Here is a 57,671-nt window from a genome sequence, read left to right on the forward strand (position 1 = left end):
GGTCGCGGCGGGTCGCGGCGGGTCGCGGCGGGTCGCGGCGGGTCGCGGCGGGTCGCGGCGGCCGGCGACCCACGGGTCGCCGGCCGGCTCCGGCGACGCGCGGATGCGCCCCGCCCCCGCCGCCACATCCACCGCCCGCCGCGGGCGACGCCGCCCCTCAGGAGCCGCCGAACCAGTTGTAGCCCTGATCGACCCAATACCCGCCCGGAAAGACATCGGTCACGAAGATCTCCATGATGTGCTTCGGATTCTTGTAGCCGAGCTTGGTCGGCATCCGCAGCTTCATCGGGAAGCCGTACTCGGCCGGCAGGCGCGCGCCGTCGTACTCGAACGCCAGCAGGGTCTGCGGATGCAGCGCCGTCGGCATGTCGATGCTCTCGTAGTAGTCGTCCGCACACTTGAACCCGACGTACTTCGCGTTCAGGTCCGCGCCCGCGCGCCGCAGGAACGCCCCGAACGGCGTGCCGCCCCAGCGGCCGATGGCGCTCCACCCTTCCACGCAGATATGGCGCGTGATCTGCTCCGCGTGCGGCAGGGCATACAGCTCGGGCAGCGTCCACACCCGCTGCCCGGTCACGCGCCCGGACAGCATGAGGCGGTAGCCGGCCGGATCGACGCGCGGCACCTCGTCGATGCCGTAGAACGCGTTGAACGGAAACGGCCGCGTGAGATCGGCCTCGGTGTAGGTCGGCGCGAGCCGCGTGGGCCCGAACAGCCAGGCCTGCACGCGATCGTTCGCGCGCGACACCTTGTCGAGAAAATCGTTGACCGACGCGTCGTCCTGCAGCGAGCAGCCGGTCAGCATCGCGAGCCCGCCCAGCGTCAGCACGCGCCGGCCGAACAGCCGACGGGCCGGTTGTTCGAGCGTCTTGCGCACGTCGATCTCGAGCGCGGCGCGATCGATCCGCGGCGCGGCCTTGCGCGCGGGTGGGTCGTCCTGGATGGACATGATCGGAACTCCTTTCAACGGCCGCGCAGCATCGCGAGGAGCGAGCGCGGCACCAGCAGCGCCATCGCGACGTGCACGACGAAAAACGCGACGAGAAACGCCATCGCCCAGAAATGCACGACGCGCGCGCGGTCATAACCGCCGAATGCCTCGCGCAGCAGCGGAAACTGCACCGACTTCCAGATCACGAGCCCGGACAACACGAGCAGCGTGAGATCCGCGAGCGCGGCGACATAGGCGGCGCGCTGCACCGCGTTGTAAACCGACAGATCGTCGTGCGACAGCCGTCCGCGCAGCGCGGCCCACGCGTCGCGCAGCACGGCGCGCGGCGACAGCGGCCAGAACTTGCGGCGCAGGCGTCCCGTCGCGACGCCCAGCGCGAGATCGCCGAGCCCGTTGAGGAACAGCAGCCACATCGCGGCGAAATGCCATTGCAGCGCGCCGCCGAGCCAGCCGCCGAGCGTGAGCCCGTGCGGAAACGTGAAGCCGGCGTAGATCGGCGAGGCGTCGTAGATGCGCCAGCCGGACAGCACCATCGTGACGGCCGCCAGCGCGTTCAGCCAGTGGCAGACCCGCACCCAGACCGGGTGGACGACGCGTTCGCGGCGCGCCGCGGGCGGCCGCATGGGGGAATGGGAAACATGCATCGCGTGACCTCCTGGCTGTCACGGCGGCCCCGCGCGCCCCGGCCCGAAAAAGCGCCGCCCGCGCGGGGGCGCGGACGGCCAAGGCCAAGCGGGGAGCGCGCGGGCGCTCAGTTCGACATCGGGCTCATCTTGTCGTCCTTCATCGGCTTCTTCATGCCGTCCTTCGACATCGCATCCTTCTTCATACCGTCCTTCGACATCGCGTCTTTCTTCATACCGTCCTTGGACATCGCGTCTTTCTTCATGCCGTCCTTGGACATCGCGTCTTTCGCCATGGCGTCCTTCGCCATCGCGCCGTTCGACATCGCATCGTTCTGCGCATGGGCGACGCCTGCGGCAGAGAACGCGAACGCGGCGAGGCAGGCGGCCAACAGGGAATGTTTCATGGGATGACTCCGTCATCTTGTTAGAGGAGTCGATTGGTCGGCGCACACCGCGCGATCTGACAGCCGCCCATGAAATTATTTTCGCGGCCGCACCCCGCCGCCGCACTTAAGATCTGTCCCCGGTTGAAACCGCCGCCGACCCGGTGTATCTTGTGCGCTTGCTAACGCGGGGGTCCTGCCTTGCGCCAGATCAGACATTTGGTGCGCGGCGGGTGAGAAATACCCTTTGAACCTGATCTGGATAATGCCAGCGCAGGGAAGCGTCCGGGTTTCACCGTCGTTCTTCAGATGAATCCCGTCGCGTCGCGAGTCTCGTCTCCTGCTTAGCGCCCCACATTCGCTTTGCATGGGATCCGGGCAAGTACTGAAGCGCCGGCCCGGGTCCTGCACCCGAGCCAGCGCCCAGCGCTCGATCGGATCGACACAGGAGATCGCATGAACGCCAACCCCAAGTTCCTTTCCGCCGATGCGCGCGTCGACGCCGCCGCCATTGCCCCGCTGCCGAACTCGCGCAAGATCTACGTGGCGGGCTCGCAGCCGGACATCCGCGTGCCGATGCGCGAGATCACCCAGGCCGACACCCCGACCGGCTTCGGCGGCGAGAAGAACCCGCCGATCTATGTGTACGACACCTCCGGCCCCTACACCGATCCGGACGCCAAGATCGACATCCGCTCGGGCCTGCCCGCGCTGCGCCAGGGCTGGATCGAGTCGCGCGGCGACACCGAGGCGCTCGACGGCCTCACGAGCGAATACGGCCTCGAACGCGCGCAGGACCCGAAGACGGCCGAGCTGCGCTTCCCGGGCCTGCACCGCAACCCGCGCCGCGCCAAGGCGGGCAAGAACGTCACCCAGATGCACTACGCGCGCCAGGGCATCATCACGCCGGAAATGGAATACATCGCGATCCGCGAGAACCAGCGCCGCGCCGAGTACCTGGAAAACCTGAAGGCAAGCGGCCCGAACGGCGCGAAGCTCGCCGCGATGATGGGCCGCCAGCATCCGGGCCAGGCGTTCGGCGCCGCCGCCTACGGCACGGGCGCGCCCGCCGAGATCACGCCGGAGTTCGTGCGCGACGAAATCGCGCGCGGCCGCGCGATCATCCCGGCGAACATCAACCACCCGGAATCGGAGCCGATGATCATCGGCCGCAACTTCCTCGTGAAGATCAACGCGAACATCGGCAACTCGGCCGTGACGTCGTCGATCGGCGAGGAAGTCGACAAGATGACCTGGGCGATCCGCTGGGGCGGCGACACGGTGATGGACCTGTCGACCGGCAAGCATATCCACGAAACCCGTGAATGGATCATCCGCAACAGCCCGGTGCCGATCGGCACGGTGCCGATCTACCAGGCGCTGGAAAAGGTCAACGGCAAGGCCGAGGACCTGACCTGGGAAATCTTCCGCGACACGCTGATCGAGCAGGCCGAGCAAGGCGTCGACTACTTCACGATCCACGCGGGCGTGCGCCTGCAATACGTGCCGCTGACCGCGAACCGCATGACGGGCATCGTGTCGCGCGGCGGCTCGATCATGGCCAAGTGGTGCCTCGCGCACCACAAGGAAAGCTTCCTGTACGAGCACTTCGAAGAGATCTGCGAAATCATGAAGGCCTACGACGTGAGCTTCTCGCTCGGCGACGGCCTGCGCCCCGGCTCGATCTACGACGCGAACGACGAAGCGCAGCTCGGCGAGCTGAAGACGCTCGGCGAGCTGACCCAGATCGCGTGGAAGCACGACGTGCAGGTGATGATCGAAGGCCCGGGCCACGTGCCGATGCAGCTGATCAAGGAAAACATGGATCTGCAGCTCGAGTGGTGCAAGGAAGCGCCGTTCTACACGCTCGGGCCGCTCACGACCGACATCGCGCCGGGCTACGACCACATCACGTCGGGCATCGGCGCGGCGATGATCGGCTGGTTCGGCACCGCGATGCTGTGCTATGTGACGCCGAAGGAGCACCTGGGGCTGCCGAACAAGGACGACGTGAAGGAAGGGATCATCACGTACAAGCTCGCCGCGCACGCGGCCGACCTGGCCAAGGGCCATCCGGGCGCGCAGGTGCGCGACAACGCGCTGTCGAAGGCGCGCTTCGAGTTCCGCTGGGAAGACCAGTTCAACATCGGCCTCGATCCGGACAAGGCGCGCGAATTCCACGACGAGACGCTGCCGAAGGATTCGGCGAAGGTCGCGCACTTCTGCTCGATGTGCGGCCCGCACTTCTGCTCGATGAAGATCACGCAGGACGTGCGCGAATTCGCCGCGCAGCAAGGCATGTCCGAAACCGATGCGCTGAAGAAGGGGATGGAAGTGAAGGCGGTCGAGTTCGTGAAGAGCGGCGCCGAGATCTACCACCGCCAGTAAGCCGCGCGTCCGGCTTTCCGGCCTGGTCAAGAGCCCGCCTCGCGCGGGCTTTTTTACGTCGTCGCGTCAGTGCGGCGCGCGCGCAGGCCCGCCAGCAGGTGATCGAGCGCGACGCGCGCGGCCGCGAGCCGCTCGGCGCCCGCCTCGCCCTCGCCTTCCGCGATCCAGTGCGCCGCTTCGGTCAGGCTGCCGTGGACGAGCCGCGCCAGGGCCGGCGCGGGCGCGCCCGCCAGGCAGCCCGCGTCGATCAGCGCCGCCACCCGGCGCTCCAGCGACGCCACGCATTGCCGCTGCGCATCCCGCGTCGGGCCGCCGAGCGCCGCGCGCGCGTCGCGCAGCACGATGCGCTGGATCTCGGGCTCCAGCGCCATCTCCAGATACGCATGGCAGCGCGCCCGGAAACCGCGCCAGCCGTCCTGCGCGGCCGCCTCGACGGCCGCGAGCCGCGCATCCGATTCCGCGTCGATCTGCTCGACCACCGCCGCGAGCAACCCGGCCTTGTCGCCGAAATGATGGTAGAGCGCGCCGCGCGTCAGGCCCGCGCGCGCCGTCAGGTCGTCCATGGACGCCTCGGCGTAGCCCGCTTCGCCGAACACGCGACGCGCCGTCGCGAGCAGCGTCGCGCGGGTCGCCTCCATCTCGACGCGGGTTCGTCGCACCATGCCTGCTCTCCTTCCTGTCCGTCGGCGCCTGCGATTGTTTACATTCAGCGCGTAGGTATATACGATCATTATTCATACGAACTGTACGTATTATTCCACGCGCCCCGCAGCGGGCACAATCCGCCCGACCACGAGGAACCCGCGACGATGCCCAATCCCTACCGTGAACTGTTCGCGACGCCCGGCGCGCGGGGCTTCTGCGCGGCCGGCCTGATCGCCCGCCTCGCGCTGCCGATGATCGGCATCGGGATCATCACGATGCTCGTGCAACTGGGGCGCGGCTACGGTCTCGCGGGCGCGGTGGCGGCCGCCTTCATGCTGGCCTATGCGGCGCTGTCGCCGTTCACGTCGCGGCAGGTCGACCGCTTCGGTCAGCGCCGGGTCCTGCCGTTCGCGGCCGGCATCGGCGCGAGCGGCCTCGTCGCGCTGGTCGCCTGCGCCGCCTGGCGCGCGCCGGCGTGGACCCTGTTCCCATGCGCGGCGCTCGCGGGCGCGATGCCGAGCATGGGCGCGATGGTGCGCGCGCGCTGGAGCGCCGCGCTGCGCGAGCGCCCCGCGTTGCTGGCCAGCGCGTATTCGTTCGAGACCGTCGTCGATGAAATCACCTACATCGCCGCGCCGCCGCTGTCGGTGGGCCTGTGCGTCGCGCTCGCCGCGCCCGCCGGCCCGCTCGCGGCGGCCGCGCTGCTCGTCGGCGGCGTCGCGGCCCTGGCCGCGCAGCGCGGCAGCGAGCCCGTGCCCGGCGCGCGCGATGCGGCCGCGCACGCGGCCGGCTCCCTGCTGCGGCTCGGCGACGTGCGCCTGCTGCTCATGCTGATGACCGCGATGGGCGTCATTGCCGGCACGGTGGACATCGCCAGCGTCGCGTTCGCGCGGCAGGCCGGCAGCCCGGCCTCGGCGAGCCTCGTGCTGTCGGTCTACGCGACCGGCTCGTGCCTGGCGGGCCTCGCCTTCGGCACGCTCGGGCTCGCCACGCCGCTGCCCCGCCTGCTCGGCCTCGGCGCGCTCGCCACCGCTGCCGCGACGCTGCCGCTGCCGTTCGCGACCGGCGTCGCGAGCCTCGCGGCGATGGTGTTCGCCGCCGGCCTGTTCTTCGCGCCGACCGTGATCGTCGCGATGTCGCTGATCGAACGCGCGGTCCCGGCCGCGCGCCTGACCGAAGGCATCACCTGGCTGCTGGCCGGACTCAACACCGGCGTCGCGCTCGGCGCGGCGCTCGCCGGCCAGGTAGTCGACCGCTTCGGCACGCGCGCGGGCTTCGGCGTCGCGCTCGGCGCGGGCGGCGTCGCGCTGCTCGCCGCGCTGTGGAATCAGCGCCGCACGCGCGACCCGCTCGCGTGCAACGCCTGACGCCGCGCCGCACGGGGTCGGATGCGCGACGCCCGATCGAAACGAAACATTTGATTACGAAACCCACAGACGCTCACAAGTCCTTACAGCAGCCTCTCGATGCGCCGCGTAGATTGGTCTGCATGGGCGCGGCGTCGCCGCGCCTGCTTCCCATCCTATGAGGACGGCATCATGAACTCGATTCGACGCATCGGAGCCTGTGCGCTCATCGTCGCCGCGATGGCGAGCCTGTCGGCCTGCGACAACATGACCACCCGTCAGCGCGACACCGCGATCGGCGCAGGCGTCGGCGGCGTCGCCGGCGCGGCGCTCGGCGGCAGCGCCCTGTCGACCCTCGGCGGCGCAGCCGCCGGCGGCCTGATCGGCAACCAGGTCGGCAAGTAAACGCGGCGGGCGCGCCCCCCCGCGCCCGGTTCGCGCTTCGCCCGGCGCACGCCGGCGAAATGATCCGTTACCGTTTCACACAGCCTTTCATATGCCCCCCGGCTAAGCTCCAACGCATCGACGCCTCACCGCGCCCCTCGCATCGGGGAATCATCATGATCAGGACTTTCGCCACGGTCGCACTCGCGAGCCTCGCGCTCGCCGGCTGCTACTACCCGTACGGCTACTACCCGACGGGCTACTACGCGGCCGCGCCCGTGCAGACCGAGCAGACCCCGTACGCGTACCCCGCCTATCCGGCCTATCCCGCCTATCCGACCTACTACCCGGCCCCGGCCTACGCGCCCGCGTGGGGCTGGTGGGGACCGTCGGTGTCGCTGAACTTCGGCTATCGCGGCGGCTACCGGCGCGGCTACTGGCATCACTGACCGTCAATCGGAGCACGCCCGGCGCGTACTCCGATTGTTGCGGTCTCATCGTCTTTTCTTGCCATTTCATCGCAGCGTGAAACGTTGCGCGCAGGCGCGGAGGTAAGATGCACTCGCCTCTTCTCTCCACCGCTCGCCATACCTCCGATGAATGCCAAGAACATCTCGCTGTTGATCGTGCTCGCCGCGCTGTGGGGCGCGTCCTTCCTGTTCATCCGCATCGGCGTGACCGATTTCGGCGTCGCGCCGCTGATGCTGCTGCGCGTCGCGATCGGCGCGCTGTTCCTCGTCGGCCTCGCGCTCACGCGCTATCCGCCGCGCGCGCTCTACGCGCAGCTGCGCGAGCGCGCCGGCCCCTTGTTCGTGGTCGGCGCGCTGAATTCCGCCCTGCCGTTCTGCCTGTTCGCGTTCGCCGAACTGACGCTGTCGGCGGGCGTGACCTCGGTGATCAACGCGACCACCCCGCTGTGGGGCGCGCTCGTCGCCTACCTGTGGCTCAAGGACAAGCTCTCCGCCGCCCGCGCGCTCGGCCTCGCGATCGGTTTCGCGGGCGTGCTCGCGCTGGTGTGGGACCAGGTGTTCGCGCCCCACGGCGCGCACGCCGCCGCGCCGGGCCCGACCCTGCTCGCGTCGGGCGCCGCGCTCGGCGCCACGCTGCTGTACGGGATCGCCGCGAACTACACGAAGCGCAAGCTGACGGGCGTCGACCCGCTGATCAACGCCACCGGCAGCATGATCGGCGCCACGCTGCTGCTCGCGCCGTTCGCGCTCGCCACCTGGCCCGCCGGCCCCGTGTCGGCCGGCGCGTGGGGCGCGGTCGCCTGCCTCGGCGTCGCCTGCACGGGCGTCGCGTATTTCATCTTCTTCTACCTGATCACGCATATCGGGCCGGCGCGCGCGATCACCGTCACCTTCGTGATCCCGATCTTCGGGATCCTGTGGGGCGCGCTGTTCCTCGACGAACGCGTGTCGCCCGGCATGCTCGAAGGCTGCGCGATCGTGCTGCTCGGCACCGCGCTCGCCATCGGCGTGATCAAGCGCGTGCCGGGCCTCGGCGCGCGCCGTTCGACCTGAGCGCCCCCCTGCCTTCATTCATTTGACCCGGTCCCCGGCGAACGATGCGCGCGATCCGCGCATCGTTCGCGCCCGCGCAAATCCGCCCGCCCCCGTATCGACCCCGATTCATCGGACTTGAGTCTGGAGTTACCCTGATACGCGCAGCGTGTCGACTTTCGCTACACTCGACTGCAATCCACCCGCCGGAGGCAAGCGTGACCCGCTTCGTTTCTCCCGACGTCGCGCGTCCGCCACGCCGCCGCCTTGCGCCGCACTGACATCGTGCCGGCCCGCCCTCTCCCGCTCGACAGCCTGCTGCCGCTCCTGGTGCGCGGCCCGGACGGCTGGTGCGCGGACTATCACGGCGCGACGCTGTCGAGCGTGTTCCAGCCGGTGCTGTCGATCACCCATCGGCGCGTGGTCGGCTACGAGGCGCTCGTGCGCGCGACCGACGCCACCGACCGGCCGGTCTCGCCCGGCGCGCTCTTCGCGCGCGCCCACGCGCGCGGCGAGGCGGTCGTGCTCGACCGGCTCACGCGCTGCATGCACACCGCCAATTTCGCCGCGCAGGGGATCCCGGTCGGCTGGCTGTTCCTCAACATCCTGCCGCTCGTGCTCGATTCCGGCAGCGCGCAGCGCGAATTCATCGAGGCGCTGTGCGCGCATTTCCAGCTGCCGCCCACGCGCATCGTGCTCGAAGTGGTCGAACAGCCGTCGCGCGACGAGGAGGCGCTGGGCCGCACGATCGACCTGATCCAGCATCGCGACTTCCTCGTCGCGATCGACGACTTCGGCACGGGATTCTCGAACTTCGACCGCATCTGGCAGATGAAGCCCGACATCGTGAAGCTCGACCGCTCGCTGGTCGAGCGCACGCTGAGGGCCGACGACGCGCACCGGATCATTCACCACCTGGTCACGATGCTGCACCAGTCGGGCACGATGGTGCTCGCGGAGGGCGTCGAAAGCGACGAGGCGCTGCAGATCCTGATGGAGGCCGACGTCGACTTCGTGCAGGGCTTCCACTTCGGGCAGCCCGACGCATCGATCGCGCGCGGCTGCGCGGGCGCGCCCGCCCTGCTCGACGACGCGTGGCGGCAGTTCGCCGCGCGACGCCAGGCGCGCGCGCACTGCGCGCAGCCGTGCTTCGACGTGCTCGAACGGCTGGTGCGGGCGGCGGCCGCCCACTACGCGCGCGACCGCGACCTGCACGCCGCCGCGCAGCAGGTGCTGGCCGAGCCGAGCGCGCGCCGCGTGTTCATCGCGGATGCGAGCGGCGAGCAGCACGCGCCGTCCGTGACGTCGCCCGCGATCGCCGCCGCCGCCGCCCACGGCCGGCTCGCGCCGCTGTTTCCGGAAACCCACAGCAATTGGTCGCGCCGGCCGTACTTCCAGCGCGCGCTCGCCGCGCCGGGCCGGGTCGCGCTGATGGGGCCGCACTTCTCGCTGACCGACGGGCGCGACTGCTACACGGCGGCCATCGCGATCGAGGTCGAGGGCGAAACCATCGTGTTCTGCGCGGATTTCGCGCTCGACGGCGCGAGCACGATCATGCGTTGAGGCGGCGCGCGCCGCCGATCCCGGGTTCGGGCCCGCACGCGAAGCGGCCGCCCGGCTCGACGCGCCGCCTTACTCGACGATCCTGCCGCGCCCGGCCTTCACGTTCCCGCGCCGGCTCTTCGCGTCGAGACGACGCTCCTTGGCGGCGCGCGTCGGCCGCGTCGCGACCCGCGCGCGCGGCGTCACGCAGACGCTGCCGATCAGCGCGTCGAGGCGCGCGAGCGCCGCCTCGCGGTTGCGCTCCTGGGTGCGGTGCTCCTGCGACTTCAGCACCACCACGCCCTCGCGCGTGATGCGCTGGTCGGACAGCGCGAGCAGGCGCGCCTTCACGATCTCCGGCAACGACGATGCGCGGATGTCGAAGCGCAGATGGATCGCGCTCGACACCTTGTTGACGTTCTGTCCGCCCGCGCCCTGCGCGCGCACCGCCGACAGCTCCACTTCCTCGGGTCGCAGCGTGTAGCGGATCATGCGTCCTCCCGCGCGGCGCAAAGCGCCTCGTCGATCCGCGCGGCCAGCCCGGAATCGCGCTGCGTGCGCGTCGCGATCGCCTGCGCGAGCACCGCGCGCGGGCCGATCACCTCGACCCGCGCGCGCGCGCGCGTGATCGCGGTATAGATCAACTCGCGCGACAGCACGCGGCTGAACGAGGCCGGCAGGATCAGCGCGGCCTCGTCGAATTCGGAGCCCTGCGACTTGTGCACGGTCAACGCGAACGCGCTGTCGTGCGGCGGCAGCGCGGCGGGCGACACCGCGCGCGCGAGGCCGTTGGCGCCCTTGAACCACACGCGCAGCGCGCCCTGCGCATCGGGCAGCGCGATGCCGATGTCGCCGTTGAACAAGCCGAGCGCGTAATCGTTGCGCGTCACCATCACGGGCCGCCCCGCGAACCACTGCGCGCCGACGCCGAGCGACACCCGCACCGCGCGGCGCACCTGCGCGGCGACGAGCGCGTTGACCTGGTCCGCTCCGCGCGCGCCCGCGCGGGTCGCGCACAGGATGCGGAACCGGTTCAGCGCATCGAACAACGGCAAGGGGCCGGGTGCGGGATCGGCGAACGCGGCACTCAACGCCTCGACGTAGGCGGCGAACCCGTGCGCGAGCCGCTCGATCATCGCGGTCGACAGGGTGTCGCCGGCATCGTCGTGGAAACGGGCGGCGGCGTCCGGAGCCGTCGACAGCGCATCGAGCGCCTCGCTCGCCGCACCCGCGCGAATCGCGAGCGACAGCCGGCCGATCGGCGAATCGAGCCCGAAGCGGTAGTTGCGTTCGAGCCAGACGACGCAATCGGTCAGGGGCGCGGCGGCGGAATCGACGGGCGACGCCGCGACAGTTGCCTGCATGCGCGCCTCCGCGGGCACCGACGCGCGCGCGGCCACGTCGCCCGCCGGATGGGAGGCGAGCGCGACGGCCAGCGCCGCGTCGTCGGCATCGAGCCGCATGTCGTCGAGCCACGCCAGTTCGCCCGCGTCGATCCACGCATCGGGGGATTCGTCCGGGGTGGGCGGCGGCGGGTTTTCGATCGGTGTCGAAACAAGCGCTGGCGCTGGAACGGATGCGGGCGCGGACGCGCCCGCATCGTCATCGAAATCGAACAACGAAGCCTGGGCCTCATCGACGCGCTTCGCGCGCCGCCGACCGCCGCGCGACGACGTGGACGCGGCAGGCGTCACGGGCGCAGCAGATGTCGCGAGCATCGCGGATGTCGTGGGAGAAGCAGACGTCATGGAAGGCGGCGTCGCCGCGTCGGGCGCCGGCGCGGCGGCCCCCGTCTCCACACGCGCCGCCGCCGGCAGCGCCGCCTCGAACGCCGCGACCTCGACGCCGAGCGCCCCCGCGATGCGCGCCCGCCCGGCCGCGCTGTACGCGGGCCGCGCGCTGAGTTCCGCGAACACCGCGCCGGCCTCGACCGCCGCGAGCTGATCCTTGTCGCCCAGCATCACGAGCCGCGCCCCCGGCGCGAGCGCATCGAGCAGATGCGCGGCAAGCGCGACGTCGATCATCGACGCCTCGTCGACCACCACCAGGTCGTAGGGCAGCGGATTGTCGCGATCGTGCCGGAAGCGCCCGCCGGGCCCGCCGCCGAGCAGGCGGTGCAGCGTATAGGAAGTCTGCGGCAGCCGCGCGGCCAGCTCGGCCGGCAAGTCGCCCGCGCGCGCATGCAGCGCTTCCTGCATGCGTTGCGCGGCCTTGCCGGTCGGCGCCGCAAGCGCGATCCGCAGGTCCGGGTGGAGGTCGAGCAGGCAGGCGATCACACCGACCACCGTGGTCGTCTTGCCGGTGCCCGGGCCGCCGCTCACGATCGTCACGCGGCCCGTGAGCGCGACGATCGCGGCGACGCGCTGCCAGTCGATGCCGTCGTCGCGCGGCGGCCCGAAATAACGCCCGAGCCGTTCACGCAAGCCGTCGGCCGCGACGTCCCCCGCCTCGCCCGCGTGCGCCTGCGCGACGAGCGCGCGCGCGAGCCGCCACTCGTAGTCGAAATAGCGCGCGAGATAGAGCCGGTCGTCGCGATCGACGACGAGCGGCCGTTCCGCGCCGCGCGCGCCGTGCCCGAAGGTGGTCACGCCGCTGGCCGCGAGCGCCTGCCGGACCTCGTCGGGCTGCGCGTCGTAGCGCTGCGCGAGCGCGCCGAGCGCCACGCACACGTGCCCCGCCGCGGTTGCCCGGCTCGCCGCGAACGCGGCGCGCGCGGCCCAGCGCGCGGCCTCGGCGGACGCGCCGCCGCGCCGCGCGAGCAGACCGATGCGGCGCGCGAAGCCTTCGGCCAGCGCGAGCCCGAAATCGGCGGGTTCGGGCAGCCGGGCAGCCAGCCCGCCCGTGAACGGATACAGTTCCGGCGCCGGATTCACGCGGCCTCCCCGCGCATCAGCGCGTCGAGCGCCTCGACCAGCGCGCGCGCCGGCCGCCGCGCGTGCACGCCGGCCGGCGCGCCGCCGCTGCGCCAGCCGGGCCGCACACCGCGCACGAACAGGTACAGGTAGCCGGCGATATGCGAGTCGTAGTCGTAGTCGGGCAGCCTGCGCGCCAGGTAGCGATGCAGCGCGACCGTGTAGATCAGGGCCTGCAGATGGTATGCGTGCTGCGCCATCGCGACCTCGAGCGCGCGCGTCCCGTAAGCGTCGGGCGTCGTGCCGAGATGGTTGGACTTCCAGTCGATGATCCAGAAGCGGCCATCGTGCTCGACGATCATGTCGATGAATCCCTTGATGAAACCGGCCAGCGTGCCCGCGTCGAACGCGACGTCCGGATAGCCGTGCGCCGCGAGCAGGCGGCGCAGTGCATTGAAATCGAGCGCGGGCGCCGGAAACAGGAATTCCATTTCGGTCAGGCGGCGCGCGGGATCGAGCGCCGCGAGCCGCATGCCGGGCACCAGCTCGGTCGCGGCGAGATCGGCGACGAGCGCGTCCATCATCGCGGGCAGGCGCTCGGCCAGCGCCGGCTCCGCCTCGACCGGCCGCTCGTGCAGCGCGCGCCGCGCCGCCTCGGGCCAGCCGTCCGGCGCGGAGAAATCGCTGAGTTCGAACAGGCGGTGCAGGCATTCGCCCGCCGCCGCCCCGCGCGGGAACGCCAGGATGTCGTGTTCGGCCGGGCCGGCGGCGTCGGGTGCGCCGTCGGCCGCCGGCGCCGCGGCGAGCGCGTCGTGATCGGGCCGCAGCGCGTCGTCGGGCGGCGGCGCGACGCCCGCCTCCTCGCGCGCCAGCGACGCCGTCAGCGAACTGAAGCTCGCGATCCGCCACGCATCGCGCAGCACGCGCGACGCGCGACGCGCGCCTTGCAGTTGCGCCGCATCGTGACCCGCCGCGAGCGGGGTGCGCGCCGTCGCGCCGGGCAAGGGCGCGAGCGTGATCGGACCGTTGGCGAGCGCGCCCCAGCGCTCCGCCAGCGCGGCCTCCTCGGGCGGCTCCTTCAGCCAGTCGTCGAACGCCTGCCCCGCGCCCGCGACCAGCCAGTTCAGCACGCTGCGGCGCGACTCGCGCGTCGAGCGCGACGACAGGTACGCGCCCGCGACCACGTAGCAGCGGTATACGGCGCGCGTCAGCGCGACATACACGAGCCGCGCGCGCTCGGCCGCCTGCTCGCGCTGCGCCTGCCGCGCCGCATGCTCGGCGGCCGCGTCGTCGCAGCCGTAGTGCAGCACCGCGTCGCCCGCGTCGTCGTGATACTCGCGCGCATCGGGCAGGCCCGACGCGGGCGGCTCGCGCAACGCGCCGTCGTTCAGGAACGGACAGAACACCAGCGCATATTCGAGCCCCTTCGACTTGTGCACGGTGACGATCTGCACCAGGTTGCGATCCGATTCGAGCCGCAACTGGGCCTCCTCGCCGCCGCCGTCGATACGCTGCGCGGCCAGCCAGCGCAGCGTCGGCGCGATGCCCGGCTGCGCGGCCGCGCGCGCCTGCGTCAGCTCCGCGAGATGATTGACGTCGGTCACGCGGCGCTCGCCGTCCGGCCCGGCCATCAGACGCTCGGCAATCCTCAGCTCGCGCGAGAAGGTGCGCCACATCACCGCGAAGCCGCGCTCGCGCCACAACAGGCGGTAGCGCGAGAAGCGCTCGACCCAGCCCATCGCGTCGGCAGCCGATGCTGCGGCAGCCGATGCCGCGGCCGTCCCGGCGTCGGCCGCCGCCTCGTCGCTCGCATCGGCCTCGCCCTGTTCGAGCCGCCACAGCGCGGCCGCGTCGAGCCCGAACCAGTCGGCCGCGAGCGCGGCGCGCAGGCGGCGCAAGTCGCCGGGCGCGTCGACCGCCGCCAGCACGCGTTCGAGCTGTTCCGCGTCGACCGTCGCGAACACCGACGCCTGCGCGAGTTCGACGGCGCCGATCCCCCAGTTCGCGAGCACGCGCTTCACGAGGCTGCCCTGCTTGTGGGTCTGCACGAGCACCGCGATGTCGCCGGGCGACAGCGGCACGTCGCCGAGCCGCACCGCGCCCTCGCGCGCGCCGCGCATCAGGCGCGCGATCTCGGCCGCGCAGGCCTGCGCGGACTGGCGCTGCGCGTCGCGCTTGGCAAGCGCCGCCTCGCCATCCGGCAGCCACCACACGCGGAAATCGCCCGCGCCGCCCGACGGAGCGCCGCCCGACGGATCGCCGCCCGACGGATCCGTACCGTCGTACAGCGGCGGGCGAACCCGCGCGCCCGCGCGCACCGGCTGGTAGTCGAGGCCGTCGAGCACGAACGCGCGCGGATTCGCGCCGAACACGCGATTGCATGCGTCGACGATCGGCGGCGTCGAGCGCTGGTTGACCGCGAGCGTGTAGCGCGCGGTCGCGCGGTCGCGCGCCGCGAGATAGGTATGCAGGTCCGCCGCCCGGAAGCTGTAGATCGCCTGCTTCGGATCGCCGACCAGGAACAGCGGCCCGGCCGGCGCGAAGATCCGGTCGAAGATCGCGAACTGCAAGGGATCGGTATCCTGGAATTCGTCGATCAGCGCGGCCGGATAGCGCGCGCGCAGCGTCTCGGCCAGCCAGGGGTGCGCATGCAGCGCGCGGTACAGGTTCGCGAGCAGATCGTCGAACGACACCACGCGGCGCGTGCGCTTGCGCTCGGCGAGCGCGGCCGGCGCGTAGTCGAGCCACTGCGCGAGCACGCTCAGCCAGCGCGCGCGCTGCGCGGCCTCGGCCGAGGCGAGCGCCGCGTCGAGCGCGTCGAGCTGCGCGAAGAACGCATGCTGCGGCGTGGCCCCGCCCTTCTTGGTGGCCTTCGCGAGCGCCGCCTGGGTGAGCCGCAGCGTCGCGCGCGGCAAGCTCGCGGGCGGCGTGGCCTGCGCGGCGCACGCGGCCCACGCGTCGAGCGCCTCGGCCACCGCGTCCGGCTTGTGCGAGCGCTGGTTCAGCGATGCCTGCGCGGCGGCCAGCAAGCCGGCGATCGCGTCGCGCTGCTCGCGCCACAGCGCGGCGGCCGCCGCGAAGCACGCATGCGCGGCCGCCTCGGGATCGGCCTCCGGCAGTTCCAGCCCATCCCAGCGCAGCCGCGCGAGCGGCTTCTTGAGCCGCCGCGCGAGCTGCGCGTTGAGCGCCTCCGGCCCCGCGCCGCGCTCGACGAGCCACGCCGCGAACGCCGGATGCGCGGCCGCGAGCGGTTCGACGCGGGTGCGCCAGAACTCGGCCGCCAGCTCGAAGCGCAGGCCGGCGTCGTCGGCCTCCATCTCGACCGCGAACGGCATCGCCGCCGCGAACGGCGCTTCCTGCAGCGCGCGCTGACAGAACGCGTGGATCGTGTGGATCGCCGCCTGGTCGAACGCGCGCAAGGCGCGCCGCACGCGCTTCGCGGCGGTTTCCGCGTCGAGCCCGTCGGCCGAGAGCGTCGTCTCGAACAGCTGCGCGATGAACGGATCGCCATCGTCGTCGCCGGTCTCGAGCGCGTGCGCGAGTTGCGCGAGCCGGCCGCGGATGCGCTCGTGCAGCTCCGCCGTCGCGGCCTTGGTGAAGGTGACGACGAGGATCTGGTCCGCGCTGAAATCCTGTTCGAGCAGCAGCCGCACATAGAGCGCGCAGATGTTCCAGGTCTTGCCGGTGCCGGCCGACGCCTCGATCTGGTTGACGCCGTCGAGCGCGCACGCGAAGACGTCCAGCTCGCGCGCGAAGGGGGGCGTCGCGCTCATGCCGGCCTCCGCAGATGCTCGACGAGCGGATCGAACACCGCATGCGCGAGCACGCCGAACGGCGCGTCAAGCGACAGGTTCGCGCCGCGCCACGCGATCGCGAGCGCGGGATCGTCGGCCTCGCTCGCGACCCGCTCGTTGATCCACACCCCCGCCGCCTTCGCCTCGCCTTCCGAGACGAGCGCCCAGGCGCTGCGCGGGAAGAAGCGCAGCGGCATGCGACGGCCCGCGCGGAACAGCGCGGCAAGCGGCGCCAGCTGCCCGCCCGGCGCGGCGACCGGCGCGAATTCGAATGTCTCGCCGCTGCCGAACCACAGCGTGCGGCGCGGGCCGTCGGGCGCGACCGCGCAATACACGAGATGCGCGAGCCAGGCCGACAGGTAGTCGCGCGCGCCCGGCCGCGCGTAGCGGTAGATCACCTGGCCGGCCGGGGTCAGCCGGTTCAGCGTGCCGTGCAGCCGCAACGGCGCGGCCGTCGCGTCGCGCGCGAGCGCCGCATCGTGCACGCCGAACCACGCGGGCTCGCCGTCCGGCCAGCGCGGCGTCACGTCGAGCGTGAACGGCAGGCGCGTCGCACCGTCGGCGAGCGCGTGCCGCACCTTGCCCGCGAGCTGCGTGAGCGCATCGAGCGCCTGGTCGCGCCATACCGCGCCCGTCGCGCCGCCCGGCAGTTCCGGGCTCGCGTCGGCCACGCGCAGCGCATGGTCGTGCGCGACCGCGTCGTCCGTGTCGACGAGCAGCGGCAGCACGCGCGCGGCGAGCGCGTCGCTGCCCGCGTAGTCGAGCGCGAACGGCTCGGTGTCGAGCAACTCCGCCTGCGCGTCGGCCAGCACGATGCCGAGCCGCTCGCGCAGCAGCGCGCGCGCCGGGTGGCGCCAGAAACGCTCGAAATCGCCGAACGCGACGGGCGTCGCCGGCTCGGCCGGCAGCGGTGCGGGGAAGAACGGCGCGACCGGCCGGGCGTCGTCGAGCGCGAGCTGCGCGGCGAGCGTCGCGCGTTCGCTGTCGTAGCTGAACAGCGCACGCGCGCCGCCGCGCGCGCCGCTGAAATAGTCGGCCGAGAACGGCTGCAGCGGATGCTCGACGATGAAGCCCGCGCGCGCGGCGTCCACCTCGGCCGGCGACGCGCCCTCGCCCGCCGAGATCGCCGCGAGGTGGTCGAGCAGTTCATCGACGAGCGCGGCCGGCGGCAACGGCGCGTTGTCGCGGATGCTGCGCCCCGTATAGGCGATCAACAATCGATCGCGCGCCGCGAGCACGAGGTCGAGGAACAGGTTGCGCTCGTCGTCGCGGCGCTGGCGGTCGCCGAGCTTCGCGAACACCGCCATCAGGTCGAACTCGTCCGCGCGCGTGAGGCTCGGCAGCACGCCGTCGTCCATGCCGAGCAGGCACACGACACGATACGGCAGGCCGCGCAGGCTCGTCAGCGACGAGAACGTGACGCCGCCCCACGGCACCCCGCCGCGCGCCGGATCGTCGAGCGCGGACGCGAAGCCGGCGCGCACCACCGCGGCCGGCAGCGGCGCGTCGAGCGCGCCCTCCGCCATCGCCGCGAGCATCGCGTCGAGCGCGTCGCGCACGCCCGACAGCGCGTCGGCATAGGCCGGCCCCGAATCGAAGAAACGCGCGAGGGTGTCCGCGAACAGCTCGCTCCAGCCCTGCGGCGCATGGCTGTCGGCGAGCCGCCGCGCGAAGCCGTCGAGATCGTCGGTGAAGCGCGCGAGCCGGCCGAGCAGCTCGGCCTCGCTGCCCTCCGCGCCCTCGACGGGCAGCCAGGACTCGACGGGCGCCGCGCCGTCGGGCATCGCATAGCCGAGAAACAGGCGCGTGAGCGCATCGGCGAAAGTGTGGCGCGGCGCGGGCACGGCGGGCGCCTCGCCCGGCTCGGCCGCGAGCCCGCGTCGCGCGCCGGCGGCCGCGAGCCAGGTCTGCACGGTTTCGAGCGCGGCCGCGTCGATGCCGTAGCGGGCCGCGACCGCGTCGACGCGCAGCCATTCGATCAGCTCCGGCGCGCCGACGCTGCGCTCGGGCAGCGCGAGCCAGTCGAGCAGCACGCGCGCGACCGGGTTCGCCTGCGACGGCGGCAGCCCCGTGATGCGATAGGGAATGCGGCGCGCGTCGTGCGGCGCCGAGGTGCCGAACACGGCGTCGATCAAGGGCCCGGCCGCCGCGAGATCCGCGACGGCGACCAGCACGTCGGCGGGCGCGAGGCCGGGATCGGCGTCGAACCACGCGAGCAGCCGGTCGTGCAGCACTTCGAGCTGGCGCGCGAGGCTGTGGCACACGTGCACCTCGACGCCCGCCTCGGCGGGCGGCGGCCCGAGTTCCGCCTCGGGCTGCAGCGCGAGCATCGCGTTCTGGACCCGCGCGAGCCAGGTCGGCGCGGGATTGTCGACGTACAGCGACGCATCGCCCGCCGCCGCGCTCTCGGTCAGCTCGTGCAGCATGTGCAGCTGCGCCTGGGCCTGCCGGCCCCACTCGGCGAGGAGCGGATGGCCGACCTGCTGGTAGTCGAGCTGGTCGGCCGCGTCGAGCGATTCCGCGCGCGCGGCCGTGACGATGTCGAACCAGAATTCGCGGCACGGATTGAGCGCGTAGATCCGCACGTCGATCCAGCGCGACAGCTCGCGCAGGAGCGCCACGTGCAGCGGCGGCATGGTCGGCAGCGCGAACACGCTGACCGACGCCGGCCAGCACGGCGCGCGCGCGGCCGGATCGCGCGTCTTCACCTCGTCGAGGAAACGGTGCGCGGGCGGCACGCCGCTGTCGCTCAGCTCCGCGAGCAGCGCGCGCCACAGCGCGCCCTGCCACGCCTCGTCGTCGCGCGCGGCGTCCGCGCCGTGGCGCGGCGCGCCCTCGCGTTCGAAGATCGACGCGCCGTCGCGCCACAGCGCGAGCCACTCCGGCCGGTACGTGAGGTAGTGGTCGAACACCATCGCGATGCGCTGCGCCAGCTCGTGACGCATCGGCGCATCGGCCGCCGCGAGGTAGGCGGACAGTCGCGGCGACGCGCGCCACGGCGCGTCGGCCTCGTCCGACAGCAGCCGGTAGCAGCGCCACACGAGCCGGTCGGGCGCATACGGCGAACGCGGCGGCACGGTCAGCACCTCGCCGATCCGCGCCCACAGCCATTGCGCGAGATAGGTGAACTGCACGTTCGCGCAGACGCCGTGCAGGCCGGCGATGTCGAGTTCGAGCCGCCGGCGCAGCGCCGCGCTCGGCACGATCACCTGCTGCGCGGCCCACGGCCCGCCGGGCGCCGACTCAAGATCGGCGAGCAGCGCGGCGGCGAGCGTCTCGTGACGGTTCGAATAGAAAAGGTGGAGCATGAAACCTGCGCGAAAGTCTCGCGCGGGTGGGCCCGCGCGGTCGAAGCGCCAAGGATAGCAAACGCATCGGACGGCGAGAACCGGCGCGCGCCGGGTTGACGCCGATTGCGTCCGGCGCGGCCGTGGAAATACGATAGACTCCTCGCCAATCGGCGCGCGCACGCGCCCCTCGTCTGCCATTCATCCCATCGATGCGCTATTCCGTCGAACTCCGGAAGTTTTTCTACAGCCAGTATTTTTTCGGCGGTCTGCGGATCGCGGTCGGGGTGTCGCTGCCGGCGGTGCTGTTCCTGATCATATTTGACAATCGCGAACTCGGCTTCACGATCGCGACGGGCGCGCTCGGCGCCTGCGTGGTCGACATGCCCGGCCCGCTGAAGTACAAGCACAACGAAATGCTCGCGTGCAGCGTGATCGGCTTCTTCTCTGCGCTCGCGACCGGGCTCGCGACGCCGAACATCTTCGCGCTGTGGTTCACGATCGTGCCGCTCACGTTCGTGCTGTCGCTGATCGTCGTGTACGGCAACCGCTGGCCGCAGATCAGCTTCGCCACGCTGTTCATGATGGTGATGACGCTGGAGGAACGCTTCACGCCGCTGCAGGCGCTCGTCAATGCTTCGTGGATCCTCGTGGGCGGGCTCTGGTACACCTACTGGGCGACCCTCGTGTCGCGCTGGCAGGCGCACCGCATCGAGCAGCAGGCGCTGGCCGAGAGCCTGTTCGCGTGCGCGACCTACCTGCTCGCGCGCGCCGATTTCTACGATCTCGATTCCGATCTCGACGAGTGCTACCGCAACCTGGTCGCGAAGCAGATCACCGCGGTGGAGACCCAGGAAACCGCGCGCGACATCGTGCTGCGCAACCTGCCGAAACTGCGCCAGGGCAAGCTCGACCCGAGCCGCACGATGATGTTCAACCTGTTCATCAACAGCGTCGACCTGCACGAGCTGTTCGTCGGCGCGCACACCGACTACCCGCTCGTGCGCAACACCTTCGGCGGCTCGGACCTGATGATCTTCTACCGCGACCTGATCCGCAAGGCGGCCTCCGACCTCGAGGAAATCGGCCTCGCGGTGCTGGAGAACCGCCGGCCGCACACGCGCATCAGCGTCAAGGCGGAACTGCGCGCGATCGAGTACGAGATCGAGCTGATGCGCAAGAAGAACTTCCCGGCCGGCAACGCGGAAGCGTACGCGGCGGTGCTCACCACGTTCCGGCGGATCTGGAGCGCGACGCGCCTGATCGACAAGATGCGCCGCAGCCTGTCCGAGCGCACCGACGGCCAGCAGACCGAGCTGAAGATCGACAAGACGCTGACCCGCTTCCTGCAGCGCCGGCGCATGTCGCCGCTGCTGCTGTTCTCGAACCTGAACCTGCGCTCGCCGAGCTTCCGCCACGCGCTGCGCATGACGATCGCGGTCGCGGTCGGGTTCTGGGTCGGCCGGCTGCTGCCGCTGACCAATGCGTACTGGATCGTGATGACGACCATCATCATCCTGAAGCCCGGCTATTCGCTGACCAAGCAGCGCAACGCGCAGCGGATCATCGGTACGCTGATCGGCTGCGCGGCCAGCCTCGCGCTGATCTACACGGTCCAGGAGCCGCACCTGCTGATCATCATCATGTTCGGCTCGATGGTGATGAGCTACAGCCTGCTGCTGTTCAACTACGGCGCGAGCGTGGTGTTCACCTCGGCCTACGTGCTGCTGATGTTCCACCTGCTCGCGCCGGGCAACATGCGGATCATCGGCGAACGCGCGATCGACACCGTGGTCGGCTGCATGATCGCGATCGCCGCGAGCCGGCTGTTCCCGTACTGGGAATACCGCGCGATGGGCAAGCTGGTCGGCGACATGCTCGCGACGCTGCGCAAGTACTTCGAGGCCGCGTCGCGCATCGGGCGCGGCATGCCCGCGCCCGTCGTGCCGACGGCGGACGGCGCGGCGGCCGTGCCGGCGGTGGCGGTCGCGATCGAGGCGGCGCTGCCGCCGCTCGAAGGCGACTACCCGTACCGGCTCGCGCGCAAGAACGTGCACATCGCGTTCGCGAACCTGGGCCAGGCGTTCCAGCGCATGATGATCGAGCCGAAGGCGCACCAGAAGTTCGTGCCCGAGCTGAACGACCTGCTCGTGCAGACCCACGTGCTCGGCGCGCAGATCACGGCCGCCGCGCCGCTGCTGCGCCATGCGTATACGCAGGACGCCCGGGTCGATCTCGACGCGCTCGAGCGCTGTCTCGCCGCAATCCGGGATAATCTCGAACAGGCGGAGGCCGGTTCGCCCCCCGCCGCGGACCACCTGGACGCCGGCAAGCGCGTCACCCGCGACCTCGATGCGATGGTGGTCGCGGCCGAGCAGTCGGACGCGGCGAGCGCCGACCTGACCCACGACCTCAAGGTGCTCGCGCACCAGTGCAAGCAAATGCTCGCGTCGTCGCTGCTGATCCGCAAGGACGCCGGCGTGATCCGCCTGCCCGAGTAAGGCTCCGCGGGGCGGCCATCCGTGGCGTGCGGATCGCCCCGCCCAGGCCGCCCACCTTATCCCTGTTAGCCCTGCGCGCGTCCGGTTGCAGTCGGGACATTCCCGACTATTGTCGGCGCGCCCCGATTGATATGATCATTCCCGCATCAAGTTGTATAGACAACTCGAACGAGGCACCCGCCGCGCGATGGCGCGCGGCGCGCGATCCTCGTCATCAGGAGACACCATGAAGAATTTGCAGCGCCACCTGAGCGCGCGCCATATCCGCTTTCTCGCGCTCGGCTCGGCGATCGGCACCGGGCTGTTCTACGGGTCGGCGACCGCGATCCAGCTGGCCGGCCCCGCGGTGATCCTCGCGTACATCCTCGGCGGCGCGGCCGTCTACATGGTGATGCGCGCGCTCGGCGAGATGGCGGTGCGCGAGCCCGTGTCGGGGTCGTTCGGCCAGTACGCGACCGACAACCTCGGCCCGTTCGCGGGCTTCGTGACCGGCTGGACCTATACGCTCGAAATGGTGATCGTCGCGATCGCCGACGTCACCGCGTTCGGCATCTACATGGGCTTCTGGTTTCCGGACGTGCCGCAGTGGATCTGGGTGCTCGCGGTGGTCGCGCTGATCTGCGGGCTGAACCTGTGCCACGTGAAGGTGTTCGGCGAGCTGGAGTTCTGGCTGTCGATCGTGAAGGTCGGCGCGATCGTCGCGATGATCGGCGGCGGCGTCGCGATCCTGGTCGCGGGCGTGGCGCTCGGCGGCCGGAGCGCGCCCTCGCTCTCGAACCTGTGGAGCCACGGCGGCTTCCTGCCGAACGGCATGGGCGGCCTGATCGCGGCGCTGTCGGTGGTGATCTTCGCGTACGGCGGGATCGAGGTGATCGGCATGAGCGCGGGCGAGGCCAAGGATCCCGAACGCGTGCTGCCGCGCGCGATCAACGCAGTGCCGGTGCGCATCCTGCTGTTCTACGTGCTGACCATGGTCGTGCTGATGTCGATCTTCCCGTGGACCGGCGTGGGCTCGAACGGCAGCCCGTTCGTGCAGATCTTCTCGGCGCTCGGCGTGCAGTCGGCCGCGAGCATCCTGAACCTGGTCGTGATCAGCGCGGCCATCTCGGCGATCAACAGCGACATCTTCGGCGCGGGCCGCATGATGTACGGCATGGCGCGCCAGGGCCAGGCGCCGCGCGCGCTGGCCGCGACCTCGCGGCACGGCGTGCCGTGGGTCACGGTGCTCGTGATGGCGGGCGCGCTGCTGATCGGCGTCGTGCTCAACTACCTGATGCCGAAGGACGTGTTCCTGATGGTGGCCGCGATCGCGACCTTCGCGACCGTGTGGGTGTGGCTGATGATCCTGCTGTCGCAGGTCGCGATGCGGCGGCGGCTGTCGCGCGCCGAGACCGCCGCGCTCAAGTTCAAGGTGCCGTTCTGGCCGGTCGGCCCGGCGCTCACGATCCTGTTCATGGTGTTCGTGATCGCGATGATCGGCTACGTCGAGGACACCCGCGTCGCGCTCTACGTCGGCTTCGCCTGGCTCCTGCTGCTCGCGCTCGTGTACGCCACGCGGATCCGGCCGAAGCTCGCGGCCGCGTCGTCCTGATGCCGCGCCGGACGGGGTCGCCCGGTCCGGCCGCTCAGTTGCCGTTGCCCTGCGCTGCCGACGCGCTCGCCGCGGGCGCCGGATGCGCCTCGTCGTAGTCGCGCTTCTGCGAGATCGCGTTGTACAGGATGGTGCCGATCACCAGCACCACCGCGACGACGATCAGGATGGATACGCCGAATACCGGATTCTTCTTGCGCTGATCGTTCATGGTCGGGTCTCGCTTCGTCAAAGTCATCGAAGCGGGCATTCTACGCGCAAGCCCGCGCGACGCCCCCCATCCCCCGCGCATTTCTCCCCCGCCCCGCCGCCGCGCCCCAAAGTTGATTCGCATTCGCATTCAACTTACAATCCGATTTCTTTCATTTTGTAATGTTCAATGCGCCGAGCCGGCGCGTCGCGGCCGCGCGGCCGATCCTCCGGAGGTTCCATGTACCCGACTCGCATCCCCCTGGTCCCGTTCGCCCGCACGCTCGCGCTGGCGGGCGCCGTCGCCGCGCTCGCGCTGCCCGCGCACGCGGCCGACGAGGTCAGCCTCTACACCACCCGCGAACCGAAGCTGATCCAGCCGCTGATCGACGCGTTCACGCGCGACAGCGGCGTCAAGGTCAACACCGTGTTCGTGAAGGACGGCCTGCTCGAACGGGTCAAGGCGGAAGGCGCGAAGTCGCCGGCCGACGTGCTGATGACGGTCGACATCGGCAACCTGCTCGATCTCGTCGACGGCGGGCTCACGCAGCCGGTGCGTTCGAGCACGCTCGCCGACGCGATCCCCGCGAACCTGCGCGGCGCGAACGGCGACTGGTACGCGCTGTCGCTGCGCGACCGCGTGCTCTACGTAGAAAAGGATCTGAAGCTCGACGCCGTCCGCTACGAGGATCTCGCCGATCCGAAGTGGAAGGGCAAGGTGTGCATCCGCTCGGGCCAGCATCCGTACAACACCGCGCTCGTCGCCGCGATGATCGCGCACGACGGGGCGGCCGCGGCCGAGCAGTGGCTGCGCGGCGTAAAGGCGAACCTCGCGCGCAAGGCGACGGGCGGCGACCGCGACGTCGCGCGCGACATCCTCGGCGGCATCTGCGACGTCGGGCTCGCGAACGCCTACTATGTCGGCCACATGAAGCACGCCGAGCCGGGCACCGACGCGCGCAAGTGGGGCGACGCGATCAAGGTCGTGCGCCCGACCTTCGCCAATGCAAAGGGCGGCGGCACCCACGTGAACATCAGCGGCGCGGCCGTCGCGAAGCACGCGCCGAACCGCGACAACGCCGTGAAGCTGCTCGAATACCTGGCGTCCGCGCCGGCGCAGGCGCTGTATGCGCGCGCGAACTACGAGTATCCGGTGCGCGCGGGCGTCACGCTCGACCCGGTGATCGCGAGCTTCGGCCCGCTCAAGGTCGACGCGCTGCCGCTCGCCGAGATCGCGAAGCATCGCAAGCTCGCGAGCCAGCTGGTCGACAAGGTCGGCTTTGACAACTGAGGCGCTTGCGCCCCGCCGCCCTGCGTCGCGCGTCCCTCGCGTCGCGCAGCGCGGCTGGCTCGCGGCCGCGGCGCTCGTCGCGGCCGCGGTGCTCGCGCCGCTGCTCACGCTCGCCTGGGCCGCGCTCGACGCGGATCCCGCGCACTGGCGCCATCTCGCCGCCTTCGTGCTGCCGCGCGCGCTCGCGAACACGCTGCTGCTGCTCGCGGGCGTCGGCGCGATCGTCACGGTGGTCGGCACGGGCGCCGCGTGGCTCGTGACCGCCTATGACTTCCCGGGCCGGCGCATGCTGAGCTGGGCGCTGCTGCTGCCGCTCGCGGTGCCGACCTACATCGTCGCGTTCGCCTATCTCGACCTGCTGCACCCGATCGGCCCCGTGCAGGGCGCGCTGCGCTGGCTGCTCGGCTTCGACAGCCCGCGCCAGTTCCGCCTGCCCGACCTGCGCTCGCTGCCCGGCGCGATCCTCGTGCTCGGCTTCGTTCTGTATCCGTATGTGTACCTGAGCACCCGCGCGATGTTCCTCACGCAATCGGCGAGCCTCGTCGAGGCGGCCCGCACGCTCGGCGCGGGGCGCATCGAAACCTTCGCGCGCGTGGTGCTGCCGCTCGCCCGCCCGGCGATCGCGGTCGGGCTGAGCCTCGCGCTGCTCGAAACGCTGAACGACATCGGCGCCTCCGAATTCCTCGGCGTGCAGACCCTGACCGTCTCGATCTACACCACCTGGATCACCCGCTCGGATCTCGCCGGCGCCGCGCAGATCGCGGTGACGATGCTCGCGATCGTGGTCGCGATGATCGCGCTCGAACGCCACGGCCGCCGTCGCCAGCGCTACGCGCACGGCCGCCGGATGCGCGCCGCCGCGCCGCGGCGGCTGCGCGGCGCGGCGGCCGCGGGCGCCGCGTGCCTCGGCTGGCTGCCGGTGCTGCTCGGCTTCGGCGCGCCAGCCGCCTATCTGGTCGCGGAAACCGCGAAACGCATGCATCAGGTGGGCGGCGTGTCCGGCCAGTTGCTCGCGAGCCTCGGCAACACGCTGCTGCTCGCCGGCGGCGCGACGCTCGCGACGCTCGCCGGCGGCCTGATCATCGCGTGGGCCGCGCGCAACCGCCGCGACAGCACGCCCGAGCGCGCGGGCCGCGCCTGCGCGCGTATCGCGAGCCTCGGCTACGCGGTGCCGGGCACGGTGCTCGCGATCGGCCTGCTCACGCCGCTCGCGCTGGCCGACCGCGCGCTCGCCGGCCTGCTCGGCCGCGACGGGCTCGTGCTGATGGGCTCGCTCGCCGCGCTCGTGCTCGCCTATACGATCCGCTTCCTCGCGATCTCGGCGGGCAGCATCGAGGCCGGGCTCGCGCGCATCCCGACCGCGCTCGAACAGGCTTCGCGCACGCTCGGCGAAAGCGCCGGCATGACGCTGCGGCGCGTGCACCTGCCGCTGCTGCGGCCCGCGCTCGTCGCAAGCGCGCTGCTCGTGTTCGTCGACGCGATGAAGGAATTGCCCGCCACCCTGCTGCTGCGCCCCCTCAACTTCGACACGCTCGCGACCTGGCTCTACGCGGAGGCCGCGCGCGGCACCTATGAGGAAGGCGCGGTGGCCGCGCTCGCGATCGTGCTGGCCGGGCTCGCGCCCGTGATCCTGCTCGCGCGCACCCCACTCAAGCCTGGACCCTGATGCCCGCTCCCCTGCTCGAACTGAACGCCATCTCGCTCGCCTACGACACGCCGGCCGGCCCGCGCGCCGTCGTCGAGCGCCTGAGCCTGTCGCTCGCGCGCGGCGACATCGGCTGCCTGCTGGGCGCGTCCGGCTGCGGCAAAAGCACCGTGCTGCGCGCGATCGCGGGCTTCGAACCGCTGCGCGACGGCACGATCGCGCTCGACGGCGCGGTGCTGTCGACGCCCGCGGGCGAGGTGCCGCCGGAACGGCGACGGGTCGGGATGATGTTCCAGGACTACGCGCTGTTCCCGCACCTGAGCGTGCAGGACAACGTCGGCTTCGGACTGCGGCGCGAGACGCGCGCCGCGCGCCGCGCACGCGTTTCGCAGATGCTGGCGCTGGTCGGGCTCGCGGATGCGGCGCGCGCCTATCCGCACGAGCTGTCGGGCGGCCAGCAGCAGCGCGTCGCCCTGGCGCGCGCGCTCGCGCCGGCCCCGGAGTTGCTGCTGCTCGACGAACCGTTCTCGAATCTCGACGTCGATACGCGCGAGCGGCTCGCGTTCGAATTGCGCGACATCCTGAAGGCGACCGGCCACACCGCGATCCTCGTCACGCACAATCAGGCCGAGGCGTTCGCGATCGCGGACCGGATCGGCGTGATGCGGGACGGCGCGATCGCGCAATGGGACACGCCGTACCGCCTGCATCATCATCCGGCCGACGCGTTCGTCGCGGACTTCGTGCGGCGCGAAACGCTTGCGGAAGAACGGCAGCGCGCGCTCGCGCGCGGGCGCTAGGCCCCGCGCGCCGGCCGCTCAGGCGCCCTTGTCCGGCTCGGCCGGCGGCGCCGGCTCGACGCGCCGGAGATCGAGCCGCACGCCGCGGCGCAGCGCCTCGCTCAACGCGCCGTCCGCCGCCCCCGTCTCCACGCTCCGGAGTTCGAGCCGCACGCCCTGCCGCAACGCGTCTTCCGCCGCGCCGCCGCCCGCTGTCCCGGGCTTCTCCGGATGCGCGTACCCGAGCGGCAAGTCGCCGCCCTGGCGCAGGAATTCGCTGAGCGCCGCGTTGCGCCTGCGTTCGTCCGCCAGGTCGGCCGGCAGCGGCAGATGCAGCGCATCGAGCAGATCGAAGCGCCGCAGGTCGATCGCCGCGTTCATCATCGCGCCGAACGCGACCGCCGCCTCGACCGCCGCCCGATAGGCCAGCCGCGCCACGCCCGCGAACGCGATCGGCATCAGCCACCACCACCCCTTGTCGAACAGCAGCGCCAGCGACACCAGCGCGCACAGCAGGAACGTCACCACGAGCCGCACGGACATGTCGAGCTGGTTGCGCGCGCTGTCGACGAGGCCGCTCAGCGCATCGCCGAGGTACGGGTAGAGACGCGGCCAGATCACGATGCTGTCGAGCCCGTAGCGGTACGTGGCCAGATCCTCGGCCGCGCGCAGCGCGTTGCCGAGCCGGGTCGGCAGCACGCGCGACGCATCCGCCGGGTAATGGGCGGCGAAGCGGCGCGCCGCCGAGTCGAGCGCAAAGGCATCGGCCGTCCCGGGCTGCCCGTCATGCTGCATGTCGGCCAGCAGTTGCGCGCGCGCTTGCCGTTGACGCGCCACGCACCAGCGCCCCGGCCGCGTCGTTGCCAGCTTGCCCCAGTAGCCCTCGAACACCCGCACCAGCGCATCCTGCAACGGCATCGAGACGAACGCGAGCACCAGCACCGCGAACAGCAGCCCGGCCCAATCGGCGAGCGCGGCGGCGTCGAGCGCGGCCACGAAGCCGCGCCACGACGGCGTCGCGGCGGGTGCACCGGCCGCGATCAGGCTCGCGCCCACCAGCGCCACCACCAGCATCGGCAGGAACGCGACCAGGAAGAAGCGCGCCCCAAGCTCCTTGAAACCGGCGTCGAACAGCGCGTCGAATTTCATTGCGCCACCGGTTCCATGTGACGCGGCGGATGGTTGCGCATGCAGTTCGGCGGCGGCAGCCCGTCGAGCGGAATCGCGCTGACCGTGTGGCCGCACGCCGGGCACCGATATTCGCGCAGCCGATAGTGCGACTGTCCCGGCAAGCTGCCCAGGCCCGCGCCGCCGAATCCCGGCCGCGCGCTTTCGATCGCGCTCGCGGCGTCGTGCTCCCCGGCGCCGGGCATGTCATCGCGCCGACGGAGATCGAACGCCCGCAGGACATCCGCCCTGACGATCTCGAGCACGTCCGGCCCCAGTATCGGTTCGAGCGCCGGCGAGTCGAGCGCGCGCACGAGCGACGCCTGCGTCACCGGCGTCACGATGCACGGCAGGTCGGCGCGCGCGCGGTAGAGGTACAGACCGAGCGTGTCGTCCGGGTGATCGACCAGGTAAGCCCCCACCCAGCTCAATACCGAGGTGATCCCGGCGCGGCGCGGCAGCGCGACGGGCAGCGTCGGCGGCGTGGCGAAATCGGCCGGTTCGACGCCAATCGCCTCGATCAGTTGCGAGAGTGCTTTCATCACTGCCTCCGTCCGCCCACGGGCCGGACGCCCGCCCGACCCGCGGCCGGCCCGGCGCGCGACCCTGTCTCAACGATAGGCAACCGTGCGCGACATGCAATCCGGGTTCGCCGCGCCCGCGCGCTCAGGCGTCAGACGCCGTCACGCACCGGCAGCGCGGTCGAGTACTTGATCTGCTCCATCGCGAACGACGAACTGACGTCGAACAGCGGCACCGCGCGGATCAGCTGCTTGTACACGCGATCGTAGTCGTCGATGCCGGACACGACGACGCGCAGCAGGTAATCGGTCTCGCCGCTCATCCGGTAGACCTCGACCACCTCCGGGATGTCGCGCACCGCCTGCGTGAAGCGCGCCGCCCACTCCTCGGTGTGCTGGTTGGTGCGCACCGCGACGAACACGGTCGTGCCGACGCCCAGCTTGCGCGGATCGCACAACGCCACCTGCGCGCGGATCGCGCCGGTTTCCTTGAGCCGCTGAATCCGCTTCCAGCACGGCGTCTGCGACAGGTTCACCCGTTGCGCCAGCTCGGCGATCGGCAGCGTCGCGTCTGCCTGAAGGAGTTCGAGCAATTTGCGGTCGATCGCATCCATTTCCCCAACCTCGTGTGGATAGAATTTTTTTCTATTGAAAAAGTAGATGGGGGAACAGTATGGAATCCCTTTCTCCGCGTCGACCGGTATAAATACGTATCCGTCCCATTGATCCCGGCGGGCGCTCCACGACGCGCCGATTCACCGATTTGCCGATGAATCCAGACGCCCAGCTTGCCCCGTTCGCCCCGGCCCGCCGACGGCCGGCGCGCCGGCCGCGCCGCGCATCGTCACGGCGCCGCTCGCGCGGCTGTGCGCGCGGCTCGATGCGGCGCTCGACGCGACCGCGCACCGCGCGGAACCGGCGCGGCATGCGCGCTTCGCGCGCGCGGCGCTCGCGGAGGCCGCCGCCGCATCCGGGCTCCTCGCGCCCGGGCAGCGTGAAAGCAGTGCGCACGCGTACCGCCGTCACCTGCTTGCCGCCGATCCGCTCGGCCGCTACGCGATCGTGTCGCTGGTCTGGCGCCCGGGACAATGGAGCCCGGCGCACGGCCATCGGACCTGGTGCGGTTACGCGGTGCTCGAAGGCACCCTGAGCGAAACGGCCTATGCCTGGCACGAAGCGGCCGGCCGTGCGAGCGCACTGCGCCGTCGGCCGCGCGCGCCGGGCGCGGTATCGTTCGTGCGCGCCGGCATGACGGGCATCCATCGGCTCGGCCACGGCGGCGAACCGCACGAAGCGCCCGCCGTGTCGCTGCACGTGTACGGCGTGTCCGGCGAGCGCATCGCCACCCACGTCAACGCGCGTGTCGACGCGGACGCCTGACGCGCCGCGCGGAATCACCGGATCATCCCGGCGGCGGAAAGCGAAGGAGACGCGCGAGGCCGACGCATCGGCCGCCGAGCGGCCCATGCGTCCGCGCGATCCTCCGCGCACGCACGCCCCCCGCCTCGCCCGGCTTGCACGACCGCCATACAGCAACCCGACCTGCACATGAGGCAGCGCGCACGCCTGGCGCGCTGCGGCGCCGAACCGCCGCCACGTCCCCTGCGTCGGGAGGCACCATGCGCGATGCCGACATGGCGGCCGTCGGGCCCCCTCTGCGAACAGCTGGTCCGCCAACACGCTCCCACGCCCCGCCCCCCGCCTCGCACGACCGTCACACGCCCCCCTGACTGTAGACAAGGCAGCGCGCGCGCCCGACACGCCGCGCGATCGGCGCGCCGGCTTGGTCTCCCGCGCCGGGAAACACGACGCTTGATGCCGATGGGTCGACCGGCCGGCGTCCCGTGCGAGCGCGCGGCCGCACCGTGCGTTCGACACGCGCCAACCCGACCCGCCAATAGACACTGCGCGGGCGCATCGATGCATGCGCCCGCGCAGCATGTCCCATGATCGGACCCGCGCGGTCCACGGGCCTGCCGGCCCCACGCGCCGGGCCGGCGCCGCCACGCGTCAGTAGGCGGCCGTCGCGATCCGGCGCACGAACGCGTCCTGCTCGAGCGCATCGACGAACGCGACCGCATAGTCCTCCGCCGAGATCTTGCTGTTGCCGTCCGCATCGGCCAGCAGCGCATCGACGCCGGTGCGGAAGCGACCCGTGCGCTCGCCCGGCGCGATCATCGCGGCCGGCGCGAAGAACGTCCAGTCGAGATCGTCCGCCGTCTTCAGGTACGTGAGCGCGTCGCGATGCGCGAGCGCGACCGCCTTGTACGCGTCGGGGAACCCTTCGGTGTCGACGAGCTGCTTGCCGGGCGCGACTTCGAGCGAGCCCGCGCCGCCCACCACCACCAGGCGCTTGAGACCGGCGCGGCGCGCGCCCTCGACCAGCGCGCGCGTCGCCGCGCCGACCTGCGCCGCATCCTCCTGCTTCGGACCGTAGGCGCTCGCCACGACATCCTGGCCGGCCAGCGCGGCCGCGACGCTCGCCGCGTCGAACAGGTCGGCCGCGCGCGCGGTCACGTTCGTCGCGCCCGCCGCGCCCGCCTGACGCGACAGCGCGGTCACGCGATGGCCGCGCCGAGCCGCTTCCGCGGCGATACGCGAACCAATCATGCCGGTGGCGCCAAACAAGGCGATGTTCAAAGTACGTTGGGTCATGCTCGTTCTCCGGTGAAGTCAATATGTAATCGCATTGATTACATTTAAAGGTAAAAAAAGCGGGGGGTTCCCCCCACGACTGCCTGTCCGGCCGGCGTCGCCGGCCCCATCCTGCTCACCCGCCGCGCGCGGCCGCGGCGGATGCTCCGTCTTGCGCCTCGGCGTCGAGCACGTCGGCCGTCACGTCAGCCAGCGTGCGCTGCGCGAGCGCGGCTTCCATCGCACGCTGCGCATCGCCGATGTACCCGGTCAACGCGCCCTGGATATGCCGCCCCACCATGCAGTCCGGGTTCGGCGCTTCGCGATGCAACGCGAACAGCTGCGCGTCGTCGACCGCACGGTATACGTCGAGCAGCGTGATGCTGCCCGGCTCCCGCGCCAGCAACGCGCCGCCACCCGCGCCGAGCTGCGAGGTGGTCATCCCGGCCGCGGCCAGCATCGACAGCAGGCGGCGGATCAACGCCGGATTGGTGTTGACGCTGCCCGCGATCACCTCCGACGACAAGGGCACGCCTTCCTGCATCGACAACAAGGCAAGCACATGGACGGCGAATGCGAAGCGACTGCTCGTGTTCATGACTCACCTGTCCGGCGACGCGCCTGCGCCACCGCTCGACGACAATATGTAACCATATTAATTACATTTAATTGGAAACGCAAGTCCGTCATCCATCGGAGCGGGTACCGCTCGCGGCGCTGGCCGGCGCGGCCTGCTGGCTCCATTGCTGGAGCTTGCGGCCGGCGGCCTCGAGCTGAGAGCCGGCGGCCGCGGCGGCCTGCCCGAACACGGCCGAGGCCGCGCCCTGCAACTGCGCCTGGGCGGCCGCGGACACCGTGCTCGCGCTCAGCGGCGGCACCGCGGAAGCGGCCGAGGCGACGCCCCGCTTGGCCGCATCGAGCTGTTGGTCGACGAAGCCCGCGACCTGGTCGAGCTTGCGCGACGCCTGGGCGGCCGCCTGCGCGGCGGCGCTGGCCGCGGTGTCCGGCGGCGTCGGGGTGTCGGTCTTGTTGCAGCCGGCGAGCAGGCCGGCCGCGAAGGCGGCGCACAACGCGGCGCGCGGCCAGCGGCGAGGAGAAAGGGTGGACATCGTCATCAGCTCATGCGCCGCGCGCGGCGCTTCCAGGCAAAAAAACATCATACGACGGCCGGCGGGGCCCGCCGGCCGGGCGTGGGCAATTTTTACATCTCGCCGCGCGCTCGCGCCGGCCTCGAATCGGGTCCGGCACGGCCAGCTCGGCGCGGCCAGCTCGGCACGGCCAGTTCAGCACGGCCGGTCGGTCGATTCGGCGCTCGATCCAGAAACAGCGGCGGCGATTGTCGAATCATACGGAATCAATTCAAAAAACTTTCATCTTCCATCCCTACACTGCGAACAAATTTTCAAACAGCCTGCTTGTTGCTTTCGTTTTCATAGAGGCCGGCGCCCACCCACGCTCACGATACTGGAACCCACGATGCCCGCGCAGCCCGATTCTTCCCGCCGCCACGTCCTGAAACTGCTGGCCGGCGCGCCGATGCTTCCGTTGAGCGGGCTGGCGCTGCCCGCGCTGCTGAGCGGCTGCGGCGGCGACGACGCGGCGACGCCCACGCCGACGCCCGCCGCGTTCGCGGCGGCGACCTTCGCGTCGATGGCCGCGCCGTCGCTCGACAATCCGGCCGCGATGGCGCAGACGACGGTCGGCTCGACGCTGTCCGTGTCGTTCGCCGACGGCAGTACGCGCCAGTACAAGCTCGCCTACCGGCCGTTCTTCATGACGGGCGACCTCGTGCCGGACGGCCGGGGCGGCGCGATCCTCGCGGGCGGCTACTACGACATCCGCAACCAGCCGATCCGCGACACCTCGGTGGCGGGCAAGGAACGCCAGTTCTTTTCCGACTGCCCCGACGGCAGCTCGCTGCTGACGCTGCCCAATGCGCGCGTCGCCGGCGTGAAGGGCAACCCGGTGTTCGCGGTCGTGCAGTTCGAATACACGACGCGCGACCAGAAAGGCACGTCGGTCTACGGCCAGCTGCCGTCGCCGATCGCGGTGCTGACGCTCGACCAGGATCCGGCCACGGGCGCGCTCGCGCTGGTCAAGTATCACAACGTCGACACCTCGTCGGCGCACGGCCTGTGGATCACCTGCGGCGCGAGCCTGTCGCCGTGGAACACCCACCTGTCGAGCGAGGAATACGAACCGGATGCGACCCGCGCGGCGACCGATGCGCAGTTCAAGGCGTTCAGCCTCAACACCTTCGGCAGCGAGACGACGGCCAACCCCTACCACTACGGCCACCTGCCGGAGATCACCGTGAATCCGGACGGCACCGGCAGCATCAAGAAGCATTACTGCCTCGGACGGATTTCGCACGAGCTGATCCAGGTGATGCCGGACCGGCGCACCGTGATGATGGGCGACGACGCGACCAACGGCGGCCTCTTCATGTTCGTGGCCGACCGCCCGGCGGACCTGTCGGCGGGCACGCTGTACGTCGGCAAGTGGAACCAGACCGCGGCGGCCGGCGCGGGCGCGGCGACGCTCACGTGGATTCGCATCGGCCACGCGACGAGCGACGGGATCGAGGCGCTCGCGAACCGCCTGAAGGCGTCCGACATCCTCGACGTCGCGACCAGCGATCCGGCGGATCCGAGCTTCACGAAGATCCATTTCAGCGGCAAGTTCAACTGGGTGCGCGTGAAGCCGGGCATGGAGCAGGCGGCCGCGTTCCTGGAAACGCACCGCTACGCGGCGCTCGTCGGCGGCAGCATGGCGTTCACGAAGCTCGAGGGCACGACCGTCAACGCGAAAGACAAGGTCGTCTACATGGCGATGTCGCGCATCGAGACCTCGATGGTCAAGGGCAATGCGGTGTCGCGCGACGTCGCGCTCGAGCGCAAGATCGCCGCCGGCGCCGTCTACGCGCTGAACCTCAAGGGCGGTCAGCGCGACCTCGCGGGCGGCGCGATCGACAGCGACTGGGTGCCCGTCGACATGAGCGCGCCGGCCGCGCTGGTCGGCGAGGATCTGGCGGCCGCCGACACGCTCGGCAACCTCGCCCACCCGGACAGGATCGCCAACCCGGACAACCTCAAGTTCTCCGAAAAGCTGCGCACGCTGTTCATCGGCGAGGACTCCGGGATGCACGTGAACAACTTCCTGTGGGCCTACCACGTCGACCAGAAGACCCTCGCGCGCGTCCTGTCGTGCCCGGCGGGCGCCGAGTCGACCGGCCTGCACGCGGTGGACGAGATCAACGGCTGGACTTACGTGATGAGCAACTTCCAGCACGCGGGCGACTGGGAAAGCCCGCTGCACGACAAGGTCAAGCCCGTGCTCGATCCGCTCATCAACGGCAACTACCGGAGCCGCTTCGGTGCGAGCGTCGGCTACCTGACGGCCGAGCCGTCCGCGATCCGCCTCAAGAAGGGCTAAGCCCGCCCACCCGCTTCATCACGTTTCATTCGTCGGCGCTCCACGCCGGTTTGCGCGCGTGGCTCCTCGGAGCCGCGCGCTTTTTTTTTTGCGCGCCGCCCCGCCCCAGCCCCGCCAGACTGATATCTCAGATCGCTATTTTGTCTCATATATTGGGATAGCAATTTTCCGCGTGCCGCCCGGGATCGATCGAAAAAGGCAAAAAAAAAGCGCCACGGAGACCGTGGCGCTAAAAAAGTTCTAGCCATTCCGAGGGCCGTGCTAGAACCTGAGAGACTGCATGAAACGTCGTTTCCATCTAAACAGCGAAACGATGTTTCGGAATTGAACGCATTCTTTCCTTTTCCGCAGGACAAGTCAAGCGAAAAATTATGATGTACGGTCTAATTTGCTGCACTGCGTGATTAAGTATTTCCCTAACAGACCAAGGGCAAGACGATATAGTTGCATGTGATGCGCATGGTTCCGGAAATCCGCGCATCACTCGCATTTATCATACAAATTATATAATCTGAAATTACGTTTCGGAAAAAAGAGAGAAATCCGTGCCGACACCGACCACCGCTCAGATCCATTCCCGGGAACGCGACGCCGCGCCCGACGAAATCACCGCGCTGGCCCGAGGGCTCTCGGTCCTGCGGCGCATCGCCGCCGCCGACGCCCCGGTCAGCAACCGGGAACTGACAGAATTAACAGGTATCCCGAAGCCGACCGTTTCCCGCATCACCGCGACGCTCGTCAGCGCCGGTTTCCTGTTCCAGCTGCCCGACAGTGAACGCTTCGTGCTGACCGCGTCGGTGTTGGAGTTGAGCAACGGCTTCCTGCGCAACTTCGACATCCGCGCGCGCTCGCGGCCGTTCCTCGCCGAGCTGGCCGAGCGCACCTCGCTGTCGGTCCACCTCGCGGTGCGCGACCGGCTCGACATGGTCGCGATCGACGTGATCCGGCCGCGCTCCGCCGTGCTGGTGACCCGGCTCGAAATCGGCTCGCGCATGGAGATCGCGCGCACCGCGGTCGGGCGCGCCTACCTCGCGGCGCTCGAACCGGACGAGCGGCGCGGCCTGATCGGCGCGCTGCAGGCCGCCGCGGGCGACGACTGGCCGCATGTCGTCGCCCGCCTCACGCCGGCGCTCGAGGAGGCGTCGCGGGACGGCTACGCGCTCGCGCTCGGCGAGTGGCGCGAAGGCCTGAACGCGATCGCGGCAGGCTTCGTCGGCCCGTCCGGGCAGCGCTACGCGGTCAATTGCGGCGGCGCCGCGCACCAGTGCCCGCCCGAATGGCTGCTGTCGACCGCCGTGCCGGCGCTGCGCGCGTGCATCACGCAGATCACGCGCGAGATCGGCGGCTCGCTGTGGCCCGCCACGGGCGACGCCTGAAACACCCCGGACGGCGCGCGCAACCTGACGCGCGCGCCAGCCCGATGTCACTTGACAGCCATCTGTAACGCACGTAACCCGATGAAAGATTGGATCGCTGGACGCTACCTGCCGGCGGGACGTAGCATCATGCAACTTCGCGCCGCCCGTCCGCGGCGCATCCCGCTCTTTTTCGCAGCGCAGGCCGGCCCACGAGGCCGCGCCGCTTCCGCGCGCCGCGCGCCCGCCAGCCCAATCGAACGATGGACAATCAACAAAAGCAATCACCCGCCGCTCCCCGTCCCACGGACACCCCGCGCTCCCGTCGCAAGCTGATCGCCTTTGGCGTACTCGCCGCCGTCGTGGCGGGGGGGCTGCTGTGGTGGCATCCGTGGAGCCGCGGCACCGGCGCGCCGGACAACGCGGCGAGCCAGGGCGGCGGCCGCAAGCGCGGCGGCCCCAGCGCGCTGGCGGGCCTGCCGCAGCCGGTGCAGGTCGCGAGCGCCACCCAGGGCGACATGCCGATCGTGCTGAACGCGCTCGGCACCGTCACGCCGCTCGCGAACGTGACCGTCAAGACCCAGCTGGCGGGCTACCTGCAGTCGGTGGCGTTCCAGGAAGGCCAGATGGTGCACAAGGGCGACGTGCTCGCGCAGATCGACCCGCGCCCGTACCAGGTCGCGCTCGCCAATGCGCAAGGCACGCTCGCGCGCGACCAGGCGCTGCTCGCGACCGCCCGCCTCGACCTCAAGCGCTACCAGACCCTGGTCGCCCAGGACTCGATCGCGACCCAGACGGCCGACACCCAGGCCTCGCTCGTCAAGCAATACGAAGGCACCGTGCAGACCGACCAGGCGGCGATCGATTCCGCCAAGCTGAACCTGACCTACGCGCGCATCACCGCGCCCGTGTCGGGCCGCGTCGGCCTGCGCCAGGTCGATCCGGGCAACTACGTGACGCCGTCCGACGCGAACGGCATCGTCGTGATCACCCAGCTGCAGCCGATGAGCGTGATCTTCACGACCTCGGAAGACAACCTGCCGTCGATCCTCAAGCAGGTCAACGCGGGCAACGCGCTGTCGGTGACCGCGTACAACCGCAACAACACCACGGCGCTCGCGACCGGCTCGCTCGCGACGCTCGACAACCAGATCGACACCACCACGGGCACGGTCAAGCTGCGCGCGAGCTTCGCGAACGCGGACAACATGCTGTTCCCGAATCAGTTCGTGAACACGCGCCTGCTCGTCGACACGCTGCGCGGCGCGACGATCGTGCCGACCTCCGCGGTGCTGACGGGCTCGATCGGCCAGTTCGTCTACGTCGTGAAGCCCGACAACACGGTCACCGTGCGCAAGGTCACGCCGGGCCCGGTGGACGGCGAGCGCACCAGCATCGCGGCGGGGCTCGCCGTCGGCGAGCGGGTCGTGACGGACGGCTCGGACCGGCTGCGCGAAGGCTCGACGATCATGATCCCGGCCGAGCGGCCCAAGCATGCGTCCGGCGCGCGCGGCGCATCGGCCGGCCACGCGGGCCATCACAAGAAGGGCGCGTCGCAAGCCCAATCGCAATGAGCGCCGCCTGAGCAATGAATCCGTCCCGTCTTTTCATTCTCCGCCCGGTCGGCACCGCATTGCTGATGGCGGCCATCCTGCTGGCCGGCCTCGTCGCGCTGCGGTTCCTGCCGCTCGCCGCGCTGCCCGAGGTCGACTACCCGACGATCCAGGTCCAGACCTTCTACCCGGGCGCGAGCCCCGAGGTGATGACCTCGTCGGTGACCGCCCCGCTCGAACGCCAGTTCGGCCAGATGCCGTCGCTGAACCAGATGTCGTCGCAAAGCTCGGCCGGCGCCTCGGTGATCACGCTGCAGTTCAGCCTCGACCTGCCGCTCGACATCGCCGAGCAGGAAGTGCAGGCCGCGATCAACGCGGCCGGCAACCTGCTGCCGTCCGACCTGCCCGCGCCGCCGATCTACGCGAAGGTGAACCCGGCCGACGCGCCGGTGCTGACGCTCGCCGTCACCTCGAAGACGCTGCCGCTCACCCAGGTGCAGGATCTCGCCGACACCCGGCTCGCGATGAAGATCTCGCAGGTCGCGGGCGTCGGCCTCGTGAGCCTGTCGGGCGGCAACCGGCCGGCGGTGCGGATCCAGGCGAACCCGCTCGCGCTCGCCTCGTACGGCCTGAACCTCGACGATCTGCGCACGACGATCTCGAACCTCAACGTGAACACGCCGAAGGGCAACTTCGACGGCCCGACCCGCGCGTACACGATCAACGCGAACGACCAGCTGACGAGCGCCGACCAGTACAACAACGCCGTGGTCGCCTACAAGAGCGGCCGGCCCGTGATGCTGACCGACGTCGCCAAGGTGGTGGCCGGCTCGGAGAACACCAAGCTCGGCGCGTGGGTCGACTCGGAGCCCGCGATCATCCTGAACGTGCAGCGCCAGCCCGGCGCGAACGTGATCCAGACCGTCGACAGCATCAAGGCGATCCTGCCGAAGCTGCAGGAAGCGCTGCCCGCCTCGCTCGACGTGCAGATCGTCACCGACCGCACCACGATGATCCGCGCCGCCGTGCGCGACGTGCAGTTCGAGCTGGCGCTCGCGGTCGCGCTCGTGGTGCTCGTGATGTACCTGTTCCTCGCCAACCTCTACGCGACCATCATCCCGAGCCTGTCGGTGCCGCTGTCGCTGATCGGCACGCTCGCGGTGATGTACCTGTCGGGCTTCTCGCTGAACAACCTGTCGCTGATGGCGCTGACCATCGCGACCGGCTTCGTGGTCGACGACGCGATCGTGATGATCGAGAACATCGCGCGCTACGTCGAGGAAGGCGAGGCGCCGCTCGAGGCCGCGCTCAAGGGCTCGCGGCAGATCGGCTTCACCATCATCTCGCTGACGGTGTCGCTGATCGCCGTGCTGATCCCGCTGCTGTTCATGGGCGACGTGGTGGGCCGCCTCTTCCACGAGTTCGCGATCACCCTCGCGGTGACCATCGTGATTTCGGCGGTGGTGTCGCTCACGCTCGTGCCGATGATGTGCGCGAAGCTGCTGCGCCACACCCCGCCGCTCGAAAGCCACCGCTTCGAGACCCGCGTGCACGTGCTGATCGACAAGGTGATCGCGCGCTACGGCGTCGCGCTCGAATGGGTGCTGAACCGGCAGCGCGCGACGCTCGTCGTCGCCCTGCTGACGCTGGTGCTGACGGGCGTGCTCTACGTGGTGATCCCGAAGGGCTTCTTCCCGGTGCAGGACACCGGCGTGATCCAGGCGATCACGCAGGCGCCGCAGTCGGTGTCGTATCAGGCGATGGCGGAGCGCCAGCAGGCGCTCGCGGCCGAGATCCTGAAGAACCCCGACGTCGAGAGCCTGACCTCGTTCATCGGCGTCGACGGCGCGAACATCACGCTCAACAGCGGCCGGATGCTGATCAACCTGAAAGCGCGCGACGCGCGCAGCGAGACGGCGAGCGAGATCATCCGCACGCTGCAGCAGCAGGTCGCGCACCTGCCCGGCATCTCGCTGTACATGCAGCCGGTGCAGGATCTGACGATCGACTCGACCGTCAGCCCGACCCAGTACCAGTTCATGCTGACCGACCCGAATCCCGACGAATTCGCGACCTGGGTGCCGAAGCTCGTCGACCGGCTGAAGAAGGAGCCCTCGCTCGCCGACGTCGCGACCGACCTCCAGCAGAACGGCCAGTCGGTCTACATCGAGATCGACCGCGCGACCGCCGCACGCTTCGGCATCACGCCCGCGACGGTCGACAACGCGCTCTACGACGCCTACGGCCAGCGCATCGTGTCGACCATCTTCACGCAGTCGAACCAGTACCGCGTGATCCTGGAATCCGAGCCGCAGATGCAGCACTACACCACCTCGCTGAACGGCATCTACCTGCCGGCGGCGGGCGGCGGCCAGGTGCCGCTGGCGGCGATCGCGACCTTCCACGAGCGGCCCTCGCCGCTGCTCGTCACGCACCTGAGCCAGTTCCCGGCGACCACCATCTCGTTCAATCTCGCGCCCGGCGCGTCGCTCGGCGAGGCGGTCAAGGCGATCGAGGCCGCCGAGAAGGAGATCGGCCTGCCCGGCTCGTTCCAGACCCGCTTCCAGGGCGCGGCGCTCGCGTTCCAGGCCTCGCTGTCGAACCAGCTGTTCCTGATCCTCGCCGCGATCATCACGATGTACATCGTGCTCGGCGTGCTGTACGAGAGCTACATCCACCCGATCACGATCCTGTCGACGCTGCCCTCGGCGGGCGTCGGCGCGCTGCTCGCGCTGATGATCACCGGCCACGACCTCGACATCATCGGCATCATCGGCATCGTGCTGCTGATCGGCATCGTCAAGAAGAACGCGATCATGATGATCGACTTCGCGCTCGAGGCGGAGCGCGTCGAGGGCAAGTCGCCGCGCGATGCCATCTACCAGGCCTGCCTGCTGCGCTTCCGGCCGATCCTGATGACCACGCTCGCGGCGCTGCTCGGCGCGGTGCCGCTGATCGTCGGCTCGGGCTCGGGCTCCGAGCTGCGCCAGCCGCTCGGGATCGCGATCGCGGGCGGCCTGATCGTGTCGCAGGTGCTCACGCTGTTCACGACGCCCGTGATCTATCTCGGCTTCGACGCGCTCGCGCGCCGCCTGCGCGCGCTGTTCCACCGCGACGGCAACGCGGCCGGCGCCCATCCGGATGCGTAAATGAACCTGTCGCGTCCGTTCATCACCCGCCCCATCGCGACCGCGCTGCTCGCGCTCGGGATCGCGCTCGCCGGGCTGTTCGCGTTCATCAAGCTGCCGGTCTCGCCGCTGCCGCAGGTCGACTTCCCGACCATCTCGGTGCAGGCCTCGCTGCCGGGCGCGAGCCCGGAGACCGTCGCGACCAGCGTGACGAGCCCGCTCGAGCGCCACCTGGGCTCGATCGCCGACGTCACCGAGATGACCTCGTCGAGCTCGGTCGGCAACGCGCGCATCACGCTGCAGTTCGGCCTCGACCGCGACATCGACGGCGCCGCGCGCGACGTGCAGGCCGCCATCAACGCGGCGCGCGCCGACCTGCCCGCGAGCCTCAAGAGCAATCCGACCTATCGCAAGGTGAATCCCGCCGATTCGCCGATCATGATCGTGTCGCTGACCTCGAAGACCGCCTCGCCCGCGAAGCTGTACGACGCGGCCTCGACGGTGCTGCAGCAGTCGCTGTCGCAGATCGACGGGATCGGCCAGGTCAGCGTGAGCGGCTCGGCGAACCCCGCGGTGCGCATCGAACTGGAGCCGCACGCGCTGTTCCACTACGGGATCGGCCTGGAAGACGTGCGCGCCGCGCTCGCCTCGGCCAACGCGAACAGCCCGAAGGGCGCGATCGAGTACGGCCCGAACCACTACCAGCTCTACACCAACGACCAGGCGTCGCAGGCCTCGCAGTACAAGGACCTCGTGGTCGCCTACCGCAACAGTTCGGCCGTGAGCCTGTCGGACGTGTCGAGCGTGGTCGACTCGGTCGAGGACCTGCGCAACCTGGGCCTCGCGAACGGCCAGCGCGCGGTGCTCGTGATCCTGTACCGCACCCCGGGCGCGAACATCATCGAGACCATCGACCGGGTGCGCGAGGCGCTGCCGCAGCTCGCGGCCGCCCTGCCCGCCGACATCCAGGTGACGCCGGTGCTCGACCGCTCGAAGACGATCCGGGCGTCGCTGCGCGACACCGAGCACACGCTGCTGATCGCGGTCGGCCTGGTCGTGATGGTGGTGTTCCTGTTCCTGCGCAACTGGCGCGCGACGCTGATCCCGAGCATCGCGGTGCCGATCTCGATCGTCGGCACCTTCGGCGCGATGTACCTGCTCGGCTTCTCGATCGACAATCTCTCGCTGATGGCGCTGATCGTCGCGACGGGCTTCGTGGTCGACGACGCGATCGTGGTGCTCGAGAACATCTCGCGTCATATCGAGAACGGCAAATCGCGCATGCAGGCCGCGTTCGACGGCGCGCGCGAGGTGGGCTTCACGGTGCTGTCGATCAGCCTGTCGCTGGTCGCCGTGTTCCTGCCGATCCTGCTGATGGGCGGCATCGTCGGGCGGCTGTTCCGCGAATTCGCGCTGACGCTGTCGCTCGCGATCGGCGTGTCGCTGATCGTGTCGCTGACCCTCACGCCGATGATGTGCGCGCGCCTGCTGCCGGAAGCCCACGACAAGCGCGACGAAGGCCGCCTCGCGCAGTGGCTGGAACGCAGGTTCGAGGGGCTGCAGCGCGGCTACGAGCGCACGCTGTCGTGGGCGCTGCGCCATCCGCTGACGATCCTCGTCACGCTCCTGCTGACGATCGTGCTGAACGTGTGCCTGTACATCGTGGTGCCGAAGGGCTTCTTCCCGCAGCAGGACACCGGGCTCCTGATCGGCGGGATCCAGGCCGACCAGTCCACGTCGTTCCAGGCGATGAAGCTCAAGTTCTCCGAGATGATGCGGATCGTGCAGGCGGACCCGAACGTCGCGAGCGTCGCGGGCTTCACGGGCGGCGCGCAGACCAACTCGGGCTTCATGTTCGTGTCGCTGAAGGACAAGAGCGAGCGCAAGCTGTCCGCCGACCAGGTGATCCAGCAGCTGCGCCCGCGCCTGTCCGACGTCGCCGGCGCGCGCACCTTCCTGCAGGCGGCGCAGGACATCCGCGTCGGCGGCCGGCAGAGCAACGCGCAGTATCAGTTCACGCTGCTCGGCGATTCGACGGCGGACCTCTACAAGTGGGGGCCGATCCTGACCGAGGCGCTGCAGTCGAAGCCGCAGCTGACCGACGTCAATTCCGACCAGCAGCAAGGCGGCCTCGAATCGATGGTGACGATCGACCGCGCGACCGCCGCGCGGCTCGGCATCACGCCCGCGCAGATCGACAACACGCTGTACGACGCGTTCGGCCAGCGCCAGGTGTCGACGATCTACAACCCGCTCAACCAGTACCACGTGGTGATGGAGGTCGCGCCGCAGTACTGGCAGAGCCCGGAGATGCTGAACCAGATCTACATCAGCACGACGGGCGGCAGCGCGACCGGCTCGCAGACCACCAACGCGGCGGCCGGCACCTTCGTCGGCGCGGGCGCGGCCGGCACGAGCGCGACCAGCGCCGCCGCGATCGCGTCCGATTCCGCGCGCAACCAGGCGCTCAACTCGATCGCGGCGAGCGGCAAGTCGAGCGCGTCGTCGGGCGCGGCGGTGTCGACCTCGCAGTCGACCATGGTGCCGCTGTCCACGATCGCGACCTTCGGGCCGAGCACGACGCCGCTCGCGGTCAACCACCAGGGGCTGTTCGTCGCGACCACGATCTCGTTCAACCTGCCGCCGGGCGTGTCGCTGTCGGACGCGACCCAGACGATCTATCAGACCATGGCCGAGATCGGCATGCCGCCGACCATCACGGGCAGCTTCCAGGGCACCGCGCAGGCCTTCCAGCAGTCGCTGAAGGATCAGCCGATCCTGATCCTGGCGGCGCTCGCGGCGGTCTACATCGTGCTCGGCGTGCTGTACGAGAGCTACATCCACCCGGTCACGATCCTGTCGACGCTGCCCTCGGCGGGCGTCGGTGCGCTGCTCGGGCTGCTGCTGTTCCGCACCGAGTTCAGCATCATCGCGCTGATCGGCGTGATCCTGCTGATCGGGATCGTGAAGAAGAACGCGATCATGATGGTCGACTTCGCGATCGACGCGTCGCGACAGGGCAAGTCGTCGTTCGACGCGATCCACGAGGCGTGCCTGCTGCGCTTCCGGCCGATCATGATGACCACCATGGCGGCGCTGCTCGGCGCGCTGCCGCTCGCGTTCGGCAACGGCGACGGCGCCGAGCTGCGCGCGCCGCTCGGGATCGCGATCGCGGGCGGCCTGATCGTCTCGCAGTTGCTGACCCTCTATACGACGCCCGTCGTGTACCTGTACATGGACCGGATCCGGCTGCGCTGGGAGCGCCGCCACGGCGCCGGCACGCCGGCCGGCGCGAGCGAGTAAGCGCCCGCCCCCGTCGCCCGACGCGGCGACGGGGGCGCACACCACCCATCTTCCCTGCGCGTCACCGACGCCGCGCCGATTCGGCATACACTTGTAGGCTGCCCGTTCGCCCCCATCTCGGTTTGAACGCAGGGTATCCAAGGCAAGGAGTGGCTTCATGGCGATGAAGGTATTGCTGATCGGCGCGACCGGCCGCACGGGCGTCGCGCTCGCGGACCTGCTGCTCAAGCAGCAGGATTTCGAGGTGACGGCGCTGGTCCGCCAGCCCGATTACGCGCTGCCCGGCGCGAAGGTGATCGTGGCCGATCTCACCGGGGATTTCTCCGGGGCGTTCCAGGGCGTGACCCACGCGATCTACGCGGCCGGCTCGGCCGAATCGGAAGGCCCCGCCGAGGAGGAGCAGATCGATCGCGACGCCGTGGCGCGCGCGGCCGAGTACGCGAAGGCGCACAACGTGCAGAAGCTGGTCGTGATCAGCGCGCTGTCCGCGTACCACCCGGAACGGACGGACGCAGCGCTGCGCCACTACGCGCAGATGAAGCGCGAGGGCGACGACCGCGTGATCGCCTCCGGCGTCGACTACGTGATCCTGCGGCCGGGGCCCTTGTCGGACGGCCCGGGCGTGGGCAAGATCGCGCTCGCGGAAGCGCGGCCGGACGATCCGGTGCCGGTGGCGCGACAGGACGTGGCCTGGGCGGCGATCGAGGCGATCAAGCTCGGCATCTCGCGCAAGACGATCGGCTTCGTCGGCGGCACCGTGCCGATCGAACAGGCGCTGCGCGCCTGACCCGGCGGCGGCGCGCGCCGCCGCCCGCCCCGCTTACTGGCGATGGGCCGCGGCCCAGGCCTTCACGGCCGCCAGCGTGTTCTCGACGTGCTTGTCCGGCGACATGCTCGTGTACTCATACAGGATCTTCCCGTCCGGCGCGATCACGTAGGACACCCGGTTCGCCTTGTCGACCATCGGCAGCTTCGCGTCGTACGCACGGATGATCTTCGCATCCGGGTCCGCCGCGACCGGGAACTTGCTGCGGCACTCGCTGACCGAGAACTTCGTGAGCGTGCCGATATCGTCAGCCGAAACGCCGATCACCGTCGCGCCGTATTGCTTGTACGAATCGACCGCTTCCGCGAACGCGTGCGCTTCGATCGTGCAGCCCTTGGTGAACGCGGCCGGATAAAAATACAGCACCACCGGCCCCTGCTTCAGCGCATCGGCGAGCGCATACGTGTAAGTCTTACCGCCCAGCGATGCCTCGGTGCTGAAATCGGGCGCGGCGTCGCCCGTCTTCAGCACGGCCTGGGCCGTCAGCGCGTGGCCCGCGATCAAGGTTGCCGCGACGATCATTGCAAGTTTTCGCTTCATCTGCGTCCTCATTTCTAATAAAGTCAGGCTCGACCCGCGAGCCGATCACGTTCGCATCCCGAACGCCCGAGTCATTCGGGCACCGCTTTCATTCTCAACGCTAAAGAATCGGCCCAAAGCGCCGTTATTGCATCCGGACAACCGGTTCCAGCCTTTTCACGCCAGCGAGAAACATGGAAGCCAACAGGAACAAGATGCCCCGCAAGGGCTCCTGGCGCACCGCCCTTCACACGCTCCGCCGCCTCGCCTGGTCAGGCGGCGCGCTGATGCCGGCGCGCGCCGGCTCCGGCGCGCCGCGCGACGACGATACGGTTCGCAACTGGCTGGAGCAGACCGTGGGCGCGGTCGATTTTCTCGCGCATGTCGACCGCGACCTGCGCTTTCTGTATGTGTCGGATGCGAGCCTGCGCTTCATTGGTTACCACCGTGATTACCTGCGCACGCTGACGCTGCGCGACCTGATTCCCGATCAGGATACCGCGACGCTGGAAGCGCTGCTTGCGCGCGCGTCGCACAGCGGCGCGGTCGAGAAGGCGACGATGTGCATCGTCAAGTCGCTGACCTACCCGCTCGACGTCGAGTTGCGGGCGGTGCGCAGCCGCCACCACGGCATCGAGGGCTATGCGATCGCGGCATTCGACGTGTCGTCGTGGCGCGCGATCGAGGCGCGGCTGACCTACGAGCTGCATCACGACCCGATGACGGGGCTCGACAATCTGTCGGCGCTGATTCCGGCGCTGATGCAGGCGCAGCGGATCGCGGACGAGCATGGCACGTGCGCGGCGCTGCTGCTGCTCGATCTCGACGACTACCAGCGGATCAACCGCGCGCTGGGCTACGACGCGGGCGACACCCTGCTGCGCGACACCGCGCAGCGCCTGCAGGGGATGATCGCGCCGGGCGAACGGCTGGCGCGGGTGGCGAGCGACAAGTTCGCGGTGGTGTTCACCGCGCCGACACGGACGCGCGCGGCCGACACGGCCGAATCGCTGGCGCGCCGGTTGCAGACCGCGATCCAGCAGCCGTATGCGTACGAGGGGCAGCCCGTGCATCTGTCGGCGAGCATCGGGATCGCGCTGTACCCGGAAGAGCGCAGCGCGTCGAAGCACGCGCAGCACCACAGCCCGCTCCTGCGGCGCGCGGACCATGCGCTCGCGCAGGCGAAAGCGTCGGGCGGCAATGCGCTGGCGTTCCACCTGCCGGCCGACGATCCGGCGGATGCGGAGCGGCTGAAGCTGGAGGCGGACCTGTACGACGGGGTGCGCAACGGCGAGTTCTCGCTGCACTTCCAGCCGATCACGAAGAGCCGCACGGGCGGCGTGGTCGGGGTGGAGGCGCTGATCCGCTGGCACCATCCGGTGCACGGCCTGGTGCCGCCGGCGACCTTCATCCCGCTCGCGGAATCGATCGGGCTGATCAACTACCTGGGCAACTGGGTGTTGAAGGCGGCGTGCATGCAGCTGGTGTCGTGGGACCGCCAGGGGATTGCGTTGCAGTACGTGGCGGTGAACGTGTCGCCGCAGCAGTTCCGGGATCCGCGCTTCACGCAGAGCGTGCGGGACGCGATTGCGCTGACGGGCATCGACCCGAAACGGATCGTGCTGGAGATCACCGAGAGCCTGCTGATGCACGACCCGTCGCATGCGAAGGCGCTGCTCGAAGAAGTCACCGACCTGGGGATTCGTTTCGCGGTCGACGATTTCGGCACGGGCTATTCGAGCCTGGCGTACCTGCAGCGCTTCCCGCTCGCGAAATTGAAGATCGACCGGAGTTTCGTCGAGAACCTGTTGACGTCGCGCAATGACCGCGCGATCGTGTCGGCTGTCGTCGGCATCGCGCAGACGCTGGAGCTGGAACTGGTCGCCGAGGGCGTGGAGACCGAAGCGCAGCGGGTGCTGTTGACCGAAATGGGCTGCAACCACATACAAGGCTGGCTCGTTTGCCAGGCGCTGCCGTCCGAGGAATTGGCGCAGCGCTTCGAGGCACGGGAGCTGCGCCTGCACGAAGCGGCGTGACGACAGGGTCCGGCCGGCCAATACACACACAGATACGAATGTCTATCACCGAACACATGCCCAAGACAGCATTGCTCGACAAGCTTTGGGCGCGGATGAACGAACGAGGCGATTTCCCGCTGTTGTCGGAGTCATTGCGCGCGACGATGGCCGCCATGAAGAACGACGATCTGGATTTCACGGCGCTGGTGCGGGTCGTGCTGTCCGATTTCGCGTTGACGCAGAAGGTATTGCGGCTGGCCAATTCCGCGATGTACATGGCCTTTGGCGGCAACATCACGACCGTGACGCGGGCGCTGATGGTGCTGGGCATGGATGCCGTCGGTCATCTGGTGGTGGGGCTGAAGCTCGTCGACCACTTTCACCACAGCGCCCCGCGGCGGATCGAGGCGAAGCTGGAGTTGAACCGCGCCCTGCTGTCGGGGTGCGTGGCGCGCAAGCTGACGGCGCAGACGGACTTGCGGGCGGGCGAGGAGGCGGTGGTCTGCACGCTGATGCGCCAGGTGGGCAAGCTGCTGGTGGTGTGCTATCTCGACGGCGAATGGGACGCGATCCAGCGCCGCGCGGCGGAATTGGACGGCGACGACGAGACCGCGTGCCAGGAGGTGCTGGGGGTGGGATTCGAGGAGATCGGGCTGGAGGCCGCGGCGCGCTGGCGGCTGCCCGAGCTGATCCGCTCGGGGATGACGCACTACGACGCGGACGAAGAGGTGTCGCCGGACGTGCGCTGGCTGCGGGCGGTGAGCCATTGCTCGACCGACATGGCCGCGGCGCTGACGGCGCCGGCGGGCGCGCAGCGGGACGCGCGGATCGCCGCGTTGGCGCATCGGTTCGGCGACGTGCTGAACTTGGAGCCGGAGCGGCTGGAGGAGATGGCGGCCTCGCTGGCGGATGAAGAGGCGAGCGACACGATGATGCGGGAGATCGTCGAGTTGCGGGCGAATGCGGATGCGATCGCGCGGGCGGCGCCGAATCCCGAGGCGCGCCTGGAGGCGGGGCTGGCGGATTTGCGGGCGCTGCCGTCGGAGCACGTGCTGGGGCCGGTGCTGGCGCTGGCGTCGGAGAGTGTGCTCGCGGGGCTCGCGTTTACGCGCACCGTGATGTTCGTGCGGCGGGAGGATGGGGTGTTCGCCGCGCGGCTCGGGTTCGGCGCGGATGTCGACGCGGTGCTCGGACGGCTGGCGTTTCACGAGGCGTTCGAGCCCGACGTGTTTCATCTCGCGATCAGCAATACGGTCGGGATCTTCATCGAGCACGCCCAGGATCCCAAGATGCTGAAGCGTTTGCCCGGGTGGTATCGGGAGGCGTTCGACGACGCCCGGTCGTTCGTGCTGTTGCCGGTGCTCGTCGAGCAGCAGGCCGTCGCCCTGCTCTATGCCGATTGGACCGGGGGGCAGGCGGCGCGCAAGATCTCCCAGCAGGAGATGGCCGTGCTCAACGAGCTTGGGCGGGAATTGGGACGGTTCTTTCGCGGGGCGATGGACGAGGTCCGCTGACGTTTCGCGCGTCGCCTCGACGCCGCAAGGCGGACGACGACGCTGAATATCGCAATCAGATCGTGACGTTAAGTCGAGGTTGGCGAAAACGTCACGCATCCGGGCCGCCCCTCGGCGGCGGGACATCGAACGAGCATGGCCGCCTCTTGTCGACCTCGACGCGGCCGATCAGCAGGGCCCGAGCATATCGCGTCGGGCCAGCGCAAAGCGCCTGCACTCCTCCTTCAGCCAGGTTGAAAACGCAGCGGTACGCGGCTCGTTCGGCTCCTGGCACAACAGCACATAGCGCGCCGGTGCGCGAGCCGTGTGCTCGAATGCCTTCACGAGCCGTCCGCTCCGGAGTTCTTCCTGAATCAATACGGTGCGGCTCAGGACGATACCCTGATGATTCAGCCCGGCCGAAATCGCCAGGCTCGACAAGTTGAATTGCGGACCGGCCCCGCGCTCGGACCAATCCGGGAAACAAGCCGTCGCCCAAGCTCGCCACTCGATGTATTCCGGGGCGCCCACCCACGGCTCCGCATCATGCAGGAACGTGAGATCGTCGGATAGCTCGCCGGCCGCCAATGAAGGATGGGCCGCGACGTAATCGGGCGTCGCCACCGCCACCAGGTATTCATCCAGGATCGCCTCCTCCGACGCCTGCCGATGGCTGTCCGGGTTATACCGAATCGCAACGTCGATGTCGTTCTCCATCATCAGGTGCCGGTCCAGGGGGTGAAACTCGGCCTGCAGGCGCACCGAAATATCCGGCTGATCCCGATGGAACTCGACCAGCCGCGGCATCAGCCACTGCAATGCGAACGACGGCAGGCAATTCACCTTGAGCGGGGTACCCGACAGGCTGAGGCGATGCACGGTGCGGCTGATTTCCGCGAACGCCTCCGACGTCGTTTCGTAGAGCTGCACACCTTTCTCGGTGAGCACGAGCCCTCTTCCCTGACGCTTGAAAAGCGGATATCCCAGCCTTTCCTCGAGGTTGCGAATCTGCTGGCTGATCGCGCTTTGCGTGAGATTCAGCGCCGCTGCGGCCTTGGTGAAGCTCAAGTGGCGACCGGCCATTTCGAAGCATCGCAGCGCGCCGAGAAAGGAAGAGTCCAGAGTCAGCTTCATAAGTCAGCCTAATGCCTCGATTAGAACAATTCGCTATTTTGATCACCTCGCGTAGTCTACGATAGGTTCGTCGGATATAGCACGGAGTCGATCAGGAGACGCATCGTGGAGGATTGCTTGGCACCCCCGATCCATTATGCAAACTAACAGGCACGCGACCGTGCGGCTCGATGCATCAAGGGGGGCGAACCCGAGCCGCGCACACACCGGGACGCGGCTCCTGTCTTGCGGGCGAGCAAGGCATGAGGGCTCGCCATTGCCGGGCGCCCGTCAGGCGCGATCACGACGGATGATCGTGCCAATCGCCTGATTCGAAAGACGCGAAGCGACTGTTCGAACACCACCTACCGACAACGGGCTGCCGGGTAGAGATCGCTCATGGCGCGGGCTTCAGAAACACATTGATCCTTGTTCATGAGCAGCGCAACGCAACATAAACGCCACATGAATCGACCAATCATTTCGCATGGCTGATTTTCCGGATTGAAATAACGGCCTCGAAGTTATTCCGAGCAGGAACCCATTATCGAATCGATAAATCATTACCAAACAGGGAGCAACCCGCATCGAATCGGCGGGTGCTCGGCGCAATCCACGAATACTTGATCGACATGAACGAAAATCATCCAAATTCCAAATCACCGCGCCTGTACGAGCAGGAAACATCGCTCGAGCTTCTGGCGAATCGATATGGTCTGAGTCAATCCAGCATGATCGATTTCTCGCTCAATGTTAACCCGCTCGGCTGCTCGCCGGCGGCTATCACGGCTGCGCGCGAGGCGATGGGAAACGCAAATTTTTACCCGGACATCAACTTGTCGGCATTGCGCGCCGCTCTTTCGAATAAATATCGGCATGCCAAAGGGAAGTTTCTCTTTGGCGCCGGCCTCGATGACGTGATCAAATTGCTGATACATGCCTGGACCGCGCCCGGGGACACGATCCTCATCCATTTGCCAACCTTCCCCCGCTACGCCCTCGAGGCGCAATTGCACGGTTGCGAGGTCATTGGTGTAAAGGGCGGAGCGAACCAGCGGTTCGATGCCGATCGCTATACCGAAGCCTTGCGAAGCAACCGAATCTCGATGGCTTTCATCTGCTCGCCAAACAATCCGACGGGGGAGTTGATCGACATCGGCGTTATCGAGGAAATGGCCCGATCCTTTCCTCAAACGATTTTCATCGCGGATGAGGCATTAATCAATCCCAAAAAGGAAGGGTGCCTCAGATTGCCGGACAAATTGAACAACATCGCCGTCATGCGGACCTTTTCCAAGTTCTTCGGCTTGGCGGGAATGCGTGTCGGCTTTGTCGTGGCCGCTGAAAAACTCATCGATACCGCCGAGATGACGCGTCCGCCGTTTAATGTATCGCGCCCGGCTGCCGCCGCGGCGGTTGCCGCGCTTGAAGACGAGGAATTCATAGCAAGATGCGACCGCACCTTTCTGGAGGAAAGCAATTACTTCCGCGAAAGAATCAGCCAAAAATTGGATATCGGCGTGCTTGGATCGCACGGCAATATGATGCTGCTCGAATTGCAATCACAATCTTCCGCGCAAGCCGCGGCGAAAATCGCGCGCAAGGGAATCGTCGTTGCGGACGCCACTTCATTCGACGGTTTGCAGGAAACGGCAACGCTGCGCGTTTCCCTTAGAAGCAGAAAAGAAAACGAGAAACTCATTTCCGCGCTGCTGACCCTCTGAACGATCGGAAAAACCCGGTTATCTCCCCTGCCCGACTCACAGGACGGCCCGCGCGACGCGTCAACCCTCACCCATCTATCACGAGACCATGGACAAGACTGCCCAACACATTTTGACCCCCGGCACTGTGACGCTGCGCCAGTTGCGCTCGATCCATGAGCAGGGCTCGCCGTTCCTGATCGATCCGGCGGCCTTGGCAGGCGTCGCGCGCGCTCAGGATGTCGTCGCCACGCTGATCAGCGAAGGCAAGACGGCTTACGGCATCAATACCGGTTTCGGCAAGCTCGCCCATACGATCATTCCGACCGACAAGCTGAAGCAACTCCAGGAAAACCTGGTGCTCTCTCACAGCGTCGGAACCGGCGAATGCCTCGACGACAAGACCGTTCGTCTGATCATGGCGCTCAAGGCCGTGAGCCTCGCCCGCGGCTACTCGGGTGTCCGTCCCGTCGTCATCGAGCGCATCGTCCAACTCGCGAACCACGGGTTTTATCCGCGCATTCCTTCGAAGGGGTCGGTCGGGGCGTCGGGCGACCTCGCCCCGCTGGCCCACCTGGCCGCCGCGCTCATCGGCGTGGGGCGCGTGAACTATCGCGGAACCGAGATGAGCGCGCTCGACGCACTCGAACTCGCCGGCGTCGCGCCGCTGGAACTCGGGCCCAAGGAAGGTCTGGCGCTGCTCAACGGCACGCAAGTGTCGACGGCGCTCGGCCTCGTCGGCCTGTTCGGCGCCGAGCGCGTATTCGCCGCCGCCGTCACGACAGGCTCGCTGTCGCTGGAGGCCATCATGGGCTCCAAGGTGCCGTTCGACGCGCGGATTCATGCAGCACGCGGACAGCAAGGTCAAATCGACGTGGCGGCTATCTACGCCGACATGCTCGACGGCAGCGCCATCCTTGATTCGCACGCCGATTGCGGGCGCGTTCAGGACCCCTATTCCATTCGTTGTCAGCCTCAGGTGATGGGCGCGTGCCTCCAGCAGATCCGCAACGCGGCCGAGGTGTTGCGTGTTGAATCGAACGCGGCCTCGGACAATCCACTGATTTTCTCCAACGAGGGCGACATCCTGTCGGGCGGCAATTTCCACGCCGAGCCGGTGGCCTTTGCGTCGGACGCGCTGGCGATTGCGATCGCGGAAATCGGCGCGATTTCGGAGCGACGCATCGCGTTGCTTCTCGACACCCACTTGAGCGGACTGCCCGCGTTTCTCGTCAAGGAGAGCGGCCTGAATTCCGGATTCATGATCGCGCAAGTCACCGCGGCAGCGCTCGCGTCCGAAAACAAGTCATTGGCCCATCCGGCGAGCGTCGACAGCCTCCCGACTTCCGCCAATCAGGAAGATCACGTCTCGATGGCAACCTTCGCCGGCCGGCGGCTGGCGACGATGGTCGACAACACGGCCGGGGTGGTTGCGATCGAAGCGCTGGCGGCCGCGCAGGGTGTCGAATTCCGCCGACCGCTGCGCTCGGCGGAAAACATCGAAGCGGCAATCGACGAGATCCGCGCTCGCGTGCCCGCTTACGACGAGGATCGTTTCTTCGCCCCTGACTTGCAGGCCGCGAAGGACTGGGTCATGACATACCACTTGCCGCATCGACATCAAACCACGCTCCCCAGCTACACGGAGTGAACGCTCCGAGGACTGCTTCATATTGAATCATCCAGCCAATCCCGTTTCATTTACCCCCTTCGTGCCTACCGCTTGACGCATTCGATATCGCGAAGTCAATCCATGGAGAATTTATGAAAAAGCTTGCCCTGTACCTTGCTATCGTGGCCAGTTCCACGACTGTCTATGCGAAAGATTGGACAGTCGTCCGGTTTGGCGTGGATGCCAGCTATGCGCCGTTCGCATCGAAGCGCGCCGACGGCGGCCTGGTCGGCTTCGACATCGATCTCGGCAACCAGATCTGCGCGCGCCTCAAGGCAAAATGCGTGTGGGTCGAGAATGACTTCGACGGGATGATTCCCGCACTGAAGGCAAAGAAATTCGACGGCGTGCTGTCGTCCATGTCGATTACGCCGAAGCGCGCCGAACAGATCGACTTCTCCGACAGGCTTTATAAGGAGCCGAGGCGCCTTGTCGCGAAGAAGGGCTCAGGGCTGCTTCCGACACCGGAGTCGCTGGCCGGCAAGGTGGTCGGCGTCGAGCAGGGCTCGACCGAGGAAACCTACGCGAAGACCTACTGGGAGCCGAAGGGCGTGAAGGTCATGTCCTACCAGAATCAGGACCAGGTCTATACCGATCTGCTTTCGGGCCGATTGGACGGTGCGTTGCAGGATGAGGTCCAAGCCGATATTGCGTTCCTGAAAACGCCGCGCGGCGCCGGCTTCCAGCTCGTCGGGGCGGAACTCGTCGACGAGAAGATCCTCGGCAGCGGCACCGGCATCGGCCTGCGCAAGGAGGACGTCGATCTGCGGGTAAAGATCAATAAGGCGATCGCCGACATGCTCAAAGACGGCACCTACAAGAGTCTCGAAAAGAAGTACTTCGATTTCGATATTTACGGAGGCTAGGCGCCCGTGGTCGATGGGCCCGCAAGTTGCCCGGAGCGTGCGCCGGCAGCTGGCGGAAAGGTCGTGCGATCACGTGCGGCCCGGGACGTTCGAGCCGACCACATTCGTCTCGCCGTCGCCGAGAAGCGTCACGCTGCTCGCGCCTGTCCTCTCGGTGATTCATGGATATCGCTTCAACCCCCATGAGGCGATGGCGCGCGGATACCGATGCGATGGCGGCGAGTACGCATGTATCGGGAGACCGGCAACGCCGGTCTCCCGTGCACGCCTTCGGTATCCCTGGGTCAACACGTCGCAGGCGGCTGCGGCGCCACCCGGAAGCGGGAAAAGCAGGCCGTCGCACTCGAAGCCGTGCTTCCCGCAACCCGCCCGGATCGTCTTCGCCTGCGGGCTGAACGATCCTCCGCCGAATCCACGCAGCGGGCGCCTGCTGACCGGGTGCATCACATCCAGCCCAATTCCGCTCAGTTCTGGAACCGCCCCAACCCCACCGCATCGAGCGTGTAATCCGCACTGGCGGCCCAGGCGGCAGCCTTGAGCGCGACCTTGCCCGCCTCGGCGGAGGAGAAGCCCACGAGCCTCCCGCACCCCACCTCGACCGCCGCCCAATCGGCGCGCTCGATCCCGACGATCACGTCGAGCAGCGCGCCCAGCGCCCCGTCCCGGGACAAGATCGCCGCGCGCACCGTCGGCGACACGGTCAGATCATCGAGCGTCACCGCGATCGGATCCCCAAACACCGCATCGATCAACGACAACGCCCCCACCAGAAACGCCGCCTCCACGGTCCGCCGGTCCGCGTCCGGCAACGCCATCGCCGCCAGTTCCATGAACCGCGCCCGCGTCGCCGCCAACTGCACCAGCGGATCATTCTCCAGCGCGACCTTGCGCCCATCCGCATACAGCAGGATCTGCGTCCAGCGCGCAATCCGGTTGGTCCCGGTCGCCGCAATCGCCTCGCGCAAGGTCGTCGCCTGACGCCCGATCCCCGCTTCCCCGGTATTCGCCAGCCGCATCAAATGCATCACCAGCACCGGGTTCAGCTTCAACTCGACTTCGAGCTGCGCGACGTTCGGATCGGTCGCCAACAGCTGCATCAGGTTCAGCAACGCATGCCGAGGCGCACTCACCCGCCGCGACGGGCTCACATGCCGATGCGCGAAACAGTAGCCCTGGAACTGCACGAAACCGAGCGCCTTCGCCTGCTCCTGCCGCTCCGGCGTCTCCACGTTCGTCGCGATCAGGCGCTTGCCCGCCGCCTTCATCGCGTCCACCAGCTTGCGCAGCATCGGCCCCGCGATCCGCTCCAGATCCAGCTTCACCGCCTCCACATACGGCAGCAATTGCGCAAACCCCGGGCCCGGCTCGGCCACCCCGTCCAGCACGAACCGGTATCGCCGCCGATGCAACGCCACCAGCCGCGCAATCAAATCACCGTCGATCTCCATCTGCGCCGACAACTCGAACGTATAACGCTCGGGCGTCAACGCCTGCATCGCGTCCGCGAACAGCAACGGCCGGGTCGCCGCGAGCAGCGCCTTGTGCCCGCCCAGCGACGCCCGCACGCCCGCTTCACGGATCCCCGCCACCAGCGCCTCCGGCCACTCGCCGAGATCCTCTCGCACCCGCAGCGCAAATCCGTTCAACAATCCGTCGCGATCCACCAGCGGCTGCCGGCTCACCAGCAAGGCCAACGCCTCCGGCGCATCCGTCCCCTCGTCCCCCGCTCCGTCCTCGGCGCCTAGCCCCGGCACGGTCCTGTTCTCCATCTCTGTTCCCCGGTTGCAGATTTCTCGTAGGCTGATTTCCGGCCGCTGCGGCTCTCGTCGTCCGCCATTCTTATCTCAATAATTAAGCGGGTGATGATACACCGGCAAATTGACGCCTGTCGCTCGCGAATCCGCGCGCGTTTGATCCTCCAAAACAAAACCGGCCGCATAAGCGGCCGGTTGCTCGATCGTTGCGCGGCCCCGGGCCGCGCGCGGATCACTTCAGCGTGACGGGCACGCTGAAGTACTGCTTCGCCAGGCCGTCGATCGTGCCGTCGGCCTTCAGATCCTTCAGCGCCTGGTTCAGCGCGGTCTTCAGCTGCGCATCGCCCTTGCGCAGGCCGTAGCCCACGCCGATGCCGAGGATCTCGGTATCCGACACGTGGCCGCCCGCGAACGCGAAGCCCGCGCCCTGCGGCTTGCTCAGGAAGCCCTTCGCGCCTGCCTCGGAATCCTGGAAGGTCGCGTCGAGCCGGCCCGACTTCAGGTCTTCATACGCCAGATCCTGGGTCTGGTAGGGCACCACTTCCACGCCCGCCGGCGCCCAGCGCTTCTTCGCGTACGCTTCCTGGATCGTGCCCTGCAGCACGCCCACCCGCTTGCCCTTCAGCGAGGCCGGCGTCGGCAGCAGCGCGCTGCCCGCCTTCGCGATCAGTTGGTTCGGGATCGTATAGATCGGATCCGTGAAGTCGATCGCCTTGCGACGCTGCTCGGTGATCGTCATGTCCGAGTTGATCGCGTCGAACTTGCGCGCCTGCAATGCCGGGATCAGCCCGTCGAATGCATTCTCCACCCACACGCACTTGACCTTCAGCTTCGCGCACACCGCGTTGCCGACGTCGATGTCAAAACCGGCGAGCTTGCCGTCGGGCGTCTTGTATTCGAAGGGGGCATACGAC

General features: G+C 69.1%; 41 protein-coding genes, 2 pseudogenes and 1 riboswitch (1 of these 44 running past the window's edge). Of the genes and pseudogenes, 24 read left to right on the forward strand and 19 right to left on the reverse strand.

The genetic code is table 11. The annotated features are described in order from the left end of the window. Window positions 1–157: 157 nt before the first annotated feature. The 3 genes and pseudogenes from AC1RQF_RS24730 to AC1RQF_RS24740 all read right to left on the reverse strand — a co-directional run bounded on the left by AC1RQF_RS24730 (window position 158) and on the right by AC1RQF_RS24740 (window position 1,982). Window positions 158–949, reverse strand: a complete 792-nt coding sequence (locus AC1RQF_RS24730) for a molybdopterin-dependent oxidoreductase (protein WP_274002237.1) — start codon at window positions 947–949, stop codon at window positions 158–160. Window positions 950–963: 14 nt separating this feature from the next. Next, window positions 964–1,548, reverse strand: a pseudogene (locus AC1RQF_RS24735) (cytochrome b/b6 domain-containing protein); the annotation flags it as partial. Between the two features lie 155 nt (window positions 1,549–1,703). Beyond that, a complete protein-coding gene (locus AC1RQF_RS24740; protein WP_492873165.1) occupies window positions 1,704–1,982 on the reverse strand; it encodes a pentapeptide MXKDX repeat protein in 279 nt (92 codons plus the stop codon). A 158-nt stretch (window positions 1,983–2,140) separates the two neighbouring features. After that, window positions 2,141–2,259, forward strand: a riboswitch (TPP riboswitch). Window positions 2,260–2,417: 158 nt separating this feature from the next. Here AC1RQF_RS24740 and thiC point away from each other — a divergent pair. Beyond that, window positions 2,418–4,349 (forward strand): phosphomethylpyrimidine synthase ThiC, encoded by a 1,932-nt coding sequence (gene thiC, locus AC1RQF_RS24745; RefSeq protein ID WP_492873166.1) that lies wholly within the window; start codon window positions 2,418–2,420, stop codon window positions 4,347–4,349. A gap of 53 nt (window positions 4,350–4,402) precedes the next feature. On the opposite strand, the gene AC1RQF_RS24750 is transcribed toward thiC, so the two are convergent. Next, window positions 4,403–5,011 carry a TetR/AcrR family transcriptional regulator gene (locus AC1RQF_RS24750; protein ID WP_274002232.1) on the reverse strand — a complete coding sequence of 203 codons (609 nt, stop codon included), beginning with the start codon at window positions 5,009–5,011 and terminating at the stop codon, window positions 4,403–4,405. 147 nt (window positions 5,012–5,158) lie between these two features. Between AC1RQF_RS24750 and AC1RQF_RS24755 the strand changes: the two genes are divergently transcribed. The 5 genes from AC1RQF_RS24755 to AC1RQF_RS24775 all read left to right on the forward strand — a co-directional run bounded on the left by AC1RQF_RS24755 (window position 5,159) and on the right by AC1RQF_RS24775 (window position 9,789). Beyond that, complete coding sequence (locus AC1RQF_RS24755) at window positions 5,159–6,361, forward strand: MFS transporter (RefSeq protein WP_492873167.1); 1,203 nt, start codon at window positions 5,159–5,161, stop codon at window positions 6,359–6,361. Window positions 6,362–6,532: 171 nt separating this feature from the next. Beyond that, a complete protein-coding gene (locus AC1RQF_RS24760) occupies window positions 6,533–6,745 on the forward strand; it encodes a YMGG-like glycine zipper-containing protein (protein WP_274002227.1) in 213 nt (70 codons plus the stop codon). Window positions 6,746–6,900: 155 nt separating this feature from the next. Further along, complete coding sequence (locus AC1RQF_RS24765; protein WP_274002224.1) at window positions 6,901–7,173, forward strand: hypothetical protein; 273 nt, start codon at window positions 6,901–6,903, stop codon at window positions 7,171–7,173. 147 nt (window positions 7,174–7,320) lie between these two features. Beyond that, complete coding sequence (locus AC1RQF_RS24770) at window positions 7,321–8,247, forward strand: DMT family transporter (RefSeq protein ID WP_492873168.1); 927 nt, start codon at window positions 7,321–7,323, stop codon at window positions 8,245–8,247. 261 nt (window positions 8,248–8,508) lie between these two features. Then, complete coding sequence (locus AC1RQF_RS24775) at window positions 8,509–9,789, forward strand: sensor domain-containing phosphodiesterase (protein WP_274004265.1); 1,281 nt, start codon at window positions 8,509–8,511, stop codon at window positions 9,787–9,789. Between the two features lie 69 nt (window positions 9,790–9,858). Here the strand turns inward: AC1RQF_RS24775 and arfB are convergent, their stop codons facing one another. The 4 genes from arfB to recC are packed head-to-tail and all read right to left on the reverse strand — an operon-like array spanning window position 9,859 to window position 19,722. After that, window positions 9,859–10,260, reverse strand: a complete 402-nt coding sequence (gene arfB, locus AC1RQF_RS24780; RefSeq protein ID WP_274002220.1) for an alternative ribosome rescue aminoacyl-tRNA hydrolase ArfB — start codon at window positions 10,258–10,260, stop codon at window positions 9,859–9,861. Beyond that, window positions 10,257–12,641, reverse strand: coding sequence for an AAA family ATPase (locus tag AC1RQF_RS24785; RefSeq protein ID WP_492873169.1), 2,385 nt, complete (start codon window positions 12,639–12,641; stop codon window positions 10,257–10,259). The genes arfB and AC1RQF_RS24785 overlap by 4 nt, the downstream gene beginning before the upstream one ends. Further along, window positions 12,638–16,393, reverse strand: a complete 3,756-nt coding sequence (gene recB, locus AC1RQF_RS24790) for an exodeoxyribonuclease V subunit beta (protein WP_274002214.1) — start codon at window positions 16,391–16,393, stop codon at window positions 12,638–12,640. Before recB ends, AC1RQF_RS24785 begins: the two co-directional genes overlap by 4 nt. Beyond that, a complete protein-coding gene (gene recC, locus AC1RQF_RS24795) occupies window positions 16,390–19,722 on the reverse strand; it encodes an exodeoxyribonuclease V subunit gamma (protein WP_274002211.1) in 3,333 nt (1,110 codons plus the stop codon). The genes recB and recC overlap by 4 nt, the downstream gene beginning before the upstream one ends. A gap of 191 nt (window positions 19,723–19,913) precedes the next feature. On the opposite strand from recC, the gene AC1RQF_RS24800 reads away from it, so the two are divergent. After that, window positions 19,914–22,202 carry an FUSC family protein gene (locus AC1RQF_RS24800; RefSeq protein WP_274002210.1) on the forward strand — a complete coding sequence of 763 codons (2,289 nt, stop codon included), beginning with the start codon at window positions 19,914–19,916 and terminating at the stop codon, window positions 22,200–22,202. A gap of 226 nt (window positions 22,203–22,428) precedes the next feature. Further along, window positions 22,429–23,793, forward strand: a complete 1,365-nt coding sequence (locus AC1RQF_RS24805; protein ID WP_492873170.1) for an amino acid permease — start codon at window positions 22,429–22,431, stop codon at window positions 23,791–23,793. A 34-nt stretch (window positions 23,794–23,827) separates the two neighbouring features. Here AC1RQF_RS24805 and AC1RQF_RS24810 read toward each other — a convergent pair whose 3' ends face one another. Next, window positions 23,828–24,004 carry a hypothetical protein gene (locus AC1RQF_RS24810; protein ID WP_274002207.1) on the reverse strand — a complete coding sequence of 59 codons (177 nt, stop codon included), beginning with the start codon at window positions 24,002–24,004 and terminating at the stop codon, window positions 23,828–23,830. A gap of 219 nt (window positions 24,005–24,223) precedes the next feature. On the opposite strand from AC1RQF_RS24810, the gene AC1RQF_RS24815 reads away from it, so the two are divergent. Genes AC1RQF_RS24815 through AC1RQF_RS24825 form a run of 3 tightly spaced genes read left to right on the forward strand, consistent with a single transcriptional unit; the run spans window position 24,224 to window position 27,718 of the window. Continuing rightward, window positions 24,224–25,273: a Fe(3+) ABC transporter substrate-binding protein gene (locus tag AC1RQF_RS24815; protein ID WP_274002204.1), complete on the forward strand. Its 1,050-nt coding sequence runs from the start codon at window positions 24,224–24,226 to the stop codon at window positions 25,271–25,273. After that, window positions 25,263–26,939, forward strand: a complete 1,677-nt coding sequence (locus AC1RQF_RS24820; protein WP_492873171.1) for an ABC transporter permease — start codon at window positions 25,263–25,265, stop codon at window positions 26,937–26,939. Before AC1RQF_RS24815 ends, AC1RQF_RS24820 begins: the two co-directional genes overlap by 11 nt. Further along, window positions 26,939–27,718 carry an ABC transporter ATP-binding protein gene (locus tag AC1RQF_RS24825; protein ID WP_274002199.1) on the forward strand — a complete coding sequence of 260 codons (780 nt, stop codon included), beginning with the start codon at window positions 26,939–26,941 and terminating at the stop codon, window positions 27,716–27,718. The genes AC1RQF_RS24820 and AC1RQF_RS24825 overlap by 1 nt, the downstream gene beginning before the upstream one ends. 18 nt (window positions 27,719–27,736) lie before the next feature. On the opposite strand, the gene AC1RQF_RS24830 is transcribed toward AC1RQF_RS24825, so the two are convergent. The 3 genes from AC1RQF_RS24830 to AC1RQF_RS24840 form a co-directional block, all read right to left on the reverse strand. Next, window positions 27,737–28,846, reverse strand: a complete 1,110-nt coding sequence (locus AC1RQF_RS24830; protein WP_492873172.1) for a hypothetical protein — start codon at window positions 28,844–28,846, stop codon at window positions 27,737–27,739. Beyond that, window positions 28,843–29,406, reverse strand: coding sequence for a hypothetical protein (locus tag AC1RQF_RS24835; protein ID WP_492873173.1), 564 nt, complete (start codon window positions 29,404–29,406; stop codon window positions 28,843–28,845). Before AC1RQF_RS24835 ends, AC1RQF_RS24830 begins: the two co-directional genes overlap by 4 nt. A 131-nt stretch (window positions 29,407–29,537) precedes the next feature. Beyond that, window positions 29,538–29,999, reverse strand: a complete 462-nt coding sequence (locus AC1RQF_RS24840; protein WP_274002193.1) for an Lrp/AsnC family transcriptional regulator — start codon at window positions 29,997–29,999, stop codon at window positions 29,538–29,540. A gap of 139 nt (window positions 30,000–30,138) precedes the next feature. On the opposite strand from AC1RQF_RS24840, the gene AC1RQF_RS24845 reads away from it, so the two are divergent. Then, the gene (locus AC1RQF_RS24845) at window positions 30,139–30,765 is read left to right on the forward strand and encodes a cysteine dioxygenase family protein (RefSeq protein WP_443111590.1); all 627 of its coding nucleotides are present in this window, start codon (window positions 30,139–30,141) and stop codon (window positions 30,763–30,765) included. 630 nt (window positions 30,766–31,395) lie between these two features. On the opposite strand, the gene AC1RQF_RS24850 is transcribed toward AC1RQF_RS24845, so the two are convergent. The 3 genes from AC1RQF_RS24850 to AC1RQF_RS24860 all read right to left on the reverse strand — a co-directional run bounded on the left by AC1RQF_RS24850 (window position 31,396) and on the right by AC1RQF_RS24860 (window position 33,134). Then, window positions 31,396–32,040, reverse strand: coding sequence for an NAD(P)-dependent oxidoreductase (locus tag AC1RQF_RS24850; RefSeq protein WP_274002190.1), 645 nt, complete (start codon window positions 32,038–32,040; stop codon window positions 31,396–31,398). Between the two features lie 115 nt (window positions 32,041–32,155). Then, entirely contained in the window at window positions 32,156–32,617 is a 462-nt protein-coding gene (locus AC1RQF_RS24855) for an Rrf2 family transcriptional regulator (protein ID WP_492873174.1), read from the reverse strand. An 88-nt stretch (window positions 32,618–32,705) separates the two neighbouring features. After that, window positions 32,706–33,134 carry a BCAL1086 family glycoprotein gene (locus AC1RQF_RS24860; RefSeq protein WP_492873175.1) on the reverse strand — a complete coding sequence of 143 codons (429 nt, stop codon included), beginning with the start codon at window positions 33,132–33,134 and terminating at the stop codon, window positions 32,706–32,708. A 361-nt stretch (window positions 33,135–33,495) separates the two neighbouring features. Between AC1RQF_RS24860 and AC1RQF_RS24865 the strand changes: the two genes are divergently transcribed. From AC1RQF_RS24865 to AC1RQF_RS24890, 6 genes are all read left to right on the forward strand, one after another. Continuing rightward, window positions 33,496–35,454, forward strand: coding sequence for a PhoX family protein (locus AC1RQF_RS24865; RefSeq protein WP_492873176.1), 1,959 nt, complete (start codon window positions 33,496–33,498; stop codon window positions 35,452–35,454). A gap of 545 nt (window positions 35,455–35,999) precedes the next feature. Beyond that, window positions 36,000–36,830 carry an IclR family transcriptional regulator gene (locus tag AC1RQF_RS24870; RefSeq protein ID WP_492873177.1) on the forward strand — a complete coding sequence of 277 codons (831 nt, stop codon included), beginning with the start codon at window positions 36,000–36,002 and terminating at the stop codon, window positions 36,828–36,830. 242 nt (window positions 36,831–37,072) lie between these two features. Further along, a complete protein-coding gene (locus tag AC1RQF_RS24875) occupies window positions 37,073–38,383 on the forward strand; it encodes an MdtA/MuxA family multidrug efflux RND transporter periplasmic adaptor subunit (RefSeq protein ID WP_274002182.1) in 1,311 nt (436 codons plus the stop codon). 14 nt (window positions 38,384–38,397) lie between these two features. Next, window positions 38,398–41,511: an MdtB/MuxB family multidrug efflux RND transporter permease subunit gene (locus tag AC1RQF_RS24880; RefSeq protein ID WP_492873178.1), complete on the forward strand. Its 3,114-nt coding sequence runs from the start codon at window positions 38,398–38,400 to the stop codon at window positions 41,509–41,511. Next, window positions 41,512–44,793 carry an efflux RND transporter permease subunit gene (locus tag AC1RQF_RS24885; protein WP_492873179.1) on the forward strand — a complete coding sequence of 1,094 codons (3,282 nt, stop codon included), beginning with the start codon at window positions 41,512–41,514 and terminating at the stop codon, window positions 44,791–44,793. It begins immediately after the preceding gene. 157 nt (window positions 44,794–44,950) lie between these two features. Next, window positions 44,951–45,580 (forward strand): SDR family oxidoreductase, encoded by a 630-nt coding sequence (locus AC1RQF_RS24890; RefSeq protein ID WP_274002179.1) that lies wholly within the window; start codon window positions 44,951–44,953, stop codon window positions 45,578–45,580. 33 nt (window positions 45,581–45,613) lie between these two features. Here the strand turns inward: AC1RQF_RS24890 and AC1RQF_RS24895 are convergent, their stop codons facing one another. Beyond that, on the reverse strand, window positions 45,614–46,159 hold the full coding sequence (locus AC1RQF_RS24895; protein WP_492873180.1) for a peroxiredoxin: 546 nt from the start codon (window positions 46,157–46,159) through the stop codon (window positions 45,614–45,616). Window positions 46,160–46,425: 266 nt separating this feature from the next. Between AC1RQF_RS24895 and cdpA the strand changes: the two genes are divergently transcribed. Then, complete coding sequence (gene cdpA / locus AC1RQF_RS24900; RefSeq protein WP_274004263.1) at window positions 46,426–48,174, forward strand: cyclic di-GMP phosphodiesterase CdpA; 1,749 nt, start codon at window positions 46,426–46,428, stop codon at window positions 48,172–48,174. Between the two features lie 38 nt (window positions 48,175–48,212). Continuing rightward, the gene (locus AC1RQF_RS24905) at window positions 48,213–49,670 is read left to right on the forward strand and encodes an HDOD domain-containing protein (RefSeq protein WP_274004262.1); all 1,458 of its coding nucleotides are present in this window, start codon (window positions 48,213–48,215) and stop codon (window positions 49,668–49,670) included. Between the two features lie 168 nt (window positions 49,671–49,838). On the opposite strand, the gene AC1RQF_RS24910 is transcribed toward AC1RQF_RS24905, so the two are convergent. After that, window positions 49,839–50,783: a LysR family transcriptional regulator gene (locus tag AC1RQF_RS24910; RefSeq protein ID WP_492873181.1), complete on the reverse strand. Its 945-nt coding sequence runs from the start codon at window positions 50,781–50,783 to the stop codon at window positions 49,839–49,841. Window positions 50,784–51,394: 611 nt separating this feature from the next. On the opposite strand from AC1RQF_RS24910, the gene AC1RQF_RS24915 reads away from it, so the two are divergent. The 4 genes and pseudogenes from AC1RQF_RS24915 to AC1RQF_RS24930 all read left to right on the forward strand — a co-directional run. After that, on the forward strand, window positions 51,395–52,486 hold the full coding sequence (locus AC1RQF_RS24915) for a pyridoxal phosphate-dependent aminotransferase (RefSeq protein WP_492873182.1): 1,092 nt from the start codon (window positions 51,395–51,397) through the stop codon (window positions 52,484–52,486). An 88-nt stretch (window positions 52,487–52,574) separates the two neighbouring features. Further along, entirely contained in the window at window positions 52,575–54,116 is a 1,542-nt protein-coding gene (gene hutH / locus AC1RQF_RS24920; protein ID WP_274002172.1) for a histidine ammonia-lyase, read from the forward strand. Between the two features lie 113 nt (window positions 54,117–54,229). Next, window positions 54,230–55,003 carry an ABC transporter substrate-binding protein gene (locus AC1RQF_RS24925; RefSeq protein WP_274002170.1) on the forward strand — a complete coding sequence of 258 codons (774 nt, stop codon included), beginning with the start codon at window positions 54,230–54,232 and terminating at the stop codon, window positions 55,001–55,003. A 207-nt stretch (window positions 55,004–55,210) separates the two neighbouring features. Then, window positions 55,211–55,423, forward strand: a pseudogene (locus AC1RQF_RS24930) (IS481 family transposase); the annotation flags it as partial. A 44-nt stretch (window positions 55,424–55,467) separates the two neighbouring features. Here AC1RQF_RS24930 and AC1RQF_RS24935 read toward each other — a convergent pair. Further along, window positions 55,468–56,772 (reverse strand): EAL and HDOD domain-containing protein, encoded by a 1,305-nt coding sequence (locus AC1RQF_RS24935; protein ID WP_492873183.1) that lies wholly within the window; start codon window positions 56,770–56,772, stop codon window positions 55,468–55,470. Window positions 56,773–56,989: 217 nt separating this feature from the next. Further along, window positions 56,990–57,671, reverse strand: the 3' portion of a protein-coding gene (locus AC1RQF_RS24940) for an ABC transporter substrate-binding protein (RefSeq protein ID WP_492873184.1). 113 nt of this gene lie beyond the right edge of the window; only the last 682 of its 795 coding nucleotides appear in the window; its start codon lies off the right edge, out of view — the gene reads right to left on this strand; it ends in the stop codon at window positions 56,990–56,992.

This window comes from Burkholderia sp. GW821-FHT14F03 (genome assembly GCF_058803765.1).

Coding starts and splice junctions, on each gene's coding strand:
- AC1RQF_RS24750 (WP_274002232.1), bottom strand. CDS start 5,011: ATGGTGCGACGAACCCGCGTCGAGATGGAGGCGACCCGCGCGACGCTG.
- AC1RQF_RS24850 (WP_274002190.1), bottom strand. CDS start 32,040: ATGACCCAACGTACTTTGAACATCGCCTTGTTTGGCGCCACCGGCATG.
- AC1RQF_RS24770 (WP_492873168.1), top strand. CDS start 7,321: ATGAATGCCAAGAACATCTCGCTGTTGATCGTGCTCGCCGCGCTGTGG.
- AC1RQF_RS24805 (WP_492873170.1), top strand. CDS start 22,429: ATGAAGAATTTGCAGCGCCACCTGAGCGCGCGCCATATCCGCTTTCTC.
- AC1RQF_RS24935 (WP_492873183.1), bottom strand. CDS start 56,772: ATGGAGAACAGGACCGTGCCGGGGCTAGGCGCCGAGGACGGAGCGGGG.
- AC1RQF_RS24915 (WP_492873182.1), top strand. CDS start 51,395: ATGAACGAAAATCATCCAAATTCCAAATCACCGCGCCTGTACGAGCAG.
- recC (WP_274002211.1), bottom strand. CDS start 19,722: ATGCTCCACCTTTTCTATTCGAACCGTCACGAGACGCTCGCCGCCGCG.
- AC1RQF_RS24740 (WP_492873165.1), bottom strand. CDS start 1,982: ATGAAACATTCCCTGTTGGCCGCCTGCCTCGCCGCGTTCGCGTTCTCT.
- AC1RQF_RS24885 (WP_492873179.1), top strand. CDS start 41,512: ATGAACCTGTCGCGTCCGTTCATCACCCGCCCCATCGCGACCGCGCTG.
- AC1RQF_RS24875 (WP_274002182.1), top strand. CDS start 37,073: ATGGACAATCAACAAAAGCAATCACCCGCCGCTCCCCGTCCCACGGAC.
- AC1RQF_RS24855 (WP_492873174.1), bottom strand. CDS start 32,617: ATGAACACGAGCAGTCGCTTCGCATTCGCCGTCCATGTGCTTGCCTTG.
- AC1RQF_RS24800 (WP_274002210.1), top strand. CDS start 19,914: ATGCGCTATTCCGTCGAACTCCGGAAGTTTTTCTACAGCCAGTATTTT.
- thiC (WP_492873166.1), top strand. CDS start 2,418: ATGAACGCCAACCCCAAGTTCCTTTCCGCCGATGCGCGCGTCGACGCC.
- AC1RQF_RS24925 (WP_274002170.1), top strand. CDS start 54,230: ATGAAAAAGCTTGCCCTGTACCTTGCTATCGTGGCCAGTTCCACGACT.
- cdpA (WP_274004263.1), top strand. CDS start 46,426: ATGCCGGCGCGCGCCGGCTCCGGCGCGCCGCGCGACGACGATACGGTT.
- AC1RQF_RS24840 (WP_274002193.1), bottom strand. CDS start 29,999: ATGGATGCGATCGACCGCAAATTGCTCGAACTCCTTCAGGCAGACGCG.
- AC1RQF_RS24905 (WP_274004262.1), top strand. CDS start 48,213: ATGTCTATCACCGAACACATGCCCAAGACAGCATTGCTCGACAAGCTT.
- AC1RQF_RS24810 (WP_274002207.1), bottom strand. CDS start 24,004: ATGAACGATCAGCGCAAGAAGAATCCGGTATTCGGCGTATCCATCCTG.
- arfB (WP_274002220.1), bottom strand. CDS start 10,260: ATGATCCGCTACACGCTGCGACCCGAGGAAGTGGAGCTGTCGGCGGTG.
- hutH (WP_274002172.1), top strand. CDS start 52,575: ATGGACAAGACTGCCCAACACATTTTGACCCCCGGCACTGTGACGCTG.
- AC1RQF_RS24830 (WP_492873172.1), bottom strand. CDS start 28,846: ATGAAATTCGACGCGCTGTTCGACGCCGGTTTCAAGGAGCTTGGGGCG.
- AC1RQF_RS24730 (WP_274002237.1), bottom strand. CDS start 949: ATGTCCATCCAGGACGACCCACCCGCGCGCAAGGCCGCGCCGCGGATC.
- AC1RQF_RS24895 (WP_492873180.1), bottom strand. CDS start 46,159: ATGAAGCGAAAACTTGCAATGATCGTCGCGGCAACCTTGATCGCGGGC.
- AC1RQF_RS24890 (WP_274002179.1), top strand. CDS start 44,951: ATGGCGATGAAGGTATTGCTGATCGGCGCGACCGGCCGCACGGGCGTC.
- AC1RQF_RS24865 (WP_492873176.1), top strand. CDS start 33,496: ATGCCCGCGCAGCCCGATTCTTCCCGCCGCCACGTCCTGAAACTGCTG.
- AC1RQF_RS24860 (WP_492873175.1), bottom strand. CDS start 33,134: ATGACGATGTCCACCCTTTCTCCTCGCCGCTGGCCGCGCGCCGCGTTG.
- AC1RQF_RS24825 (WP_274002199.1), top strand. CDS start 26,939: ATGCCCGCTCCCCTGCTCGAACTGAACGCCATCTCGCTCGCCTACGAC.
- AC1RQF_RS24765 (WP_274002224.1), top strand. CDS start 6,901: ATGATCAGGACTTTCGCCACGGTCGCACTCGCGAGCCTCGCGCTCGCC.
- recB (WP_274002214.1), bottom strand. CDS start 16,393: ATGAGCGCGACGCCCCCCTTCGCGCGCGAGCTGGACGTCTTCGCGTGC.
- AC1RQF_RS24760 (WP_274002227.1), top strand. CDS start 6,533: ATGAACTCGATTCGACGCATCGGAGCCTGTGCGCTCATCGTCGCCGCG.
- AC1RQF_RS24815 (WP_274002204.1), top strand. CDS start 24,224: ATGTACCCGACTCGCATCCCCCTGGTCCCGTTCGCCCGCACGCTCGCG.
- AC1RQF_RS24755 (WP_492873167.1), top strand. CDS start 5,159: ATGCCCAATCCCTACCGTGAACTGTTCGCGACGCCCGGCGCGCGGGGC.
- AC1RQF_RS24835 (WP_492873173.1), bottom strand. CDS start 29,406: ATGAAAGCACTCTCGCAACTGATCGAGGCGATTGGCGTCGAACCGGCC.
- AC1RQF_RS24910 (WP_492873181.1), bottom strand. CDS start 50,783: ATGAAGCTGACTCTGGACTCTTCCTTTCTCGGCGCGCTGCGATGCTTC.
- AC1RQF_RS24880 (WP_492873178.1), top strand. CDS start 38,398: ATGAATCCGTCCCGTCTTTTCATTCTCCGCCCGGTCGGCACCGCATTG.